Below are 57,671 nucleotides of genomic sequence, written 5' to 3'. Positions count from 1 at the left end.
AGTTGAAACCGGCCGCCTTCGTCGCGCTGTCGTGAGACGTCATCGTGCTCATCATAGTCTCCGTTATTTGTCCCAGACTGGGGCCAGACCTTCGGGGCTGACCAGTCGTCCATCGGGACGGGCGAGTTTGGAAATCGCCGTCATGTCTTCAGCACTGAGCTCAAAGTCGAATATGTCGAAATTTTCAGCGACACGCTCGGGCTTGGCCGTCTTGGAAAGGGCGATGAAGCCGCGTTCAATCAGCCAGCGCAGACCGACCTGAGCGGCAGTCTTGCCGTATCTGGCGCCAATCGCCTGCAAGGTGGGGTCGCGCGGCACTGCGCCATCAGCCATACCGTAATAGGCGGTTATAGCGACGCCTGCTGCCTTTGCGGCCTCGGCTACGGCATTCTGGTCGAGATAGGGATGGACCTCGATCTGGTTGGTGACGATGGGCGCGGCACTGCGAAGGACGGACTCTTTCATCTGCGCAACATTCTGATTGCTCACGCCGATGAAGTGCGTTTTGCCTGCCGTTTGCACTGTGTTCAGCATGTCAATCTGGTCGGCAATAGCCACCTTGTCGGCAGGCCAGTGCAGAAGCAGAAGGTCGACCTGATCGACTTTCAGCTTGTCGAGGCTTTCGTCGACGGATGTACTGAATTTTTCGGGGCTATAATTATCGACCCAGACTTTCGTGGTGAGGAACAGGTCCTCGCGTCGTGCGCCGGCCTTTTCCAGTGCGCGCCCGAGAGCAGCCTCGTTCTGGTAGATCTGCGCCGTGTCGAAATGGCGGAAGCCAGCTTCCAGCGCTGCTGGAACAACGTTTTCCACTTCCGCATCCGTCATGCGAAAAACACCGAAGCCGAGCGCGGGTATGGCCGCGCCGTGTGCGTTCACGATTTTCATATTATCTCCTGTTGACTGGCCTTCGGCGTTTCGCGTGAGGAGCGCGAGCTTGGGAGGCTCATGCTTCGGGCCGTCAATTTGTTGATCCTGTACCGAGCAATTTTCGGTCAGATTAGATTTCGTGATGCAGAAATAGGATAATCGCGCGGGCTTGAAAATCCGCTCGGAATCCACATTATCTGTGAAACGGTTTCACAGATGGAGCAGGGCGATGGATAATCGCGTCGGCGAAATGCAGGTCTTTCTGCGGGTGGTGGAAACGGGCAGTTTCTCCGAAGCCGCCCGTCTTCTGCGCATGAACCCTTCGACCATCAGCAAGCTCATATCCCGTATAGAGGCGCGACTCGGCGTGCGGCTTCTGGAGCGCTCTTCCCGCCGCCTGTCGCTGACGACCGAGGGGCAGATTTATTATGAGCGTAGTCAGGGGCTGCTGCGTGATTTCGAGGAAGTCGAACGCGAGCTTTCGCAAGGTTCTGCAAGTACAGGCGGTACGGTCCGCGTCAATGCATCGGTTGCATTGGGCACGCTGGCGCTGGAGCCTTTGTTGCCGGAATTTCTGTCGGCCTATCCGAATATCGTGATCGACCTGTCCCTGTCGGACGAACTGGTTGATCTTTATCTTGATCGCACCGATGTGGCTTTCCGCATCGGCACCTTGCCCAATTCCAGCATGATGGCGCGCAAGCTTGGCACGGCTCGGCGCAAGATCGTGGCGGCTCCGGCCTATCTGGAACGCTGCGGGATGCCGTTGACCATAGATGATCTCATCGATCACAATTGCATCGGTTTCAATTTCCGCCGTGCAGCACCTGTATGGCCGCTGAAGGAAAGCGGTCGCATCGTGGATCGCGCGGTCTACGGTTCGCTGCTGGCCAATAATGGGGAGACGGTCCGGCGCATGGCGGTCGCTGGGCTGGGGCTCGCTCGTATCGGCGATTATCACGCGCGGAACGACCTCGCGTCTGGCGCATTGGTAGAGGTTCTGGCCGAGGCGGTGGAGAATGACATAGAGGAAGTACACGCCGTATTTCTTGGCGGCGCGCGACTGCCGCAACGGGTCCGTGTCTTCCTCGATTTTGTAGTGCCGCGTCTGCAGGCTTATCTCGCGGCTCAGTAGGGTCTTTTTGCTCGAATCATTGGCAATGATCCCCGGAAACGTCGAATTTCCGGTGCAAAACACGTGCTTCATCCAAAATAATTAGCTTTCCGATAGCCCAACGATTTCAGCTTGTTGCTGATGCGAACCCCTATGATCACGGGTTAGTGCTCCGCTTTTGTGTTGACTATTAACACTCCGTTAACCACAGTTTGTTGCAATATGTTACAAAGCGTTATCACTCAGTTGTCAAAACGAGGTGTGGATTGAGCAAAACCCGGCAGACCAGACAGCAATCCTTGCAGGCAAGGGGGAGGTCTGCCGTGGCTGACATGACGTCGTTCTGGGGGCTGATGCGCGCCTATTGGGTTTCCGACCGCTGGAAGGAAGCCTGGGTTCTCACCATCGCAATCTTCCTGATGACGGCCTTTGTGAGCAAGACCACCGTATGGGTGGCCGAAGCCTCGGGCCTGCTCATGAATTCCATTGTTAACGTCAACACTGCGCCCGTTCAGCATCCTCTCATGACCATTGCCGCCAATGCGGGCATTCTTGTTCTGCTGATGCTGGCAAAGGATGTGATGCTGGTCGGTTCCCGCCATTTCCTGTCCACGACGCTGCACCGTAAATGGCGCAAATGGCTGAATGACCAGTTCTCCACTGCGCTTTTGAACGGCAAGCATACACATTTCCATCTGCAACAGGGCAGGGGCAAGGATCAGCCCGACAATATCGATCAGCGTCTGCAGGAATCGATCAAGGGCATGACGGGCGGGGCCATCGGCCTCGTCATGGGCATTGTCGGTGTGTTCCTGTCTGCTTTCTTCATCGGCCAGAAGCTGATCGAAATGTCCACCCACGTGGAGGGACTGGATTTCCTCGGCAGTTATGGCAGCGCCGTTCTGGCCTTTGCTGCAATCGTGATCTATGTCCCGCTCGGAACGCTGGTCGCCATCAAGATCGGCAAGCGTCTGGAGCGCCTCAATCTCGGCATCCAGAAGGCCGAAGGTTCCTATCGTGGCGAGTGGACGACGCTGCTGCGTCGCAGTTTCCAGATTTCGGCATCCGGCGGTGAGGCCGTCCAGCGGTCGGTCAACGACCGCCTCTACAAGGATGTCGATGGCACCTGGAACCGGCTCAATCGTTTCGATGCTGCCTATCTCGCCTTCTCGCAAGCCTATGGCTTTCTGTCGAACCGTATCGTTGCCTATATTCCGGGCCTTTTGCCCTATATGAGCGGTTCCGTCAGTTTCCGGAACTATGTAACGGGCGCGGAACTCGTCGCAGCAATGATCAACGATTGCTCGTGGTTTATTCAGGTGATGCCGGCAATTGCCAATCTGCGCGCCAATGCGGGCCGCGTGATCGGTCTCGCGCAGGCAATCGAGAATGTTCAGGACCCGACGGAATTTTACAGTCGCTCAGGCATCAACCGTTTCGCTTTTGCCGAACAGCATCCGCGCTTCGGCCTGTCGGTACGCAATCTCACTCTCATGCAGGGACCGGATAGCGAAGCACCGTTCCTGCGCTCCGGCGTTATCAATATTCGCTCTGGCGACTGGGTCTATATGCGCGGTGAATCCGGTTCGGGCAAAACTTCCTTCGTGAAGGCGCTGAACGGCCTGTGGCCATATGGCACCGGCGATATCATCTATCCGCAGAATGCCACCTCGTTTTATGCGACCCAGGAGGCCAAGTTCCCCTCCGTCTCCTTGAAGCAGCTTGTCAGCCTGCCCACCGATGAGAGCCTGTTCAGCGATCTTGCTGTTGCTGCCGTCCTGCATGAGGCGGGGCTGGGTGAATTCATCGAGCGTATGAATGACGCCGATGCCGATGGAACGCCTTGGGATATGGTTCTTTCCGGCGGCCAGAAGCAGAAGATCGTGCTGGCGCGCATTCTCCTGCACAAGCCGTCGATTATCTTCCTCGACGAGGCAACCGGTGCCCTCGATCCGGCTTCCAAGATGCGGTTCCATGAGGCGCTGAAGACGCGCTGCCCGCAAGCCATCGTCATCAGCATCATGCATGAGGACAAGCTGCCGCGGCTCGAAAACGGCCAGAACGTCTATTCGCATGTGCTGGATATCCGCAACGGCTATGTCTCGCTGCTTCCGGTCCATTTCGATACAATGCCGGATGTGGCTGCCGAAACGCCCCTTATCGCCGCCGAATAAAGCCTGTCTCATCGCTCGAAACACCGTAGAGTTGCAAAAGTCCAAATTTGGACTATATTCTGATCTGGACGATCGGAGGCAATTATGGCCAGAAGCAATACGGTGTTGAAGACAATGATAGGTAAGGGGCCTGATGTTCTCGACGCGGCTCGTTTTTCTCCTCATTCGCGCAAGCGATTGAGTGGGCCGGGCCTGCGTACATTTCTGACCATTGCCGATCTGTGGGGGCTGGACGAGCAGCAGCGGCTCATGGTGCTGGGTCTGCCTTCCAGATCAACCTATTATAACTGGGTGAAGGCGGTGCGCGAGCATCGCGATATCACGCTGGATGTGGATGTGCTGATGCGCTTGTCCGCCGTGCTTGGCATTCATCAGGCGCTGGGCGTACTTTATCCAGATGGGAAAGCTGGTATCCGCTGGCTGCACACGCCCAATCAGTCCGGTGTCTTTGGCGGGCATCCGCCGTTGCGGCTTGTGACAAGCGGCTTGCAGGATGGTTTGCTGACAGCTCGCCGGTTTCTGGATGCGGCGCGCGGCGGCCTTTATATGGAACCGAACGAACTGGATCGCGAGTTCCGACCTTATCGCGATGAAGACGTGGTGTTCTCGTGAAGCGCAATCCCGCGCCACAGCCAAGCTATCGCCTGATCCCGTCGCGTTTCCCGCCGATTGGTCTTTTTGACACGGTTGCCACTGCTGCCGATCTGGAAGCAGTGATGGAACTGGCAGGCTGGACGAATGATCGTCTTCTGACTGAGCGATTGCAGCGCCTTCCGCACGAGGAATGGGTGTTTGGCAGACCCAATTCCAGCATCGTCATGGCGACGTTTCTGCATGTCGCGCCGGGCGGCATGCGCTTCAATAGTCCTGAGCTTGGCGCCTGGTATGCGGCGGCGCGGCTGACCACGTCCGTCGTCGAGGTTGCGCACCACATGCGTCGCGAAACCGTTGCGACGCAGCAGGACAGTCTGGCTCGCACTTTTCGGGTCTATACGGCGAAGCTGGAAGAAGATTTCGTCGATATATGCGGCGAACAGGCAGCATTGCCTGCCATCTACGATCCGACAGATTACGCCGCGTCACAGACGTTCGGCGAGGAGATGCGCGTGAGTGGCGAATTCGGAATCCTGTTTAACAGTTTACGCCACGATGGCGGTATCAATGCCGTAGCATTTCGTCCGAGCCGGATCGCTGAAGTAACGCAGGGCGACCATTATGAAATCACGGTCGAAAGAGCGTCTTCGCGCATTCAGGCGAAGAAGCTCAGTGCCTGAAAAGGCAGGCGTCGCCGCCTGCCTCGGTTCGTCCGATTATGACCACCCATATTCCTCATCGAGATCCTGAAATTTCTTCAGGTCAACGATGTCGCAATATTGCTGATAGGTGATCATATCGCCGGAGCGGGCCTTCGGCGTACCGTCGCGCTTGAGGACTGACAGCGTGTCGCTCACCGCCTTCACTGCCGAAAACAGCGTTGAAAGTGCATAGAATACGACGTTGAAGCCCATCTGTTCGAGGTCGGTAGCTGTCAGAGCTACGGTTTCGTTGCCGTCGACAATGCTGACGACCTTCGGCCCTTCGACGTGTCGGGCGACAGCTTCGACTTCCGCGATGGTCTTGATGCCGTCGACGAAAACAAGATCGACACCCGTATCCTGATACATTTTCGCGCGACGGATGGCTTCTTCCGCTCCGGCTGCGGGCATGGCGTCGGTGCGGGCGATCAGGAGCAGGTCCTTGTCGGCGCGCGCCGCAATCGCGCATTTGAGGCGGCGCACATTTTCTTCTGCGGGGATCAGCCGGATACCGGCAAGCTGGCCACAGCGTTTCGGCGCCATCTGGTCTTCCAGATGAATGGCGGCAACACCGGACTGGATATATTCCTCCACTGTACGAACGATATTGGCCGGGCCGCCATAGCCAGTATCGGCATCGGCGATGACCGGAATATCCACCACGCGGGTCATATCCCGCGCGTGGGTTGTCATTTCGGTCTGTGTGAGAAGACCAAGATCGGGCGTGCCGAGGCGGCTTGCCGTCGCGCCGAACCCGGTCATGTAAATGGCCGGAAACCCTGCCTGCTGCACGAGACGAGCGGTCAACGGATCGGGTGCGCCCGGCGCCTGAATGATGCGACCGGTTTCGATGAGGCTTTTCAGGGTCTTTGCCTGCGTCATCATTGTCTCCTTATCGCCCGCCCGAAACGTCAAGCACAACACCGGTAATATAGGCCGCTCCCGGCGACAGCAGCCAGATGGCTGCGTCTGCAACTTCGTCGGCAGTTCCAAGCCGCTTCAACGGAATGAGGTCGGCCATTTTCGCGATACTGGCAGGATCGGCAAAGACGTCCTTCTGGATTTCCGTGTCGATCACGCCGGGCGCCAGCGCATTGACGCGGATTTCCGGCGCAAGCTCCTTGGCGAGTGCGTAGGTGTAGGAAGCGATTGCTCCCTTGGTCGTCGCATAGGCGATATTGCCGACCATGCCGCCGGTACGGCCGGCGATGGAAGACAGGCCGACAATCGATTTACTCGGCTTGATGCCCGGATTGTTGAGGAAAGCACTGGAAACGTAGAATACGCTTTTCAGATTGACGGCCAGCACACGGTCCAGTTCGTCCGCATCGAATTCCTTCACGGTCATGCGCTGACCGATGATGCCTGCGTTGTTGACGAGATGATCGATGCCACCCCATTTGGCGGCGATATCATGCGCTGCGCGATCAACTGCGGCCTTGTCAGAGACATCCACAATGGCCGTCAGAACCTGCTCGCCATGTTTGTCCGCCATTTCCTGCAGGCGCGCGCCGTTCACATCCCAAAGCACTACCTTGGCCTTGAGCGCGATGAGCTTTTCAGCAACGGCCTTGCCGATGCCCGATGCACCGCCGGTGACAAGCACCACCCGGTCTGCAAAAAAATCGGCCGGAAACGCTGTTGAACTTGTCGTCATGAAATACTCCTCCTCGAAGATGGACGCTGTTGCGCGCCCATAGGTCACCGAAGAGAATCTGCAGACTCAACCATTCGGCGACAGTGCTTTAAAAGCCATGTGCGGACACTTCTGTCAATCTAAGGTACAAGATTTTGTATGCTACTTGTAAAGTAGTTGTTTGCACGCTAATCATTGCAGTGGGAGTGAGACGATAACGGCCGGATCAGTGCTCGTGGCCTGTCCGTGATCGGGATTGCCTATCTGTTGAAAGTGAGCCGGATTGGCCTCGGTTCGATTTCCGCTGATGAAGCTCTGAACGGGAGCGCGCATTAACGTGTGACAGCTCCCGCAAAGATTATTGCATGCCGCTCATGCTGGAACGTGAGCGGAGACCTGGGAGGACATCGTGGTCAATTCCACTCTGAGTGCGGTCGGCGCAACGCCCGACCTGCGCGACAGCACCATTCGCAAGCTCAATCTGCGGATCGTTCTGTTCTGCTTTATCTGCTTTATCGTCAACTATCTCGACCGTGTGAATATCGGCTACGCCGCGCTTCACATGAACAATGATATCGGCCTGACACCCTATATGTTTGGCATCGGTGCGGGTATTTTCTTCATTGGCTATATGCTGTTCGAAGTGCCGAGCAACATGATGCTGCACAAGCTCGGCTCGCGCGTCTGGATTGCGCGCATCATGGTCACGTGGGGGATCGTGTCCTGCGCTATGGCTTTCGTGCAGGGCCCGGTTTCGTTCTATGTTCTGCGCTTCCTGCTTGGCGTGGCAGAAGCCGGTTTTGCGCCGGGCGTTCTGCTTTATCTGACCTACTGGTTCCCGGCCAAGGAACGTGGTCGCGCAACGGCCCTGTTCATGACGGCAACCGTGCTTTCCATCGTCGTGGGCGCACCGTTTTCCGGCTGGCTGATGGATGCGGGCGAGGGGCTTTTCGGTCTGCATGGCTGGCAGGCGATGTTCATTCTTGAAGGACTTCCCGCCGTGATCCTCGGTGTCGTGACCTTCTTCTATCTGGTCGACAGTCCGGAAAAGGACAAGCGGTGGCTCACCGCCGACGAACGCGCATGGCTGATGGCCGAACTTGCCAAGGAAAATGCAGGCAAGCAGGCCGATACCCGTCACTCGCTGAAAGAAGTGTTCAGCGATTACCGCGTCTGGCTTCTGACGCTGGTTTATATGTTCAACGGTATCGCTGTTTACGGCGTGATCATGTGGTTGCCGCAGATCGTAAAGAGCCTTGGCGACTATACCGCAGCGCAGACCGGGCTCATTTCGGCCATTCCGTTCGTGTTTGCCGCGATCGGACTTGTCGTGATTTCGCGTAGTTCGGATCGTACCGGCGAGCGCAAGATCCACACGGCAATTGCCGGCCTGTTCGGCGGTGTCTTTCTTGCCGCCAGTGCGCTGGCTCCGTCGCCGATCCTGAGCCTCGTGCTCCTGTCGGTCTGCGCGTTCTTCCTGTGGTCCTATCTCGGCGTGTTCTGGACGCTGCCGACGCAATTCCTGTCCGGCGCCGCTGCCGCTGGTGGACTTGCGGCCATCAATGGCTTTGCACAGCTTGGCGGGTTCACAGGGCCCTATCTGGTCGGCTGGGTCAAATCCACGACTGACAGCTTCTCGCTGTCGCTGCTGGCTTTGTCCATCTTCCCGATCCTTGGCTTCTTCCTCTGCATGAGCCTGAAAGCCAAACGGGACTAATCAGATTGACGGGTCCGGTTTTCGGCCGGGCCCGTTATCGTTGATGGGTGTAATTTGAATGCGGTTTCAACCGCTCTATACGTCGCAATGAGGCGTCTGTAAGATTCGGACATGAGAGAGATTCGAGGCAAGAGCAAGAAGTCGCTGGCAAGCAGCATCGCCGAACGTATTCGCGGTGCCATTGTCGATGCAGAGTTTCAATTCGGAGAGAACCTCTCCGAAGACATGCTCGCTGCGGCTTTCGATGTCAGTCGCACGCCGGTGCGCGAGGCACTCAACATTCTGCAGATGCAGGAACTGGTTCACATTGTTCCGAAGTCCGGCACCTATGTTTTCACGCCGACGCAGGAAGATATAGCCGAGCTTTGCGATTTCCGCGTCGGGCTGGAAGATCAGGCCATGCGGTTGGCGCTGATCGGCAATCGCAAGAAGCTCGTCTCTCAATTGAAAAAGCAGTACGATCTTATGCGCGCGGCAATAGATGAGGACGATCTGCGCGCTTACGGGCGTTGCGACACCGAATTCCATCTGGCCTTTTTCCGCGTCTGCGGTAATCGCTATCTCGCCCGTGCCTATGACAGCATTCTGGGGCGCGTCGCAGCCTTGCGGACACATCTTGCCATCGGTGCCGAAGGCGAGCCTGCGCGATCCTTCGCCGACCATGCCACCATCATCGAGCTGGCCGATGCCGACAAGCCCGAGGAATTGCGGGAAATACTGGAGGCGCACATCATGCGCACCAAGACCAATTATTTGAATGCTTTCAATCGGCTGCCTCGTCAGCCGGGGGACAGCCGCACGATGCGGCTGCGCCGACAGTTGTCGCTGACGAACGAGTAACAACCATTCAGGTCAGACGGCCCACTCAACATCCGTCGTAAACGCGATGGTCAACCACCGGTCCGGCCCCTCACCGCCGAGTGCATCACCGATTTCGTCGCGTAACGCATCCCACTCCTCGAGCTTTCGTGGCGGAAGATCGGGCGGAACGATGAAATAGAGTTCGATCTGCTTGCCGCGACCAACCTTGGCGACATAAGCGCGGTATGACAGAAAGCCGTTGCGTTTGACGAACTCTTCCGCAACCGCATCGACATGCTGCTTAAGGTCGACAGGCGTAACAAGAAATATGTCAGCCAATGCCTGTCTGATCGTGCCGACTGGCATGGGGATGATGACAAGACAAACAACCGCGAGAACTGCCGGATCGATATAGGGCGTCAGCCAGCCGAGTTCTGTTCCTTCAATGGCATAGCCGACCGAAAAAGCGATCAGAAGCGCTGCAGTTATGCCACCAGACATGATCCAGGCTTTGGCATCGAGTGCGACGAAATCTGATTTTAGGGTTCGGTTTGCGCGCATTTCCAGGAGTGCCATGCCCAGACAGGCAATCAGGGCAACGACGGCATAGAAAATCGCGTAGCTGAATTCGAGATCGCGTCCGCCATCCATCAGGCTGCCGACTGCGTTGATGAGCGCGTAGATCGCAACGCCGGTGAGCATCATGCCGTTAAGGCCAAGCACCATCGGTTCGAGATGCCAGAAGCCCATTGTGAAGCGATCGCGCAATTTTCCGCGTGGCTGTTCCGGCAAGGCAGAAAGGGCGATGAGGCGTGAGACGAGGAGGGCGAGCCCGCTCATCGCAGCATCAGCCAGCATGTAAACACCATCGAATACGATAGAAAATGAGCCGGATAACAGGCCGAAAACGACACCGAAACCAGCAACCAGAATAGTAACCGCTATGGAAATTTGAAGAATAGATTGTTCACTACGCAATTTTTACTCCGATATAAACCGCATGCAACGCGGTTTGGTTTCGGATGCGTATTTCTACGTGCTGAACCAATTCCGCGTTGCACGACAAATCTACACCAGCGGCCTGAATCTGACAAATCGCGTCAAATCTTGAATATTACTAGGCCCATTCCGGCACGCGGGTTGCTGATTCTCGCAGGATCAGTTCGACCGGCCATAATTCATGGATGTCAGTTGCCGCGCGTCCGTCGAGTATGTCCATCAGGAGATCGGCGCAACGTTTTCCCGCAGCGCGCATCGACGAGCGGGTTGCGGTCAGGGACGGCACCATATTGTCGGCGCTCAGGAACGAGATGACATCGTCATGGGCGATGACGGAAATATCCTTGCCGATAGTCAGGCCGAAAGAGCGCGCGGCCCGGTATATGCCAAGCGCAGTCATCATAGAGCCGGCAACAAACGCGGTCGGGCGCGGATCGCGCTCCAGAAGTTTGCGCGCGAGGCGATAGCCGATCTCGTCCGTGAAGTCGCCGTGCTCGACAAGTTCCGGATCGAAGGCGATGCCTCTGCTTTCGAGAGCTTTCCGGTAGCCTTCGTCGCGATGAAGCGAAAAGGTGAAGCCGTAGCGACCGTTTATCATCGCAATGCGACGGTGGCCGAGGTCGAGCAGATGGGCAGTCGAACGGTAAACCGCGCCTTCATTGTCGATGTCGAGCCATGCATGCGGAATATCGGTTTCAGATCGTCCGTGCACGAGGAATGGCATGCCCAGTTCGTGCAGCATGCGGATGCGCTCATCATTGGGCTTTGGAGATGTCACGATGATGGCATCGACGCGATGGCTGGTGGCCAGACGTCGGCAAAGCTGCACTTCGTCGTCGGTGCCGTTGTTTGCAATCGGGCTGACGAGAATATCGACTTCATCCTGACTGAGCCGTTCTGCCATGCCGCGCATGAACTCGGCGAAGTGAAACTCGCTGTTACGGCCCATCACGACGCCGATTGCACCGGCACGCCCGGTAACCAGTCTGACCGCGTTGACGTTAGGCCGGTAACCGAGGCGCACAGCCTCGTCCATGACCCGCTTGCGCGTGCTTTCCGCCACTTCGGGATAGCCGCTCAACGCCCGGCTGACGGTCGTGGCTGAGAGGCCGAGATGTTTGGCGAATTCACGGAGCTTCATTTGGCTTTCGAATTATTCAGGCAGGCAAGGCAGCGGATTATAGCCGCTTCCTTGCGATTAACAATTGGTCGGTTGAGTTCTTTGAACTGCTGCAACATATAGGGTGCACGAAAACCAAACCGATTTCAAGTTTGTTTCAGTTTTCGCTTTGTGATGTTTGGGAAGCTAAGGCTCCAGACCGACAATCAACAATGAAACAGAATGGTAAGATATTGAAATATCACTGTTTCATGGTTGGTGTTGGATGAAGTGAAGCATGGTGCAGAATCTGCGGCTTGACAGAAATGCGGTCCTCTGCAACCTTTTCGCCATCCAAACCGTTTTCGATTTTATCAAACCGCTTACAGAATGGATGGGAGGAGGGAACAATGAAGGCTTTTCAGGGTGTGCTCGCGGCCTGCGTGGCATTTGGTATGGCGACAGTGAGCGCTCATGCGGTGGAGATTTCCATCGCAGCCAATTCAACGGGCAATAACATCAAGTTTCTGCAGGAGCAGATCGTCAAGTTCGAGAAGGATACCGGCAACAAGGTCAACATCGTCTCGATGCCATCATCAAGCAGCGAGCAGTTCAGCCAGTATCGTCTGTGGCTTGCAGCCGGTAACGCCGATATCGACGTTTACCAGACGGATGTAGTCTGGGCGCCGCAGCTGTCCGAACAGTTTGTTGATCTGACGGAAGCCACCAAGGATGTCACGGGCGCGCATTTCCCGTCCATTATCGCGTCGCAGACCGTGAATGGAAAGCTGGTTGCGTTGCCATTCTATACTGACGCTCCGGCACTTTTCTATCGCAAGGATCTCCTCGAAAAATACAACAAGCAGGTTCCCAAGACCTGGGACGAGATGACGGCGACCGCCAAGGAAATCATGGACAAGGAGCGGGCCGAGGGAAAGTCCGATCTCTGGGGCTTCGTGTTTCAGGGCAATGCCTATGAGGGCCTGACCTGTAATGCGCTCGAATGGGTAAAGTCGTCGGGTGGCGGCCAGATCGTCGAAGCCGACGGCACGATTTCCATCAACAATGAAAAGGCTGCGGCAGCGATCGATCGCGCCAAGGGCTGGATCGGTTCGATATCGCCGCAGGGCGCACTCGCCTATCAGGAAGAGGAATCGCGCGGCGTCTGGCAGACCGGCAATGCCGTCTTCATGCGCAACTGGCCTTATGCCTATGCGCTTGGCAACAGTGCCGATAGCGGCGTGAAAGGCAAGTTCGACGTTGCGCCATTGCCTGCCGGTGCGGAGGGTGACGCGCCATCCTCGACGCTTGGCGGCTGGAATCTTGCCGTTTCCAAATATTCCACCAAGCAGGATGCTGCCATCGCGCTGGTGAAATATCTGGCTTCGCCGGAAGTGCAGAAGGTGCAGGCGGTCCAGATTTCGCGCCTGCCAACCATTGAAGCGCTTTACGACGACAAGGATATCATTGCAGCGCAGCCATTCATGGCCAACTGGAAGCCGATCTTCCAGAATGCAGTGCCGCGCCCGTCGGCTGCGACAAAGGTGAAATACAACGAAGTGTCGTCGAAATTCTGGACTGCCGTGCACAAGACGCTCTCGGGCAACGGTACGGCTGCGGAGAATCTCGAAATGCTTGAGGTCGAGCTGACTGAGCTGGAAGGCTCCGGCTGGTAGGGACCGATCAAGCCGCGTCCGGGTTGTCCTCCCAAGCCCCCGAAAAGGGCAGCCCGGACGCTCCAGTTTCTCTGAGCAGGACCAAGAGTGGGATCATGACGGAGACTTCTCTCGATATGTCAGGGAGCTCGGCCACAAAAAGCCGGGTTCACTCCGATCTGCGCGCGCAGCGTATCCGGTCGGCATGGGTGTTTCTCGCACCAACACTGATCGTGCTGGCGCTGGTGGCGGGCTGGCCGCTGCTGCGGACCATCTATTTCAGTTTCACCAATGCATCGCTGACGAGCCTCGGTACGGCGGAATTCGTTGGCTTTAACAATTATCTGTCCTGGGTGACGCTCAAGAGCGGGCGTACCGTCTATCGCGGTCTTCTGGCTGATCCCGCTTGGTGGGGTGCGGTCTGGAACACGATCCGGTTCACTATTCTGTCGGTCAGCCTTGAAACGATTTTTGGATTGATCGTCGCTCTGGTGCTGAACGCGAATTTCCGGGGGCGTGGGCTCGTGCGCGCCGCAATCCTGATCCCGTGGGCAATCCCGACGATTGTTTCAGCCAAGATGTGGGGCTGGATGCTCAACGACCAGTTCGGCATCCTCAATCATATCCTGCTCAATCTGGGCCTCATCAGCCAGAAGATCGCCTGGACGGCCAATCCCGACACCGCGATGATTGCGATCCTGATTGTCGATGTCTGGAAGACGACGCCCTTCATGGCGCTGCTTATTCTGGCCGGTCTGCAAATGGTGCCATCCGACATTTACGAAGCGGCCAAGATCGATGGCGTGCATCCGGTCAAGGTGTTCTGGCGTGTGACGCTGCCGTTGATCCGTCCAGCGCTGATGGTGGCGATCATCTTCCGTATGCTGGATGCCTTGCGCATCTTCGACCTGATCTATGTGCTGACGCCGAATAATGCGCAGACCAAGACCATGTCGGTTTTCGCCCGCGAAAATCTCTTCGATTTCGACAAATTCGCCTATGGTGCGGCGGCATCGACGATGCTGTTCCTCATCATTGCGGCGATCACCGTGCTCTACATGTTCTTCGGACGCGTCAATGTCGGCAGCAGGGGGGAATAGCATGATGCACTATGTGAAAACCCTCAGCTTCTATCTGCTGGTGGCGCTCATCATTTTGATCGCGGTGTTCCCGTTCTATTATGCGATCATCACCAGTCTCAAATCCGGGACGGCACTGTTTCAGGTCGATTACTGGCCAAGCAGTTTCTCGCTCGACAATTATGCCGGTGTTCTCACGCAGGGCAGCTTCCTACGCAGTCTTGGCAATTCATTGCTGGTGGCGACCGTTGTCGTGGCAATCTCGCTGTTGCTGGCGGTGACGGCTGCCTATGCGCTGGCGCGTGTGAGTTTTCGCGGGCGGGGCTTGTTGCTTCTCACCATTCTTTCGGTGTCCATGTTTCCGCAGATCGCCGTTCTGGCGGGTCTGTTCGAGCTGATCCGTTTTCTCGGTATCTTCAACACGCCGCTGGCGCTGATCTTCTCCTATATGATCTTCACGCTGCCGTTTACGGTCTGGGTCCTCACCACCTTCATGCGTGACCTGCCAATCGAGATTGAGGAAGCGGCCATCGTGGATGGCGCATCGCCATGGGTGATTATCACGCGTGTTTTCATGCCACTGATGTGGCCGGCGCTGGTGACAACCGGATTGCTCGCTTTCATCTCGGCATGGAACGAGTTCCTGTTCGCGCTCACCTTCACCTCTTCGGGCAGCCAGCGCACCGTGCCTGTGGCTATCGCGCTTCTGTCCGGCAGCAGTCAGTTTGAAATCCCCTGGGGCAACATCATGGCGGCTTCCGTCATCGTGACGGTTCCCCTCGTCATCCTCGTGCTCATCTTCCAGCGGCGGATCGTGTCCGGTCTGACGGCAGGCGGCGTAAAGGGTTAGGTACAACCATGGCAGAACTTCAGTTGCGCGATGTGCGCAAGTCTTTCGGTAACTTCGAGGTCATCAAGGGCGTGGATATGGATATCCGACCCGGTGAGTTCATGGTCTTCGTCGGTCCATCCGGTTGCGGAAAGTCCACGCTGTTGCGCCTCATTGCAGGCTTGGAGGAAATCTCATCAGGCGATCTGTCCATCGACGGAACGGTGGTCAACAGCTTCGCACCTTCGAAGCGCGGCATCGCTATGGTGTTCCAGTCCTATGCGCTTTATCCGCATATGACCGTCTACGAGAACATGGCCTTCGGCATGCAGCTCGCGGGCAAGAGCAAGGATGAATGCAAGAGCCGCATTCACAAGGCTGCGGAGATGTTGCAGCTGACGCCTTATCTCGAGCGCCTGCCACGCCAGCTTTCCGGTGGGCAGCGGCAGCGTGTCGCGATTGGTCGTGCCATCGTGCGCGATCCGAAAGTGTTCCTCTTTGATGAACCCTTGTCCAACCTCGATGCGGCACTACGTGTGGCTACAAGGCTTGAGATCGCCAGGCTCCACCAGAGCATGGAAGACACCACCATGATCTATGTGACGCACGATCAGGTGGAGGCGATGACGCTGGCCGACCGCATCTGTGTGCTGCGCGACGGACGCGTGGAGCAGATCGGAACGCCGCTCGAGCTTTACGAAAAGCCAAACTCGCTTTTCGTCGCCGGGTTCATCGGATCACCGAAGATGAATTTCCTGACCGGCAGATATAGTGAGCCTTTTGGCGCGCATACGGTGGGTTTGCGTCCCGAACATCTCGCTATCGTACACGAAAATGGTCACTGGACCGGTCAGGTAATCCATACCGAAATTCTCGGGTCCGACACCTATGTCTATATCGATCTCGGCCTGGAGGAACCGCTGGTGGTCCGCGAAAGCGGCGTGGCGGCGCGTAAATCAGGTGAGACGCTTTCGGTTTCCCCGATGGGTGAAAACATTCATCGTTTCGATGAAAAGGGCCGCGCCGTCTGACGCTGACCTCCCAAGCATAATGACACATGAGACAAATGGGCTGTGATGCCCGCAGCAAGGAGAATACTCGTGCCTATTCGTACCATCGTCTGGGGTGAAAACATTCACGAGCAGATCAATGAAACAGTGCGTTTGGTTTATCCGGACGGCATGCACAACACTATCGCCAGGGCGCTGAGCGAGGATAGCGCCATCGAAGCGACGACTGCCACCTTGCAGGAACCGGAGCACGGCTTGACTGAAGAGCGTCTCGCCAAGACCGACGTGCTGGTCTGGTGGGGCCACAAGGATCATGGTGGCGTCAGTGACGAGGTTGTGGAACGCGTGGCCAAACGCGTCTTCGAAGGGATGGGGCTTATCGTGCTCCATTCCGGACATTTCTCCAAAATCTTCAAGCGTCTGATGGGAACGCCCTGTGCGCTCAAATGGCGTGAAGCGGGCGAGCGCGAGCGGCTCTGGGTAGTCAATCGCGGCCATCCGATCACACAGGGGTTGGACGAGAATTTCGTGCTTGAGAACGAGGAAATGTACGGTGAACAGTTTTCCGTGCCGGAACCGCTCGAAACCGTGTTCATCTCGTGGTTCGCGGGCGGTGAAGTCTTCCGCTCGGGCATGACATGGCGGCGCGGTGCGGGCAATGTGTTCTACTTCCGCCCCGGTCATGAAACCTACCCAACCTATCATGATGCGAATGTGCAGACAGTTCTGCGCAACTCGGTCAAATGGGCCTACAATCCGCAACCGGCATGGACGGGCATTCACACCGCGCCGAATGTTCCCGTCGACAAGGCGCCAGAGCCGATTGTCGAGCGTGGGCCTAAACTGCACAAGCCGGGCGAAGCCGGTTATCGTTGAGGTGCATGATGCGTCTTCTTATTCTGGGAACAGGCGGCATGGCGAAGAACCATGCCGAAGCCTTCAAGGCCATCGAGGGCGTCGAGGTGGTTGCTGCATGTGACGTTTCGGCGGAGCGTGTCGATGCCTTCTCCGAAAATCACGACATCCACAACCGCTTCACGCGGCTTGAGGATGCGCTGGAATGGGGCCGCTTCGATGCGGTTGCCAATGTGACGCCGGATGCCATCCACCATCCGACCACGCTTGCGCTGGTGGGCGCGGGAAAGCATGTCTTCTGCGAAAAGCCGCTTGCAGAAAGCTACGAAAAAGCCGCTGAAATGGCGGATGCGGCAGAGCAGACCAATGTCATCAACATGGTCAACCTGACCTATCGCAATGTCGCGCCCCTGCAAAAGGCGCGCGAAATGGTGATGGCGGGTGAGATCGGCCAGGTGCGCCATTTCGAGGCGTCCTATCTGCAAAGCTGGTTAGTCTCGAAGACATGGGGCGACTGGAAAACTGAAAGCAAATGGCTCTGGCGCCTTTCGACCAAGCATGGTTCGAACGGTGTTCTGGGCGATGTCGGCATCCATATTCTCGACTTTGCCAGCTATGCTATCGGCAGCGATGTGGAGCGGGCCTCGGCACGTCTCAAGACATTTGAAAAGGCGGATAACAACCATATCGGTGAGTATGTGCTCGATGCGAATGACAGCTTCGTCATGATGGCGGAATACGCCAATGGCGCGCTGGGTGTCATTCACGCCAGCCGTTGGGCAACGGGGCACCTGAACGAGCTGCGGCTGCGGATCCATGGCGACAAGGGTGCGCTGGAAATCCTCCACGCACCGACAGGCTCAAGCCTGCGTGGTTCCATCGGCGAGGACATTGAAACGCCAGTCTGGCGGGACATCGATGCGGGAACGGTAGAGACGAACTACCAGCGTTTTGCGCGTGCTGTGGCCGATGGTACGGAACTGGAACCGAGTTTCCGTCACGCCGCCAATCTGCAACGGGTTCTCGATCATGCGATGACAGTGGATCGACCGTTGCCTGAAGTCGTGAGTGGATAAAAACCAGAAGCCCTCCCGGTGGGACCGGGAGGGCTATCGGTCAGTTGTCTTTGGTAAAAGTGTTGTCTACTTCACCACGGAAGAAGTCACGGCCATATATCAAAAGGCAGAGGACGACACCGGTCGCAAAAGCCCAGGCTGCACCGCGAGTGGCAAGAACCGCGCCGACCACGCCGGCAATGCCAAGATCGCGTTGGGAACGTGCTTCGAGAATGCCGACGCGAACCGAAACATATCCCTGAATAAGCAAGGTGAGGGCGAGTGCGACGCCAAGGATCGGCTGCACCAGAGTGACGATCGGCATCAGAAACAAGCCGGTATTGGTGCCCCAGCGAAATGAGCCTGCGCCACCAAAGATCGAATGCATGGCCTTCTTTCCTTGCGAAAAACGCTCGGTGATGACGACGTGCATAGCCGACCAGAGCGGGCCGCACATGCATACATCCGGTCCGAGAACACTCATTGCAGCATTGCGTCCGCCAAAGATGAGATGCGCCCGGTCGGGGTTGTAGTCCACTTTTTCATCAGGACGCGCTTCATCGGCTTCCTTCAGAATGGCGCGGCTTTGCAGGACATCGCCGAACACGACGATATAGGCCGCAAGCATTGTCGGGATTGCGCTGAGGAACATCGAAAGCGGCGGCAAGCCGAGGCCGAAAACCGTATATTCGCGCCATAGCGTGGTGAAATCCGGACTTGTGATCGACCATTCAAGCTTTGGCCACTGTGCTTCACCGAAGAGGGGAGCGATAACGACAGCGAGCAGAATAATCGGGAACACACCAAGCTTTCCGACAATGGCAAGCACCGGATTACTGTTCTTGATACGCGCAAAATGGCGGGAGAAGATGACGTAGAAGCCGAGGCCAACAGCAATGGTGATCGTGAACGGGAACGTATCGAAACGTCCGCCCAGCTGGAAAACCGATATCACGGCGGCAAATCCCGCGCCGACAATGATACCTGCCTTGATGGCGGCGGGAATAAGCTGCACCACCCGATGCGCCATGCCCGTCGCGCCGATAAAGATCGAGAATATGCCGAGCATCATCTGGAATGCGACCAGAGCGTGAACGCGTTCGGGACCTTCGGGGAACGTAGAGCAATAGGCCATCAGAAGCGGGATGGCAGGCGTGATCCAGCCCGGAACGACGGGATCGCCCAGAAGATGATGCGCAAGATAGAACAAGCCGTTCAGCACGACCACAGCAAGGGCGACCTCGAAAGGCATCCCAAGAAGTTCAGTCATGAGCGGGATGGCCGACAGATCCACTGCGCACATCAGCAGCCCTTGAAAATAATCGGGCCATTCGAATTTGTAGTGAACGAAAGGCAGACGAATTTTGAATGGTCCGGCAGGCCAATAGGGCTGCTCCTGACCGTCGATACGTTCAGTGCTCAATTTATTCTCCAAAGACACAGAGACAAGCTGCGGAGAAGCAGCTGTCAGCTCGCTTCTCCGGTGTCCGGTCCGTCAGGTCGTTATGTTTGATCAGAAAGCTTCGCGATAAAGCGCCAGAGCGTCGGCCTCGGTCACATCGACCGGGTTGTTACCCAGAAGCCGTGTTTGCAGCATCGCGTCGCGCGCGAGCATTTCGAGGCTTTCTTCCGTCACGCCAACATCACGCAGGCGGCGCGGTGCGCCGGACTTGTTCATCAACTCTTCCATATAGGTGACGAATGCTGCAGAACGCTCTTCCGTCGTGCCTTCGGATTTCTCCAGCAGCAGATCGCCAAGCTCTGCATAGAGCTTGGCCGCGCCCGCCATGTTGTAACGCAGCACAGGCCCCAGCATCAGCGCATTGGAAAGACCATGCGGTACATGGTAGTGGCCGCCAAGCGGATAAGCCAACGCGTGAACAGCGCCGACGGGCGAGTTGGAGAAAGCCTGACCGGCATAATTCGCGCCGAGTAGCATGGCCTCACGGGCATGACGATCATTGCCGTTTTCGCAAGCGGCGATCAGATTGGCCGAAAGAAGCTTCAGCGCTTCGCGTGCAAATGCGTCGGACAGCGGGTTCTTCTTGATCCGGCTTGTGTAGGCCTCGATTGCGTGGACCATGGCGTCGATGCCGGTTGCGGCTGTATGCAGGGCAGGCAGGCCACAGGTCAGTTCTGCATCGAGAATAACGAAATCGGCGTAGAGCTGACGGGCAACGACGCCCATCTTCGTGGTTTCACCGGTCGTCAGAATGGTGATGTTCGTGACTTCAGATCCGGTTCCAGCTGTGGTCGGGATCTGGATCAGCGGAAGACGGCTGCCCTGCACCTTGCCGATACCATACAGTTCGGAAAGTTCCTGTTCGGAGACAAGCAGCACTGCTGCGAGCTTGGCGATATCCATGGACGAACCGCCGCCCAAACCGAGCACGATGTCGCAACCAGCGGTCTTTGCTTGCTCGACGCAGGCAAACAGCACGGATTCCGGCGGATCGGCCACCACGTCATCGAAAACGCTGATACCGAAACCAGCTTTCTCCAAAGAAGCCAGTGCATGGTCGAGAACGCCTGCCTTGTGCAGGCCTTTGTCCGTCACGATCAGAATATTGCGTTCGGAAAACCGTTCGCCGAGGATTTCGCCGAGGCGCTTCGCAGCGCTCCATTCGACGAGCATCGAACCGACGGTGTCGAACGAAAATGGCTTGATCTCTGTTGTCATCATTCCACCCTTATCACATTCACCAGCGCCGAGGTCTCTCATTTCCTCACCGGCACACAACGCTGGGCTTATCCCGGACCTGCTTCTGTCTTGGGAAGGAAGCGTATCCGTAATTCTCCGATGCAGCCGATGCACCGGTGGCTTTGAAAGAAGGCCTTGGGAGAAACCTTCGATTGTTCAATATATTGAACGATGTTCAAAACCTAAAGATCGATACAGGATGGAAAGGCAGACTGTCAATTTCTCCCTTCGGCTAAGACGCTGAAATTAAGCCCTAAAAGCTGACAAGCGAAACATGCCTGAACATAAGTGGTTGAAAATGTTTACCAGTTCTTCGACGCCAGCCACACAACTTTGTGAATGTTTTATTTAATGCAGCTTGCCGGGCACTGCCTGACGCTACAGCGCGCCATGGAAAAGTACGTTCGCGTCTCCGCCGGATGCAGGATGGACGGAGAACCTCCTGCGCGGAGATCCATGACGATGCCGCAACCGCTTCGGTGGGGCCGTGCTGAACACTTCCGCACATTTTATCAAATGAGGATTCTAAAAAGTGACGAAACAAGCAGGATTTGCACTTGACCTCAACCAAGGTTGAGGAACTAGAGAAGCATGGCCGATCATCTGGAGTATCGCCCATGCGCTTGTCGCTTCTTCTTGTTCCCCTGGCATTTCCCGCTGCGCTCTTCGTCTCAACAGCTGCCTTTGGCGCGGAGGATGACGCTAGTGCGGGAGAAAAACTCTTCAAGCGGTGCTCCGTCTGCCACACAGCCGAGGCTGACAAGAGCAAGCGTGGGCCGTCATTGAACGGTGTCGTGGGCCGAACAGCCGCATCCTATCCCGGCTACCCCTATTCGGACGCGATGCGCAAGGCCGCCGCCGAGGGGCTTGTCTGGAATGAGGATGAACTGAAGAGCTTTCTCAGGAAACCGCAGGCCAGGGTCAAAGGCACCTGGATGGTTTTTGCCGGACTGACCAAGGAAAAAGACCTCGAAAACATGATTGCCTATCTGAAACAGCATTCCGAGTAGTGCTCGTTTCAGTTCGATGTGGCCGAGCGGGTATCCCGCCGCAAGGCCATAGCCGGTCGGAAACGCTGCGGGGTGTTTCCGACCGGCGCTACACAGGTATTCAATCCGAAGGGTTTGCAAGATGATGAACAGAAACGTGCTGCACTTAGATCGCGACGCAATAGGTGCTGTTTCGAAACGAGAGTTCGCGGATGCGATGTCGCGGATGGCATCCACCGTGTCCGTGGTGACAGCGTGCGATGCAGGAGAGGCCCATGGTCGCACGGTAACCGCAGTCTTATCACTTTCAGCAGAACCGCCGATGGTTCTGGTCTCGGTGAAAAGTGACAGTGCACTGGCTACAGCAATCATGGCGGATGGCGGTTTCTCGCTTGCCATGCTCGCGGAAGGGCAGGAAATGATCGGTGATGCCTTCGCAGGCAAGGTACAGCATGCGCAACGCTTCCTCATCGGCGTATGGGGGGAATGGCCGTCTGGCAGGCCGCATCTCTTTGGCGCTTCGGCTGCCATCGATTGCGAATTGGCGGGCAGCGTTCCAATGGCGGATCACACGCTTTTTGCCGGGCTGGTAACGGACACTGATTTGCCGTTGCATTCACGCCCATTGCTATGGGCGCGCCGCAATTATCGCGCACTGAGACATGACACGGATTTATGAGATATCTTGCATTGCCATGAGGCCGCAGCCTACACAGTTTGCATGATTGAGTTTGACGATATGGAACAGTCTGGTCTCAAGAAAAGCCTGGCGGTCGGTGATGTTTCCCGGCGCGCCGGTGTGGCGGTCTCCACGGTTCATTTCTATGAAACCAAGGGCCTGATCGAAGGCTGGCGTACGGAAGGAAACCAGCGTCGCTATCACCGCGCTGTGCTGCGCCGCATCGCCATTATCAAGATCGCGCAGCGCGCGGGCATCCCTCTGGTGATCATTCGTGAGGCCTTGGCGGATCTTCCGCACGATCACGTGCCAACGGTAGAAGACTGGCGGCGGTTTTCTGAAGCCTGGAAAGATATGCTTCAGGAACGTATCGACAGTCTGATGCAGCTTCGCGACCAGATAACGAGCTGCATCGGCTGCGGTTGTCTCTCGCTTTCCGAATGTCCGTTGCGAAATCCCGATGATGTCCTTGGACAACAGGGCGCTGGTCCCAGAAGGTTGATGGTCAAGTCCGGCAACCACACCTAATCGCACAGGGCCTGCATTGAGCCTTCTTTGACCGCAAATAGAGCACGTGGTGTGCTGCATCAGGTCTTTTCGCTGCGGTCTCGGTGCCGCGAAATTCATAATCGTCGTTATAGCAGCCATTCCATCGCGCAAAGTCTAAAGTGCTAGACGCATGGATCGGCCTGCCTGTACCTTACCTGTCGTCTGATCGATAGGCAGGGAGGGCCTCGCATGGACGTGACGATCATAACGGGAGCATCGGATGGGATCGGTGCCGAAACTGCACGGCAGATTGCCCGGCGTGACCGTGCCAATGCTGCTCTGGTGCTTGCTGCGCGCAATGTTGAAAAGCTGGAAAATCTGGCCATCGAATTGCGGCAACTGGGCAGTTCTGTTCTCGTGGTACCAACCGATGTGAAAGATCGTACAGCCTGTATCGATCTTATCAATAAAACCGTTTCCGCTTTCGGTTGTATCGACACTTTGATTGTGAATGCAGGCATGTCGGCCCACGCCAATTTTGCTGAGATCAAACCAGATGATCTCAACTGGATGCATGATCTGATGGAGTTGAATTACTGGGGTAGCGTCTGGCCCATTCATGCAGCACTTCCGTATCTTGCCGCCAGCAAGGGACGGATCGTGGCTGTGTCTTCTGTTGCCGGATTGATCGGTGTGCCGGGGCGCACTGCCTATAGCGGAACGAAGTTCGCTCTTTCGGGTTTTTGCGAGGCGCTTCGCGCGGAACTGGAACCAAGCGGTATATCCATTACCATCGTCTATCCGGGCGTCGTCAAAACCGACATTCGCAAGGTGGGTTACAGCGCAAGCGGCGGTGCGCTGGGAACAAGTGGTGTGCGCGAAGATGACATGATGCCCGTCGAGGAAGCTGTGCGGCTGATGCTGGAAGGCGTGCAGGCTCGCAAGCGTGAAGTGTTGATGACACGCCAGATGCGATTCGGGCGCTGGTTGAAACTGATTGCCCCCTCAATGGTGGATCGCATGGCCCTCAAGGCCATCAAACCGGAGTTCAGACCGAAACCGATTAAGCCAGCTGGGTGAAGAACGCTTCGTTCATTCCACGCTTTGCGGCCAACTATCTATTGACGAGTTTTTAACTTCGACTACTATATATAGTGTTCTAGGTTCTTTCGATTCGTTGGGTCGAAAGCTAAGACGGGAATCCGGTGCGTTTCATCCATGACGGATGCGGCAATGCCGGAGCTGCCCCCGCAACTGTAAGCGGAGAGTTCTGTCCATCACGTCACTGGCTTTGGCTGGGAAGGCGGACAGAATGTTGATCCGTGAGCCAGGAGACCTGCCTTGAACGAGTACGTCCACGGGCGGGGTGTCCGGTTGGCGCGCAATCTTGTGTGGCAAATCGTTGCCTTACGGGTTGCTGCCCCGAACTTCCCGCTCATAGCTTCGGGGTGAAGTCCATGTCCAGTTTATTCAGTTTCGGTTCCGATCCTCCCTTCGAGGCATAGTTTGTGTGGTCAGGCTGCTTGTTCGTGCGGCTGGCCGATCCCGTATCTCATGTCTTTCGACGCGCATTTTGCGATGCGCGAACGGCTCTTTGCGTCTCCTATCGAGAGTATTCCAGTTTAAACCGGACCGTTGGAAATACTCTATCTCTTTGTTTTTATGCATGTCTTAACCCCAAAACCGGTTCCCACTTTTGGGAGACATGCTCCAGTGAGGAAAAAATGAACGTCACCGTTTACAGCAAACCCGCCTGCGTCCAGTGCACGGCCACCACGCGCGCCCTCGACCGCCAGGGTATCGAATATGAAGTCATCGATATCTCCGCCGATGCCGATGCTTTCCATCTCGTTCAAGACATGGGTTATCGCCAGGTGCCGGTGGTTGTGGCAGGTGAATCCCATTGGGCGGGCTTCCGGCCCGATATGATCAGCGCTCTCGCCTGAGGGCTATGGTCACATGAGCCTGATCGTCTATTTCTCCAGCCGGTCGGAAAATACACACCGGTTTGTCGAGCGGCTTGGAATGCGGTCGAACCGTATCCCGATGGACGGTTCAGGCGGATTGCAGGTGCGCGAGCCATTCGTGATCGTGACGCCCACATATGGTGGCGGCGGCTCCAAGGGCGCTGTCCCCAAGCCTGTGATCCGCTTTCTCAACGATGAGAGCAACCGCTCTTTCATCCGCGGCGTGATTGCCGCGGGAAACAGCAATTTCGGCGAGGCTTTCTGTATCGCCGGCAACATTATCTCCGCCAAATGTCAGGTTCCCTATCTCTACCGCTTCGAGCTTCTGGGAACCGATGAGGACATTGGCAATGTCAAGAACGGGATGGAACGATTTTGGACACGGCAGACACGACCTTGATCCGAGAGCGCGAGGCACAGCCAGTGGCGCAGGATGCGCCTCAAGCTGTAACTTCCAACAGCAGTAAACCGTCAAAATCCTTGGACGGGCTGGATTATCACGCGCTCAACGCGATGCTGAACCTTTACGATGACGAGGGAAAAATCCAGCTTGACCGCGACCGGCAGGCTGCGCGCCAATATTTCCTCCAGCACGTGAACCAGAACACGGTCTTTTTCCATAACTTGCGGGAAAAGATCGATTATCTGGTGACCGAAGGCTATTACGAGCAAGAGGTACTGGATCAGTATTCCTTCAATTTCGTGCGCGATCTTTTCGACGAAGCCTATGCGAAGAAATTCCGGTTTCCGACCTTTCTCGGCGCGTTCAAATATTACACCAGCTATACGCTGAAAACCTTCGATGGAAAGCGCTATCTGGAGCGCTATGAAGACCGTGTCTGCATGGTAGCGCTGACGCTGGCGCGCGGCAATGAACAGCTGGCACGCAATCTGATGGAGGAGATCATTGCAGGCCGCTACCAACCTGCGACGCCGACTTTCCTCAATGCAGGCAAGAAGCAGCGCGGCGAGCTCGTTTCCTGTTTTCTGCTGCGGGTTGAAGACAATATGGAGTCCATCGGGCGCTCAATCAATTCGGCGTTGCAATTGTCGAAGCGGGGCGGCGGGGTGGCCTTGAGCCTTACCAATATTCGTGAGGCGGGCGCGCCTATCAAGCAGATTCAGAACCAGTCATCCGGCATCATTCCGGTGATGAAGCTTCTTGAGGATTCCTTTTCCTACGCCAATCAGCTTGGCGCGCGACAAGGTGCGGGCGCTGTCTATCTGCATGCGCATCACCCGGATATCATGCGCTTTCTGGATACGAAGCGCGAAAACGCCGACGAGAAAATCCGCATTAAAACCTTGTCGCTTGGTGTGGTCATTCCAGACATTACCTTCGAACTCGCAAAGAACAACGAGGATATGTACCTCTTCTCGCCTTATGACGTGGAGCGGGTCTACGGTGTGCCACTGACCGAGATTTCGATCACCGAAAAATATCGGGAATTGGTCGATGATGCGCGCATTACCAAGAAGAAGATCAATGCACGCGAGTTCTTTCAGGTGCTGGCGGAAATCCAGTTCGAGTCCGGTTATCCCTATATCATGTTCGAGGACACGGTGAACCGCGCCAATCCGATTGACGGGCGCATCACCATGAGCAATCTCTGTTCGGAAATCCTCCAGGTGAGTGAGGCGAGCATCTTCGGCGAAGACCTTTCCTATGATCATCTTGGCAAAGATATTTCGTGTAATCTGGGTTCGCTCAACATTGCATCGGCAATGGACTCGTCCGATTTCGGCAAGACCATCGAAACCTCCATCCGCGCTCTGACAGCAGTTTCCGATATGAGCCAAATCGGTTCCGTGCCGTCGGTCGCCCGAGGTAATGATGAAAGCCATGCCATCGGTCTCGGTCAGATGAATCTGCATGGTTATCTCGCCCGCGAGCGGATTTATTACGGCTCGGAGGAGGGCGTCGATTTCACGAATATCTATTTCTATACGGTTACCTATCACGCGATCCGCGCATCGAACCTGATTGCAGTGGAAACGGGCAAGTCCTTTAAAGGTTTTGAGAAATCCAAATATGCAACGGGTGAATATTTCGCCAAATATACCGAGCAGCTTTGGGAACCAGCGACGCAAAAGGTTCGAGAAATTTTCGAAAAGGCTGGCATTGCGATTCCGACGCAGGATGACTGGCGCGATCTGAAAAATGCGGTGATGGAGGGCGGGCTTTATAACCAGAACCTTCAGGCCGTGCCGCCGACAGGCTCGATTTCCTACATCAATCATTCGACGTCATCGATTCATCCGATCGTGTCGAAGATTGAAATCCGCAAGGAGGGCAAGATCGGTCGCGTCTACTATCCGGCAGCGTTCATGACCAATGACAATCTCGATTACTATCAGGACGCCTATGAGATCGGGCCGGAGAAGATCATCGACACCTATGCGGCAGCAACACAGCACGTCGATCAGGGCCTGTCTCTGACATTGTTCTTCCGCGATACCGCAACGACACGCGATATCAACCGCGCACAGATCTACGCGTGGAAGAAGGGCATCAAGACCATCTACTACATTCGCCTGCGCCAGATGGCGCTCTCCGGCACGGAAGTGCAGGGTTGCGTTTCCTGCGCCCTCTGACCACTGGTGATGACCAATGAATATTCAAGTGAAAACCAAGAACCCGAAACCCGCCGCAGTGCGTGCGATCAACTGGAACCGGATAGAAGATGAGAAAGACCTTGAGGTCTGGAATCGTCTGACCGGCAATTTCTGGCTGCCGGAAAAAGTGCCGCTTTCCAATGACATTCAGTCGTGGGAAACGCTGAAACCGCAGGAAAAGCAGCTAACGATCCGCGTTTTCACCGGGCTCACACTTCTTGATACGATCCAGAACGCAGTCGGTGCCGTGAAGCTGATGGATGATGCCGCGACGCCGCATGAAGAAGCGGTGCTGTCCAATATTTCCTTCATGGAAGCGGTTCATGCACGATCCTATTCGTCGATTTTCTCGACGCTGTGCCTGACGCCGGATGTTGACGATGCCTATCGTTGGTCCGAGGAAAACGAATTCCTGCAGCGCAAGTCCGTTCTGATCCTGGACCAGTATCGCGCGGATGATCCGCTGAAAAGGAAAATCGCCAGCGTCTTTCTGGAGAGCTTTCTGTTCTATTCCGGCTTCTATCTGCCCATGTACTGGTCGAGCCGGGCAAAGCTGACGAATACAGCCGATCTTATCCGGCTCATCATTCGGGATGAGGCCGTGCATGGCTATTACATCGGTTACAAATTCCAGCGCGGACTGGAACGCTTGAACGAAGAGCAGAAGCAGGCAATCAAGGATTTTGCCTTCGAGCTTCTTCTGGAACTTTACGACAATGAGGTTCGCTACACGGAAGCGCTCTATGATGGTGTTGGCCTGACCGAAGACGTCAAGAAGTTCCTGCATTACAACGCCAACAAGGCCCTCATGAACCTCGGCTATGAGGCACTCTTCCCGGCTGAAGCGTGCAAGGTCAACCCGGCGATCCTGTCCGCTCTTTCGCCGAATGCAGACGAAAACCACGACTTTTTCTCCGGTTCCGGCTCTTCTTACGTCATCGGCAAGGCGGTCGCGACTGAGGATGAAGACTGGAGTTTCTGATGGCATCTCGGCGCCGCGTAATACCGGTGCCGAAGTTTTCTGTTCTGGAGATGACGTTGACGTTGCGGTCTTGTTTTGCGACACATGAATGATGCAGACCGCCATCACAATCGATCAGGACTATCTCGTAACACGGCTCAAGGCGCTGCTCGCCATACCGAGCCCGACCGGGTTTACCGACGAAGCCGTGCGTTATGTTGCGCGCGAGCTGGAGCATCTGGGGCTTGAGGTTATGCTGACGCGCCGGGGGGCTATTCGCGCGCGCAGGGTGGGCCTGACGGAGAGACCGGCGCGCGGGATCGTATCGCATGTCGATACACTCGGCGCACAGGTAAAATATCTGAAGGAAAACGGACGACTGGAACTGGTTTCCATCGGTAACTGGTCAGCGCGTTTCGCCGAAGGTGCCCGCGTTTCCATCTTTTCGTCCAAAGGAATTTATCGCGGTTCGATCCTGCCGCTGAAAGCTTCCGGCCATACATTCAATGACGAAGTCGATACGCAACCGGTCGGCTGGCCTTATGTCGAACTCCGCGTCGATGCGCTCGCCCGAAATCGTGATGATCTGCTGCAGCTCGGTATCGATGTCGGTGACATAGTTGCCGTCGATCCCGCGCCCGAATTCATCGATAATGGCTTTATCGTCTCGCGTCACCTTGATGACAAGGCAGGCGTTGCAATCATGCTTGCGGCCCTCGAAGCGATGCAGAGAGCCAATGTGGAAACGCCGGTCGACAGCTATTGGCTGTTCACCATCGGCGAGGAAGTTGGAGTGGGTGCCTCTGCGGTCGTTGTGCCGGATATTGCCTCGCTGGTCGCCATCGATAATGGCACGACTGCGCCGGGCCAGAATTCATCGGAGTTTGGCGTCACGCTTGCCATGGCGGACCAGACCGGACCGTTCGATTACCATTTGACGAAGAAACTCTACGAGCTTTGCGGAGAGCATGACATTCAGGTCCAGAAGGACGTGTTCCGTTATTACCGTTCCGATGCTGCGTCTGCGGTTGAGGCGGGGCATGATGTGCGCACGGCTTTGCTGACCTTCGGTGTTGATGCCTCGCATGGTTATGAGCGCATTCATCTAAGCGCTCTGACTTCCATTGCAAAACTTGCAGTTCATTATGCAATGAGCGAAGTCGAGATCAAACGCGATGCCGAGGAAACCGCCAAGGGCCTCAAGGGTTTCACGCATCAGAAATCGACCAAGGCAGAGCAGGATTTGAGACCCGAGGATACGCCTGTGGAATAGGCTTTGAACTTTTTGAGATCACGAGCGGGCTCAGGCCCGCTTTTTTTGTCTCGCAAAAATTAATTATGATAATTCATTGATGGTCGTTGATTTATGCCTATAAATTAGAGTCTGACGGATTTGACAAATGAAGGGGAACCCCATGAGAAGGTTATTCCGTGCCGTCCTGACTGCTATGGCGCTTTCGGTCGCCGGGGCGGGCACAGTCGCGCTGGCCCAAACGCCGCCCAATGTGCTGATTGTCGGGCAGATTGCAGAGCCGCAATCGCTCGATCCGCATACAGTCACGGCTACCAATGATTTCCGCATCCTCGTCAATATTTATGACGGCCTTGTGCGCTACAAGGACAGAACGCTGGAAGTAGAACCGGCACTGGCGGAAAGCTGGACGATTTCGGACGACGGCAAGACCTATACGTTCAAGCTGCGTCAAGGCGTGAAGTTCCATGACGGTTCGGATTTCAATGCCGAAGCGGTCAAATTCAACTTCGACAGAATGCTAAAGGAAGACCATCCGTTCTATAACACTGGCCCATTTCCGCTTTCGTTCAATTTCTCGTCCATCGATGCAGTCAATGTGCTCGATGAACACACTGTCGAGTTCAAGCTGAAGGAGCCTTTCGCTCCATTTCTTTCCAATCTGGCCTATCCGACCGGCCTGATCGTGTCGCCGGAAGCGGTCAAGAAATACGGTAAGGAATTTGGCCGTCATCCATCAGGAACCGGTCCGTTCAAGTTCGCGGAATGGCAATCCGGCCAGCGTGTGGTGGTGGAGCGTAATCCCGACTATTGGGACACAGCGCCAGCATTGGAAGCGGTTGTGTTTCGCCCGATCACGGATGCCAATACACGCGTCGCGGAGATGATGGCAGGCGGGCTGGATGTCATGGTGGAAGTGCCGCCGGATAATCTTGCCACCTTCAAACAGGACGCGAATTTCGCGGTTGCCGAACAGGCGGGCCCCCATGTCTGGTTTACCATCCTGAACGCGAAGAGCGGTCCATTCGCGGATAAGAAAGTGCGTCAGGCGGCGAATTATGCGGTCAACAAGCAGGGGCTTGTCGATAATGTTTTGCAGGGTTCCGCAACTGTTGCTGCGGGGCCGATCCCACCCGCCTTCAACTGGGTCGAGAACAAAGCCGAACCCTATCCTTATGATCCGGAAAAGGCCAAGGCGCTCCTTGCCGAAGCTGGTGCAAGCAATCCTGAAATCACGTTCTATGTGACCGAAGGCGGTTCTGGCATGCTTGATCCAATCACGATGGGTGCCGCAATCCAGGCCGATCTTCAGGCTGTGGGCTTCAAGGTCAAGATTGAAACCTATGAATGGAACACGTTCCTTGGCCGGGTCAATCCGGGGCTGGAGGGCAAGGCCGATATGGCCGAGATGGCATGGATGACCAATGATCCGGACACGGTGCCTTATCTGACGCTTCGCAGCGACGCACTGCCGGACAAGGGCGGTTTCAATTCCGGTTACTATTCCAACCCCAAAGTGGATGAGCTTCTGGAGAAGGCGCGGTCATCGACCGATCAAACCGAGCGCGGCAAGCTTTATGGCGAAGTGCAGAGCATCGTCCATGACGATGCACCATGGCTGTTCGTGGCGAACTGGAAGCAAAATGCAGTCACGACCGCTGCCGTCAAGGGGTTCAAGTTGCAGCCGTCCTTCCTGCTGCATTTGAAAGACGTAACCAAGCAATAAGCGGGGAGGGCATTCATGCCAGCCTATATCCTCAAGCGACTTGTCGCCGTTGTTCCTGTGTTGCTCGGGCTCTCGATCATCGTTTTTCTCGTCATGGCGATGATCCCCGGTGATACGGCGACTGCCTTGCTCGGATCATATGCGACGCCGGAAAATGTCGAGCGGATCAATCGCGATCTCGGTCTCGACAAGCCGTTGCTGCAACAATATTTCATCTGGATGGGCAATCTCCTGCATGGAGATTTCGGGCGTTCCTTCGTGCTCAATCGTCCGGTGCTGGATGAGGTTATGGAGCGCTTTCAGGCGACACTCGTGCTTGCGGGCGTAGCACTGGTACTGTGTTCAGTCTTCGGCCTGCTCGCGGGCATCGTTTCGGCGGTACGCCAGTTCGGCTGGGCAGACAGGACGATCACTTTCATCGTGCTTGCCGGAATTTCCATTCCCTCATTCTGGTTGGGGTTGCTTCTGATCTATCTCTTCGCGGTCCATTGGCGCATTCTGCCAGCGTCCGGCATGTATGCTGTTTATGGTGGCGGTGACCTGAAGGATCTGCTCTGGCATCTGATCCTGCCTGCCACGACGCTGGCCGTGGTAGCGGCAGGCGTGATCGCACGTCTGACCCGCGGCGCGATGCTGGAAGTGCTTCGTCAGGACTATATCCGGACAGCCCGGGCCAAAGGTCTCAACGAACGTCGTGTGATATACGGTCATGCGTTTCGCGCCGCACTTGTCAGCGTCATTCCTGTAATCGGTATTCAGGCGGGATTTGTGCTGGGCGGCGCCGTCTACATCGAAACCGTGTTCCAGTGGCCCGGTATTGGCGCCATGCTGGTGAAAGCCATTTCCACCCGCGATATCTTGCTGGTGCAGGGTGGCGTACTTGTGGTTGCCGCGAGTTATGTTCTTTTCAATCTGCTCGCTGATGTCATCCAGACCATGCTCGATCCAAGGATACGCTCATGAGCGCGCTTCCAGAAATTTCTGCCGCGCCAACGGCGGTCCGCATGTCATCATGGCGGCTCCTGATGAGCAATCGACTGGCGGCTTTCGGCTTTTTTATGTTGGTCCTGATCTGCCTCGTCATTCTGTTGGCCCCGATTCTCCCGCTTCCCAATCCTGACGCGACTTCTCCCGCAATGCGATTGAAACCCGTGTTCAGCGAAGGACATCTTCTTGGAACGGATCAGCTCGGGCGCGATATATTGAGTCGTGTCATATGGGGCACGCGGGTGTCTGTCGCAGTTGGCTTTGCGGCGACGCTGATCGCAGCAATCGTCGGTTCTGCCATCGGTCTCGTGGCCGGCTATGCGGGCGGGCGAACTGACAATTTGATGATGCGCGGCATCGATATGCTGATGGCATTTCCTTATATCCTACTGGCGCTGGCTATCGTGGCAGTGCTTGGGCCGGGCCTGATGAATGCGCTTTACGCGATTGCGGTGGTCAATATTCCGTTCTTCGCGCGTAATGTTCGCGGGGTTACGCTTGGTCTCGCGCATCGTGAGTTTATTGATGCTGCCCGGCTCTCCGGGAAAAGTCCGGTTTCGATCCTGTTAAGCGAAGTGCTGCCCAATGTGCTGCCGGTTATCGTCATTACCATGTCGACCACGGCGGGCTGGATGATCCTCGAAACGGCGGGCCTGAGCTTCCTCGGTCTTGGCGCACAGCCGCCGCAGGCCGATCTCGGCTCCATGCTTGGTGAGGGGCGGGCACAACTGTTCAATGCCCCGCACGTCTCCATCGTGCCCGGCTTGATGATCTTCCTTCTGGTCATCAGTCTCAACGTATTGGGAGATGGGGTGCGCGATGTTCTCGATCCACGATTACGCTCAGGTGCGCTGGGTCGGCCAGGCGCGATAACCGATATTGCCAAGGACCGGTCATCGCCCGTGATCAAGGATAGCGAAAAAGCTCTTTCTATTGCCGGTCTCGAAACGGGCTTCGTCAATGGTGGGCATTTCACCCCCGCTGTCCGCAATGTTTCACTGGAACTTGAACGCGGCGAATGTCTCGGCCTGATCGGGGAGAGCGGATCGGGCAAAAGCGTGACCGCCCTGTCAGTAATGGGCCTCGTGGCGTCCCCGCCCGGACTTATCCGCAACGGCGCGATCTATCTGGGCGACCGGGACGTTCTTTCAATGTCTGAAACCGAGTTGACGGCGGCACGGGGCGCAAGAGTTGCTTATGTGTTTCAGGACCCACTGACAACGTTGCATCCTATGTATCCGGTCGGTCGGCAGGTCGAGGAAGCAATTGCAGCGCATCGGCGGATTGGAGCCAGTGAGCGGCGGGAACAGGCGATTGTGCTTCTTGACAAGGTTGGCATTCCAGATGCAGCAGAACGGGCCAATCACTATCCGCACCAGCTTTCAGGTGGCCAGCGTCAGCGTGTCGGCATTGCCATGGCTCTGGCCAATGATCCAGACATCATCATTGCGGACGAGCCGACCACGGCGCTCGATGTTACGGTGCAGGCGCACATTCTCGAGCTGCTACGCGATCTCCAGCGCGAGCGCGGCATGGCTCTCCTGTTTATCACCCATGATTTTGGAGTGGTTTCGGAGATTTGCGACCGCGTGGCAGTGATGAAAGACGGCGAGATTGTCGAGACGGGCACGACATCGGAAGTTCTTTCCAATCCGCAGCACAGCTATACGAAACGCTTGATAGCCTGCGTTCCCGAACTTGGGCAGGGTGCCGACTTTCTGGAACGTGTGGCTGGTCTCTTCAAGCGCGAAAACGGGAAGGCGGCAGGATGAGCGGAAATGCGATCAGCGTTCGTGATCTCACCAAAACCTTCGGTGGCGGACGAACACTTCTGGGGAAAGAGCGTCACAAGGTCGAGGCGGTTAAAAATGTTTCGTTCGATCTTGGAAGCGGTGAGACACTGGCGATTGTCGGTGAAAGCGGATCGGGCAAAAGCACGCTCGCCAGAATGCTCGTCGGGCTGACAGAGCCGACGGGCGGTACGATGACGATTGCTGGACGCGATGCGCATGAACTGCGAAATTCCGGTGCTCGGGCATTCGGCAAGGTCATACAATATGTGTTTCAGGACCCTGTCGCTTCACTCAATCCCAGAAAGACGATCCGGCAGATACTGGAAACACCACTAAAGCTTCTGGGCGGGCTGGATTCAGCTCAGTGCCAGCAACGCATGATCCAGTTGCTGGACGCCGTTCAGATGCCCAAGGATACGCTGGAACGATATCCGCACGAATTCTCCGGCGGGCAGGCGCAACGTATCGCCATTGCGCGCACGCTGGCCGCTGAAGCGGAAATCGTCGTGCTCGACGAACCGGTTAGCGCGCTGGATGTCTCTGTTCAGGCGCAGGTTCTGTTGCTTCTGGATCAACTGAAGAAAGAGTTTGGTCTCTCCTATCTCTTCATCAGTCATGATCTTGCCGTGGTGGAAGCCATATCCGACAGGGTTGCGGTTATGTATTTCGGGGAAATCGTTGAGGAAGCAACCGCAAGCGCTCTTTTTGCCAGACCTGAACATGCCTATACACGACAACTCGTGGAAAGCGTGCCGCGCATCAGGAGAGAGTAGCAAGATATGGTCAGAATGGCCCGGAATTCCGATCACGAACCGCAATCGCGCGCGAGGGCGGCAAAGATCCGTCGGCGCCCGGAAGAGATTGCTGACCGTATCAAGGACGTTATCCGTTCCGATGCATTGAGGCCGGGAGATCGACTGCCACAGGAAAAGGAACTGATTGACCAGTTCAAGGCCGCCAAGGGCACTGTGCGCGAAGCGATGAAGGCGCTGGAGACGCAGGGTCTGATTTTTACGCGCAGCGGTCCCGGCGGTGGGGCTTTTGTGGCCGAACCTTCCGCCCAGCACGCAATGGAAATGCTCGGAAGCTATTTCTTTTTCGATCAGCCGAGCCTTGCCGAAGTTTACGCTATCCGTAAGCTTCTCGAACCGGAGGTTGCCGCTCTCTTGTCCGGCAGATTGACTGGTGACGACATTGCTCGGCTGGAAAATGCGATGCGGGTCTACGATCGCCCGCCGGTCGATCTTGATGATCAATATCGCCAGCGCATTGCGGAACTGGATTTCCATTCCTTGCTGGCACAGCTTTGTCCGGACCGTCTGTTGGGCTTCATCTGCGGATTGACCCACAATCTGTTGCGAAGCCTGCCAATAGCGCGCGCAATCTATGCTGATCCGACACCGGCTTCGCGCGAAGAAGGACTTATCTTCCAGCACCGATTGCTCGCAGCGCTTGTCGAAAATCGCAGCGAGGATGCGCGCCGTATAACGTTTGAGCATATGGTTTCCGCTGAAAACTATATGCTTTCCAAGGCGAATTTAGTCGGAAAAGCCACATAGCGGAAACGAAAAAGTTGGGAACAATCCCGACGCTCCCGCATTTGCAATTATGCAGGCCGCCGCCTTAACAGATGCGACGGCCTCATTTGTTTATGAATGACAATGGAGGTTTCGACCCTTTTTATGTGTGGTATTTGCGGAGAAGTCAGGTTTGACGGTGGTTCGCCGTCAGTTTCGGCAGTCTCGAAAATGGCGGATGTACTCAGTCCTCGCGGGCCCGATGCATCCGGGATTGTGATCCGGGGCAATATCGGCTTCGGGCATCGAAGATTGAGAATCCTTGATCTTTCTGAAAAATCGCAGCAACCGATGATCGACGCCGACCTCGGTTTGACGCTTGTGTTCAATGGCTGCATCTATAATTTCCGCGAATTGCGCACAGAGCTGGAACAGAAGGGCTACAAGTTCTTCTCCGACGGTGACACAGAAGTCATTCTCAAGGCATGGCATGCATGGGGCGAAAGCTGTGTAACGCGTTTTCTTGGCATGTTCGCTTTCGCCATTCACGAACGTGATACCGGCAGGGTTATCCTCGCGCGTGATCGGTTCGGCATCAAGCCGCTCTATATTGCCGAGGCGGAGGGTGCCTTGCGGTTCGCCTCTTCCTTGCCTGCTCTGGTTAAGGCAGGCGGCATCGACACCTCGATAGACCGCGCGGCCTTGCACAATTACATGAGTTTTCATGCCGTCGTGCCGCCACCGCGCACGATCTATAATGGTGTTCGAAAGCTCCCCCCGGCGACGATCCGTGTCTATGAACCGAATGGGCGTTTCGCTGACCGCATCTATTGGCAGGCGCCTTATCGCCGACTGCCCGGCGACGGCGCGTTGAGCCGCGAGGAATGGCAGGAGCAATTGCTCGCTATGCTGCGTGTCGCAGTCAAGCGCCGGATGATTTCCGACGTGCCGGTCGGCGTGCTTTTATCCGGCGGGGTGGATTCCAGCCTGATCGTCGGTCTGCTTGCTGAGGCCGGTCAATCGGGACTGATGAGTTTTTCAGTTGGCTTTGAGGAAGCAAACGGGGAAAAAGGCGACGAATTTGTCTATTCCGATCTGATCGCCGAGCATTTCGGCACCGAACATCATAAGATCTTTGTGCCCTCGGCAGACCTCATGGACGCCTTGCCGGGAACGATCGCGGCAATGTCCGAACCAATGGTGTCCTATGATAATGTCGGCTTCTACCTCCTTTCCAAGGAGGTTTCGAAGCATATCAAGGTTGTCCAGTCGGGACAGGGGGCAGATGAAGTTTTCGGCGGCTATCACTGGTATCCACCGCTAGTCGATTCCAACGATGTCGTCAGCGACTATGCCAAAGGGTTCCGTGACCGCTCGCATGACGTTCTCGCCACGCAGCTATCGCCGGAATGGATGCCGGAACGTGATTACAGTCAGGACCTTCTGGAAGAACATCTGCTGCAGGATGGAGCGGATACGCCTGTCGACCGTGCGCTGCGGCTCGATACGAATGTGATGCTCGTGGACGATCCGGTCAAGCGCGTGGACAACATGACGATGGCTTGGGGGCTTGAAGCGCGGGTGCCATTTCTGGATCATGAATTGGTCGAGCTTGCCGCCCGCATTCCGCCGGAGGAAAAACTGCGTGACGGCGGCAAGGGTATCCTAAAGGATGTGGCGAGAAAGGTCGTTCCAAGCGAAGTGATTGATCGCAAGAAGGGATATTTCCCGGTTCCGCAGCTCAAATATATCGATGGCCCTTATCTCGATATGTTGCGAGACGCCCTCTCTTCACAAAAGGCGAGGGAGCGCGGGCTTTTCCAGCGCGATTATCTTGAACGCCTGTTTGCAAAACCGTCCGAACACATAACGCCGTTGCGCGGTTCTGAGCTTTGGCAGGCCGGCCTCCTTGAAATGTGGCTGCAAACGCAGGAGGCATGAAATGCGGAAAACCGGTGAGGTGGATATGACCCGGCAGAAAGCGAAAGGTCGCAAAGCCTTTTCGCACCGTCTTACGCGCTTGCGTACACCTGAAAGCGCAGGCTTTTATCAGGAACATGCGCACGGCCATGACAAGGCGGGAAGCGAAGATCGCAAGCAGGATGTGGTTGTCGATTGCGGCTGGGGCCGACTACTCTTCGCGCAGACCTTCGAGACCAATGAAGCCATAGTGGAAGCATTGCGGGGGGAAGCGCCAGCGAGCCGCGATATCGTCTTTTACGTCAGCGATCCTCACGTACTGCTGTCACTCGCACCACATGAGATATTTCTCGATCCGTCGCATACATACCGGATTGAACTTGCGACCTATCGACCGGGCGGGCGACGGATGCGTGGCATCACCATACGTCGCGCAGTCTCCGAAGTGGACGCGGAAGGCATCAACGCTGTTTACGCGGCCTGTGGGATGGTTCAACTGCGTCCCGACTTTTTCTCATCGGAACGAGACAATCGTGCTGTTACCTATTTCGTGGCTCAGGACGATGCTACCGGCGAAATTGTTGGCACCGTAACTGGCATCGACCATCAGCGCCTTTTCGATGATCCTGATCGCAGTGCTTCGCTTTGGTGTCTTGCAGTTCATCCTCAAGCGCGGCAGCCGGGTATTGGTGAAAAACTGGTGCGTAAACTTGCCGAGCATTTTCAGGCTCGCGGCTTGAGCCATATCGATCTCTCGGTTCTGCACGATAATGAGAATGCCATAAGGCTCTATGAAAAGCTGAAGTTTCGTCGCGTTCCGCTCTTCGCGATAAAGCGTAAGAACGCAATCAACGAGAAATTTTTCGCCTCGCATCTGGAAACCTTCGATGCGCTCAATCCCTATGCTCGCATAATCGTGGATGAAGCGGTGCGTCGTGGTATTCAGGTTGAAATAACCGATGCTGAAGGCGGCTTTTTCCGCCTCTCCTATGGCGGGCGTTCCGTCCATTGCCGTGAGAGCTTGTCTGAAATGACATCGGGTGTAGCGATGTCAATCTGCGACGACAAGGCCGTGACGCGGCGCGTCGTCGAGAAGGCTGGTCTGATAGTGCCGGAGCAGATTGCCGCCGAAGCGGACGATGATGCGCTGGAAGCTTTTCTAAAACGTCACAGCAAGCTGGTGGTGAAACCAGCCCGGGGCGAACAGGGAAGAGGAATTTCCGTCGGCATATCGACCATGAAAGACCTGCGAACGGCGATCAAACAGGCGCGAACCGTGTGCGACCGCGTGCTGCTGGAGGCGTGTTTTGAAGGTGAGGACCTTCGGCTGGTGGTTATCGACTACCAGCTCGTTGCCGCTGCGGTTCGTCGCCCGCCACGTGTTGTCGGTGACGGCAAGGCAACCATCCGCAAGCTTATCGAGATACAATCGCGCAGACGCGCTGCGGCGACTGGCGGAGAAAGCCGCATACCGGTCGATACGGAAACGAAAAGGTGTCTTGAGGAACAAGGCCTGTCGCTCGATTCCGTTCTGGAAGATCATCGTGAAATCACAGTGCGCAAGGCGGCCAATCTACATACAGGCGGTACGATCCACGACGTGACAGCGACTGTTCATAGAAACCTTGTCGATGCTGCCTGTAAGGCTGCGCGTGCAATCGGCATTCCCGTTGTCGGGATCGATTTCATGGTCAAGCAGCCCGAAAAGCCGGACTATATTTTCATCGAAGCCAATGAGCGTCCCGGCCTTGCCAACCACGAACCGCAACCGACAGCAGGCAAGTTTGTCGACTTGCTTTTTCCGGGCTCAAGATAATGATAGTTTAGAGATATCTAAACTATGGAATGTTCGCCGGAAAGTCTCTCCGGCGAACTTGAAACTATGCAACCCGCAAACAATATGCTGTATTTTAGCTATTGAGGAAATTTTAAGCAGAAACTGTACTCAGCAAATCAATTCTCGATTGTAACGGAAAAATTCATTTTTCATTTGGTTTCTGCCTCTATCCCTTTACGACAGGGGGCTCGGGCGGAAAAGGTTGATCGAACCGCATTCACGCCTGAGCGGAAAAGGGCTGAAAATGGATACGCGGGGGCAAAGCAGCAAGAATGTGCCGCTGGCAGTCGATCTGGACGGAACTCTGGTTTCGACCGATCTGCTGTGGGAGGGTATTTTTCTTCTTTTGAAGAGGAACATCCTGTTCGTCATCATGCTGCCGGTGTGGCTGTTCTCAGGCAAGGCATATCTCAAGCGACAGGTGGCTGAGCGCGTAACGCTCGATGCATCGCGACTTCCCTACCGAACCGAGTTTCTGGAGTTTCTGCGTAGCGAACATGGGTCGGGGCGGACTTTGGTGCTGGCAACAGCTGCTGCTGAACCGATGGCCAAGGCTGTTGCGTCTGAGCTTGGGATTTTCAGCGCTGTCTATTCAACATCCGGTACGACCAATCTTTCGGCACAGCGCAAGGCTGATCTGCTTGTCGAGCACTATGGGCGACAGGGATTCGACTATGCCGGAAATGATCGTGATGACCTGCCTGTTTTCGACGCAGCCCGACAGGCGATCGTTGTCGCACCTGATCGTGCAGCGGCACATTTCCAGAAGCAAACTGGTTGTGAACTTTTCAGTGCCGAAAAACCAACTATTCGAACCTATGCTCGTATGCTCCGCGTTCATCAGTGGCTAAAGAATCTGCTCGTCTTTGTCCCGGCCATTCTGGCGCATGACATAATGAAGCCAGACGTGTTGATTGCGACTTGCTTGGCATTCGTGGCCTTTTCTGCGGCATCGTCTGCGATCTATATCGTCAATGATATTGTCGATCTTCCGGTGGATCGAAGACATGTGCGAAAAAATCAGCGACCTTTTGCACACGGAAAGATATCCATTCCCTTTGGCCTAAGCGTTGCGGCCCTGTTGTTGCTTCTGACGGCTTTTATCTGCTTTTTCCTTCCGCCCGCCTTTACGCTTGCAATCGTCACCTATCTGTTTTTCACGACCGCCTATACCTTCGCCTTGAAACGCATGTTGTTGGGAGACGTGATTTGCCTCGCGGGACTTTACAGCCTGCGGCTATTGGGAGGGTCGGCGGCTTCCTATATCCCGCCATCGTTCTGGCTGATGGCCTTTGCCATGTTTTTCTTTCTGTCGCTGGCGCTGGTGAAGCGTTATGTCGAACTGCAGGGCGCTACCGTGACAGAAAAGGACCGGATTTTGGGGCGAGGTTACCGTCCGGAAGATCGCGATATTGTCGGACAGTGTGGGGTCGCAGCCGCGTTTACCGCAGCGCTGGTTTTGGCACTCTATATTAATAGCGATGCCGTCAAGACGCTCTACACCTATCCCTGGCTGATATGGCCGCTCGGTCCGATCGTGCTCTATATCAACGTGCGTGTGTGGATACTGGCGCATCGCGGCGACATGGATGACGACCCGGTCCTCTTCATTGCCAGGGATTGGCGCAGTCAGGTCGTCATCGCGCTTGGCGCGGTGCTGCTTCTTGTGGCTGGTATGCGCTGATGGAACAATCCTTCGACAGTTTCGGACGTATTAACCGGCGAAGGCGGCAATACCTTCCGCTGGAGAGACTGGAGACTGATTTCACGCGAGCCTTGCCCGGCGATGCGAGCCTTTTGCCATTCGGAAATGGTCGCTCCTACGGCGATAGCTGCCATAATGATATGGGCTTTCTCGTGCCCATGCAGGCGCGGAAAAAGATACTACACTTCGATCCAGATACGGGATTGCTGACGGCTGAAAGCGGCGTGTTTTTGAGTGAAATCGTCGCCCATGTTGCTCCGCATGGCTATTTTCTGCCTGTCACGCCGGGCACGCAGTTTGTGACGCTCGGCGGCGCCATTGCCAATGACGTGCATGGTAAAAACCATCACCGGCAGGGTACTTTCGGGTGTCATGTTGAAAGGCTGGAACTGCTTCGCTCGGACGGCGTCTACTACAGATGTTCCGATACGGAGAACATCGATCTGTTTCGGGCAACCATCGGTGGAATGGGACTAACCGGATTAATTCTTCGCGCAACGATCCGGCTCAAGCGGGTCGGCGGTCTCGATGTCGAGGAAAAGGTTCTGCCCTTCGCCAACCTCGATGCTTATTTTGATATGGCCGAGGTGGCCGATCATGAAAATGAATATGCTGTTGCCTGGGTCGATCAACTCTCCGATGGCCGGGGCTTGCTGATGGTCGGTAATCATGTTGCCGCGCCGAATGGCTCTATTTCGATCGCTGGGCGGTTTGGCGTGCCGGTTGAATTGCCATTCTCGCTGTTGAACGAGACAAGCTTGTCGCTTTTCAATGCGGCCTATTTCCAGCGCAAGAGGCGGCTGAAAACAGCGCGTAGAGTGCCGTATCAAAGCTTCTTTTATCCACTTGACGGAGTGAGAAACTGGAACAGGCTTTACGGCTCGGCAGGGCTCTACCAGCATCAAAGTGTAATTCCGTTCGAAGCAGCCCGAAAGATCATTCCAGCGATGCTTGAGGCAAGTCGCAATGCAGGACAGGTCTCCTTTCTGACGGTACTCAAGCGTTTCGGTTCGATGAAGCCTCCCGGTCTCATGTCATTTCCGATGCCGGGATATACGCTGACGATGGATTTCCCCAATCGTGGCCACACAACGCTGGAATTGCTGAACCGTCTGGACCAGATGACTGTTGAGGCCGGTGGCCGGATCAATCCGTATAAGGACCAAAGGATGAGCGCAGAGGTTTTTGCTGCAAGCTATCCGCGCTGGCGCGATTTCGAGGCCTTTCGCGACAAGGCTTTCAATTCCAATTTCTGGCGCCGGACCGCATTGATGCTCGGCGCTGCAGGTTAGGAAACGTGATGAAATATATTCCCTTCATCCTGTTCACAGTCATGACCAATGCGGCCGCGCAGTTGATGTTGAAATATGGCATGCTGACGCTCGGGCCGATCAGCTTTTCAGCCGAAACATTGATCCAGCGCATATTCCAGATTGTCTTCAACCCCTGGATTTTTGCCGGTTTGCTCACCTTCGTGATCTCGATGGCGTCGCATCTTTACGTGCTGTCGAAAGTGGACCTTTCCTTTGCCTATCCGTTCCTCAGTCTTGCCTATGTCGCGGTCGCTCTGTTCGCCTGGCTTTTGTTCAAGGAGGAACTTGGCGCCTACAAGATTGCGGGAATTGCGTTCATCTGCATCGGGACGGTGCTGATCGCACAAAGCGGCAAGCCGTCCGAACCGCAGGCGGAGACGCAGGTGAGTCAGCAGACGCATAGTTGAACGGGGGCAGTACGATGAGACATGTAATCTTCGGTGGCGACGGTTTTGTGGGGCGCTATCTTGCTCCAAAGCTACTTGCTGATGGTCAGGAGGTCATTGTCGCGGATATCGTGAAAAGCGATCTGCCACACTATGCTGATACCGCTTTCGTCGCGACTGATGTGACCGATCCGGAAGCAATCCGCAGACTTGGTATCCGCGCAGACGACATGGTCTATAACCTGTCCGCCAAAATGCTTTCACCAATTCAGGTCCGGGCAAAGCGGCACGACTTCTTCTTTCCTGTCAATTATTACGGGACGGCGAACATCATCAAGGCAATGGATGTGGCTGGTGCCAACAAGCTCGTCCATTTCACCACCGATATGGTGTACGGGCACACCCATGTCTGGCCGCAGAAAGAAGACCATCCGTGCAAGCCGCTTGGTGAGTATGGCTTGTCCAAACTGAAAACCGAAGAACTCGCTGTTGAATGGCGCAAGCAGGGCATGAATATCTCCCTGTTTCGTCCTCGTCTTATCATTGGACCTGGCCGTCTCGGTATTCTGGAAAAACTGTTCAAGCTGATTGATTACAATTTGCCGGTGCCGATGATTGGCTCGGGCAGGAATCCCTATCAGTTCATTTCTGTGTTTGATTGTGCGGAGGCAGCACGTGCCGCTTTCAAGGCTGGCGTTCCAAACGAGGTCTATAATCTCGGCTCGCTCAATCCGCCTCCCGTCCGCAAACTGCTCGGTGACCTGATCCGCCATGCAGGATCAAAATCCATTTTGTTGCCAACACCCGCCTGGGCGGTGAAACGCACGCTGGGCCTGCTCGACTGGATGAACATGCCGATCATGGACCCGGAGCAATATCTGATTGCCGATGAAATGTGCGTTCTGGATGTTTCGAAGGGCGAGCGCGAGCTTGGCTGGATACCGCAATATCGTGATGAGGACATGCTGATCGCGGCCTATAGCGAATATCGCAAGAAAATCGGCGCTGCATCGTCGGATGTGCGGGCTTCCGAAACGGCATAGGGGCAGAAATGAACAAGACGAACACAACGTCAAAGCCGAAGCTGTTGACGGTTGCCGAGGCGAAAGCGCTCGATCTGCCGAGGATGACGGAACTGTTTACCACTCACCTCAATCCGGGCCAGCTTCACTTCATGAAGCTGCTCGGCTTTCATAAGGTGAAGATCGAGCGTGCTGAAGGCATGTATTATTATGACCAGAATGGGCGCCCCATTCTCGATTTTTTCGGTGGTTTCGGATCGCTGGCTTTCGGCCATAATCATCCACGTATTCTCGAAGCACGGCGTCAGTTTCAGGAAGAATTGCGCCACGAGATTGCAATCGCCTTCATGTCGCAATATGCGGCCGCTCTTGCTTATGACATTGCGGCTTGCTCGCCGGGCGATCTCGACATGGTGTTTCTGGGGTCTTCCGGTTCTGAGGCGATGGAAGCCGCGATCAAGGTCGCAGAGCGCGCCGCGGGGCCGAAAAAGTCCAAGATCGTCTATGCGGAAAATTCGTTCCACGGCAAAACGAAGGGTGTTCTGTCCATCACTGATGGTGGGCTATATCGTGGCGAATTCAAGCTGGTCGATAACACCGTTCGGGTTCCCTTCGGTGACATTGCAGCCATTGAAAATGCGTTTCGCTCTGACCCCGAGATCGGGGTGATTGTGCTTGAAACGGTGCAAGGTGGCGGCGGTATCATTCAGGCTGACGCACAGTTCTGGCAAAAGTTGCGAAACCTTTGCGACCAGTATGGTGTGATCTGGGTTGCCGATGAAGTGCAATGTGGACTGGGGCGAACCGGGAAATTCTATGCTTTCGAGCATTATGGCGTCATACCGGACGTCACCGCGCTGGCGAAGTCGCTTGGCGGTGGAAAGACCGCAATGGCCGCCATGATCGCGCGCCGCGACGTCTACATGAAGGCTTACGGCACGCCCAAGACGGCGATGATCCATGCGATGGCGACTTTTGGCGGGATTGGCGAAGCCTGCGTCACGTCGATTGAAGCTCTGAACGTTCTTTACGACGAGCATCTGATCGACAATGCAGCCGATGTCGGAGAATATCTTCTGGATCGTCTGCATGAGCTGCAGAGCCGCTATCCTGCGCTTTTGAAAGACGTGCGCGGGAAGGGGATGATGGTGGGGCTGGAGTTCCATGATTTCTCACAAACGATGCCGGTCGTGTTGCGACCTGTCCTGGCGATGCTTGATGAGAAGCTGAAAGGTTCGCTTCCCGGCTTTATTGGCAGCCATCTGCTGCGCGATCATGGGGTTCTGGTCGCCTTTACTGAATATAATCGAAACGTCATCCGCCTTGAGCCGCCGCTGATCTGCGGGCGCGAGCATGTGGACGCGTTCATCAAGGCGCTGGATGAGGTTCTTTCACGCGGCATCGTCCGAATTGTGCGGGATTTCGTCAAGGCTCAGATCAAATGAGCCATTTCTGATTACGGGATCAGACCGGGGCGAAGCAGCAAATCCCAACAGGGGTTCAAAGCGACGACATCACGATCCTGCAGTGCTTCGGCATATATTTTCTGTAAGGCAAGACGATTGGTCGTCGTCGGACATTTCGGACGCAATATGCCGTCGGTTGCTTCTACGGTAGCCTTCGTTTCCTTGGATAACGCCGGGACGGTGCGGAAGGGATCGGCGCCGATCTGGATATGCCGTGTCGCATCGCGATCCAATATCCATGCAAACGGATTGACGAAGTCGAGCGACATGACGCTTTGCAGGCGAACGTTGTTCCGGGTCTCGAAGGATTTCAGATCCTTCACCATCCGGTTTGCAGAAACGAGCCAATAGACCTGGAAATCGATTTCCGAATAAAGCTGCCAGCTAGGTAGTTGGCCTTGAGCTGCCAGCGCGTCATAGGCTGCATTGTTTTCCGGGTAGTGGGTTTCGAAAAGCTCTGCCCGTTGCAGGAAATCGGGCCGGGTCAACACCTGCCCGAGGTTCTTCAATTCCGGGAAGGACGGTTGCACATAAGTCGGGGCTACGGCAACGGCGCGCAGGGTACGGTGCGCAACCTTGGTGAATGTCGGGAGGACACAGAAGGCAGCGAGCACGACGAAGGCGATTTTGAGCTTCTCGGTGCCGGCTTTTATCCGCTGAAAAATCATAAGCAGGATGGGCCAAAGGAATATGAATTCCTGGCTTCCGGTGTTCTGTGTCTCAAGGATGATGCCACCCAGAAGCCCAACGGCGAGCCAGACCGAACTCCGGTCGAAAAAGCGATTGTGTTTGCCGGAATGGAACTGTTCATTCCAGAAAAGAATGAGAACAAGGATCGCCGCTGGCAGAATGACGTCCAGCTTCAACGATATGACGGTCAGGAAACGCGGGAGCAGGGCTTCTTCGTTCAGGGCGATCAATGAGGCGATATCGTGAACATATCCGCCGATAATCCCGTTGTACAATTCAAGGACGAGCAGAAATGCAACGGTAACGGCGGCGGCCAGCAGAATGTTGCGTATAGAGATTCTTCCAGCGAGAAGTGCCACAAGCCCGAACAGTCCACCTGCAAGAAAGCCCGTGACCTTCATCAAGAACAAGGCGAGCATCACTGCCGCACAAAACAGCGCGAGCTTTGCGCCGTTTCGCATAAACAGCAATCCGCACATCAGCACGTAGAGCAAAAGCGATGTATGGCGGTTATAAATGCCAAACCCATCCAGTCCGGGATAGGGATAAAAGCTTTGTGTATTGGCCGGAAAGATTGCGAAAACTAGAAATGGAACAAGGATCAGAAATCCGGTTATTCGATTATGGGGGGGAAGCTCTGTCAGTACCCATGCCATCAGAGGGGCTGCAACGACCAATATTGACCATTGAACGAGCAAAAGCGGTTGTGCCTGTGGGAGCAGGGAGTGTCCCCATGCAAAAAGATAGTAGCCAAGCGGTCCGACAGGCGTGGAAAAGTCTACACCGGGAATCTGGTCCATTCTTATGCGCTGGGCTGCGTCGAAGTAGATGTAGCTGTCCCAGTACATTGGCCCAATGGGGGCATTGAGCCTGAATGACAGAAGCGCGATCAGCAGAACGAGAACAAAACCTAGCCAGAGCATAGGCGCGCATAGCAGCGTCGGTCTGGCCGATTTGAAGGTCGTGCTGAAGAACATGGAACCCCGCTCCCTCGTGCATCACGCGCAGAAATTACCTGCAAACCCTTAAAACTACTGAAATAGCCACAGGGTCACCTGATTGGGCACAAATTTCCGATATGTGTGAAGAGTTTTCCAGAAAAGAGAGCGCCCACTGCACTGGGAGGAGGAATGTGCAGTGGGCGGATCTATAAAGCGCGATTGGGAGGAGGAGTATCGCGCTTTGGGTTCGGTTTTTGGGAGGAGGAGTAAAACCGAACAAGCCCAAGATAGGAATAAGGGCCGCTGCTTACAAGGGGCAACGCTGCAATGCAGATATGCATTTTTGGGTAGCTAAAAAAGAAACCGCCCCGCAGCGGTCTAGCGCGCTGGGGCGGTACTCCCTCCTCCAAGTGAGAGGAACAATAACCGTGCTCATGGAGAAAGCAACCCCTTAATAGAACTCTATAATTTTCAGAAAATACTGAAATTTGTGTAGGGTTATTGGTGATAGTCATTCAGGTTCCACCCGGTACAAGAGCATTTTAATTGCACTGCAGGACTGAACTATACCCGATCTTTAATAGCGTTTAGTCGAACGGTTGCAGACGCGGAAAAGTTCGTTGAGATAGGTTTCTCAACCATTGGCTGATATTGTTCACCAGATTTTCAAGTGTGCGTGCAGATTGTCTATTTATTTTCGTCAAAGCTGTGGGTAAGTTCCTCTATCTTCTTCGATTGGGGGCTTTCGGGGGAGATATGCCGCCTCAGCGCGTTCATTCGCTGCGAGGCGGTTTTCATTTGGATCTGTTGAAAGTGCATATCAGCAATGCAAGCTTGTTGATTGAGTAGGCCGGCCGGACGGGTTATTAAAAAAACGTCCGGTTCACTCCTCCTCCCAAGAACCGGACCCAAAGCGCGATACTCCTCCTCCCAATCGCGCTTACAGATTAAGCCCACAACGTTCTCCTCCTCCCGAGCGTTGTGGGCTTTTCTATATTCTACTCACGTAATTTTTCAGGCTGGAACGTATTGTTAGTTCCAGAATCGGAGCTAACGTTCCATTTTCCCTGTGCGTGCACTCCTGAGAGCTCGCCCGCCTCGCGCCCCTAAGCCCCCCGCCCAAACGCGAGGCGGTTCCTTTGAGCGGAACCTTCCAGAAGATTTATATTTCAGTGTTTCCGTCAGGGATTACTCCCACTGAATAAAGCTGTGTTCGAAGAGGAATGAAAGCGATCAGAAAGATCGCTGTTGCTTCGTTGGGTTATACTCATTTGCTGCGTCGGCTAGATTGGCTGATAGGGCGTGTGAAGATTCTTCATGGCGCAGATTGTTCATGGAATTCTTGACGCAGTGTCGACAATACCAGAAACTGATTTAGTTGATCTGCAATCTCGGAAAAATTAGAAGAAATATACCTTAAAAAGAATCGGATAAGGTTCGGCAGCTTTCTAGTTGCTACAAGTTATTCTGATTTTTGGCCAAATAAAAATATATTATAAAATTATAATACATTACGTAGCGTCATATTTGATTGGAAATTAAGTTTATATTTTCTGCGCTGTCTTCTGTGGATGGGTGAAGAAACGATGATTATCGATCCTGATATCCGTTTACAATCAAGAATAGGCTGAGTCGTTTCCAGGCTGGAGGCGCTTTCGGCTGTTCAGGTGGGCACAATGTTGCGTTCTGTGTCTGGAGGCTAATGCCTCGTCGATAGTTATGCTTTGATCGTCAAAAGAGACCGGCCGCTCCAGCAATGGGGGCGTTCTGGCTTCAGAAATTAACCATCTGTTAACCATTGCGCATATAGACCGGATAAACCGTTTTTTAACCAAGATGAATCAAGTGCTAACACAGTCTCGTCCAATCCGTTTGAAAGGGAGATCCTTTCTTGCGCTGGTACTCTCGCCTGAACTGCCGCTCGATGGCTGGCTCGACAAGCTGGACGATCTTGCAGCCCGTTCCGTGGGTTTCTTTCTAAATCGCCCGATCGTTCTCGATCTGGAGAACGTTTCGATCGAGCGTCCGCAATTGGTTCAATTGCTTGAGGATTTGGTTAAACGTGGTGTCTGGATCACGGGCTTTGAAAATGCGCGGCCCTCTCTGCTGGGGCCAGGCATGCCGCCAGCGATGCGTGGCGGACAACCTGCCGCAGATTTCGACCCGGAGATCACAGAACCGAAGTCGCAGGAGCGCACTCCGGTGGCACCCGCATCGGTACAACTCGTCAAGGCCGTTCCGTCCATGGTGGTTACCGAGCCGGTACGGTCTGGTCAGTCGGTCTACTTTCCGGACGGCGATGTAACGATTGTTGGTTCTGTAGCGTCCGGTGCGGAAGTGGTGGCTGGTGGCTCGATCCACGTTTATGGCGCGCTGCGCGGTCGTGCGATGGCTGGGACAGCCGGAAATGCCGATGCGCGCATTTTCTGTCGCAAGATGGAGGCAGAACTCGTTGCCATCGACGGTCTTTACAAGACGGCCGAAGACATGGAGAGCCGATTGCGCGGACAGGCAGTCCAGCTCTGGCTCGACGGCGATTACATGATGGCCGAAACGCTAAACTAGCATGTTTCCCAAACGGCCGAGCAGCCTTGGGAAAATGCTGGTCCAGACAAATTGTCAGGGCACTTTTGAGTGCTGAAAAAGAAAAGCAGAGCATTTCATATCCCGGGTAACGAATGCTCTGGAGGCGCGCGGGAGATACAGGAGACAAATATGGCAAAAGTGATTGTTGTAACTTCCGGTAAGGGTGGCGTTGGCAAAACGACATCAACCGCTGCAATCGGCGCTGCGCTGGCGCAACGCGGCGAGAAGACAGTCGTTATCGACTTCGATGTTGGTCTGCGTAACCTTGACCTGGTCATGGGAGCAGAACGTCGCGTCGTATTCGATCTGGTCAATGTCATTCAGGGTGATGCAAAGCTTCCGCAGGCTTTGATCCGCGACAAGCGCCTTGAGACACTGTATCTGCTGCCTGCCTCCCAGACGCGCGATAAGGATAACCTGACCACTGATGGCGTCGACCGCGTCATGGAAGATCTCAAGAAAGAGTTCGACTGGATCATTTGCGATAGCCCCGCCGGGATCGAACGCGGTGCCACACTCGCCATGCGTCATGCGGATATGGCTGTGGTTGTCACGAATCCTGAAGTGTCGTCTGTGCGCGATTCCGACCGTATCATCGGTCTGCTGGATGCCAAGACACTCAAGGCCGAACGTGGCGAGCGTGTGGAAAAGCATCTCTTGCTGACCCGTTATGACCCGGTACGCGCCGAGCGCGGCGACATGCTGAAGGTTGATGACGTTCTCGAAATTCTGTCCATTCCGCTTCTGGGTATTATTCCGGAAAGCCAGGACGTTCTGCGGGCATCCAATATTGGTTCCCCCGTAACGCTCGCCGATCAGCGCAGTGCGCCTGCATTGGCTTATCTCGACGCAGCCCGCCGCCTCGCCGGCGAAGAAGTGCCGATGACTGTTCCATCCGAAAAGCGCGGCCTTCTGGGTAAACTTTTCGGAAGGAGAGCGGCATGAGCCTGTTTCGTTTCTTCAGCAAACCTGCTTCCGCGCCGCAAGCGCGAGAACGGTTGCAGGTTCTGCTCGCCCATGAAAGGGCGTCACACGAACATTCCGATCTTGTTGCGGTATTGCGGGAGGAAATTCTCGCCGTTATCGCCAAGCATATCCAGATTGATCGCGACAAGGTCAGCGTGAAAATGGATCGAGGTGACCAGATGTCGACGCTCGAAGTCGATATCGAGCTTCCGTTGAAAACAAAAGCGAAGGTGCGGGCAGCCTGATTAAAGCACAATCCGACCGGAGTGAAACGAAGGTCGATAAGATTATGCTTACAATAGAAAAGGTTAGAGCGCCGATCTGATTTAATCGGATCGAAATGCATTCTAACACCAGTCTTGCGGATAGCCAGAAAGATGGAGGGAAAACCATGAACCGCGGTGCACTTCTCACCAGATTGAAGGAGCTTCAGGAGCTTCCAAAGTTTCAGAAGCGGGATATCTGTACCATAAGCGCTTTCCTGCAGCTTGAGGCACTGGCTGAACATGTCAGAGTCTGCGAAGAGGCAGCGGGCGTTGCACAAACGGGGCAGGATCATTGATCCTGCCTTTTCCTTGTAGGATTGAGCTTTCCTGAACACTCATAGCGTGTGTTCTCGGCAGATCAAGATTGTTGCGTGTTTACGGCACGGCAAAAAACATCTGCAAATAGCAGCCGAGAAAGGCAAGGGCGATCAGCGCCACGATGAGGAACAGGAGCTTCATGCATCATGCATCGCTCAATCGCTGTTCACGTTCAAGAAAACAGATGGTGATTGACGGCAATGGTACAGAAAATATTGCTTCATCCCATTGTTTCCATGTGTTTTTCGAATTGGCGGCTTTCCTCATTTGTTTGAGATAGGCGCAAGCTCCTGTCGTGCCGTCGTCAAAACCGTCTGTGTGAGGCTTGCGAGCCTGTCGGCCGCAAGGCGGTTGACCTGCCAGAACAGGGGAATATCCAGCGGCGTATCCGGGATGAGTTCCATCAGTTTGCCCGACTGCAAATGGTCACCGACCAACTGCACCGGATTCATCCCCCATCCCATGCCTGACAGGCTTGCCTCGACAAAAGCCTGTGTCGAGGGAAGCCAATGTGTCGGGCATGCTATATCGGTTCGGAGGGCAGTGCGCACCCACTGATCCTGCAATCTGTCCTTTTGGTTGAACGTCAGTGCCGGCGCTTTGGCAATAGCATCGTGGGTTATTCCGTCTGGAAAGTGGCGAGCGATGAATTCCGGTGATGCCGTGGCGCGATATTGAAGGATACCAAGCGGGGTTAGACGACAGCCTTGAACTGGTTTTGATAAAGAAGTCACGGCGGCTACGACACGCCCGCGCTGCAGCCATTCGGCAGTGTGATCCTGATCGTCGACCGCAATGTTGAAAAGATATTCCGCTGTCGTGCTGAAATGCGAGATTGCTTTCAGAAACCACGTGCCCAGACTATCAGCGTTGGTCGCTATATGAAGCGTTACGCGCTGTGCAGTATTTTCGCTTCCGGACAGTCCAGGCAACTCTGCCAGAAGTTCGCGTTCGAGCATGCCTACCTGCTCGATATGCCGGCACAACCAGTCTCCTTTTTCGGTCGCCGTGCAAGGAGAGCCTCGCTCAATGAGTACTGCGCCAAGCCGCTCTTCGAGATGTTTGACACGTTGCGAGATTGCTGACGGAGTGACGTTCAACGCTCGTGCGGCTTTCTCAAAACTGCCCGTCTGCACCACCATCGCCACTGCTCTCAAGGCGGAATAGTCGATCATTAGAATTCCTAAACTGGAGTTATTAAGTTTAATTATTCTAATCCTTTAGCATTTGGTATCCAAGTGCCAACTTACTCCCAGATGGCGACCATTTATGAACACTTCAATCTACGTAACCGGCTTTACCATGGGCCTCACCCTCATTGTCGCGATTGGTGCACAAAACGCTTTCGTTCTGCGGCAGGGTTTACGCGATGAGCATGTGTTCGCCGTCAGCCTGGCTTGTGCCGTATCGGATGCCATCCTGATCCTGATAGGTGTGACAAGCTTCCAGAAGATCGCTGCCATCATGCCTGCGCTTGATCCCATCATGCGATATGGCGGTGCAGCTTTTCTGATCTGGTATGGTGCGCGAAGCCTTTACTCCGCTTTCACCTCGTCAGCGGTTCTGGCCACTGCGAACGGGGCGTCCGTGAGCCTTACCAAGACGCTTGCAACCTGTCTGGCACTGACATGGCTCAATCCGCATGTCTATCTGGATACTGTCGTGCTGCTCGGAACGATTTCTACGCAGTTTCCCGGTTTGGAAACGTCGTTCGCGGCGGGGGCTATCACCGCATCCTTCGTGTTTTTCTTTTCGCTTGGCTTCGGTGCCCGCTGGCTGCGCCCGATCTTTGCCCGCCCGTCGTCATGGCGCATTCTTGAAGGCGTCATTGCCGTTACGATGTGGTCTATCGCGCTGAAGCTCGTGACCGGCGTGTAACGATCTCAGGCTATCCAAACTAAAAAGCCGGATGCGTTTACTGCATCCGGCTTTTTAGTTTTTGGAAGAACACACCTAGAGGCCCATAGCCTTCAATTCCTGAAGCGGAGGGATCGTTTCGTACATAACAGGATCGAGGCGGTCCCATATGATTCCGCAGGTTGGCTTGTGCGGGTCCTTCACCTCTATTGTGCGGGTGGGTGTGAAAATCACGTCCGCGACGGTGTCATAGACATCCGGCGTGAGCTTTTCGCTCAGAACCTGACAGTCGTGTACGACAGCGGCAGCAGGCGTCGCTGCAGTGATGCGGCCCAGACGGTAAAGCATACCCCATTCGGCATCGAAGAAGCCATGCCCTTTGCCGAAGCGTACGCCCTCGAGATTGATCGCGCCGGTGCCGGTGACCATGTAATCGACGACTGGCATAGCCGAGATATCTTTCAGCGTGACCGGCTGTCCCACACGCTCCATGCCGTCGAGCGTCGAGGCGTAAAGATAATAATCCGGCGAAATCAGCTTCGGATCGAGAACCCAGAAGCCGCGCTTGATGGAATATGTGGTTATCAGAACGGTCTTGCCGTCTTTCAAAGCCTGAAGACGCAGGCGGTCGAGACAATTATCGGGCGTAATGAAGATGAAATCTGCATTCTGATAATAATGATGGCTTGTCAGCCGGGCTACCGCATCCTCTCCACCTTCAAAATCTGCGATGAACTCGCCGAAGTCGAAATGGAAACGGCTATCCGGGACAGCAACCTTGCGCAACTCGCTCCACACACGTTCGCGAACGGAAGCTTTGTGATCGGTGATTTCCATGGGGACTCCTTGCATTTTAGTCTGCCGGGCTCATGCCGCGGCGTGCGAGCACCTGGCGCTCGCAGAGGGCTACGATTTGATAGAAAATGACGGACAGCATCACGGACACCACGGCAACGGCCCAGATCATGCCGTAGTCGAGATAGCCGCGTGACTGGTTGAGAAGGTTTCCGAGCCCCGTACCCGTTGCCAGCCATTCTGCAATCATGACGCCAAGCAAAGCGCGCGGTACGGCAAGGCGAATGGCAGCGAAGAGATAGGGCAGGGAGGCGGGCACGGATACCAGATGGATTTGTGTCCAGATGCTGGCGCCATAGGCGCGGGGCACATCCAGTGCGGCACGAGGAACCAGTGCCATACCCTGAGCCATAGTCACGAAGGCAGGGAAGAATGTGACTGAGACCGTAATCCAGAGGATGACGGACGGGCCGCGTCCCAATAACAGAACGAGTAGGGGTGTCAGGGCAACGAGTGGCATTGTCTGCGTGACAAGGGCGACAGGCATGAAGCCGCGCACGATGGCAGGCTTGGCGACTGAGGCGATGGCGAGCGCAAAGGCGAAAAGGATGCCTGCTGCCATGCCAAGAAAAGTAAGCGGTAAAGTTTGCGAAAGCGCTGTCAGCAATTTTGCCTGTGCGGGAGCTGCAGACGGAGCGAGGAAAAGATAGTCGAACAGTCCGGCTGGTGTCTTGGCAATCATGGCCGGTGTTCCCATGAAAACGAGCAGCAGCCACCATAAGACGAACGGAAGCGCGATCGAACAAATGACGAGAATAAAGTTTAGGCCGCGAGAGTCGCGCGGGGCAGTGTTTGGAGCGTTGGCTGGGACGGTGATGGCCTTGGTGCTGCCAGTCAGCATTTTTGCAAGAATGGAAAAGAGCGCATAGGCCAATCCTGCGAGCAAGGTAGCGCACAGACCGATACCCCAGAGCCGGGTCGGTTCTGCTCGCCCGAGAGAACCGATCAGATAGGCGCCGAGACCGAAACGCCCACCGCCACCAAACTCAGCCAGAATGGAGCCTAGAACCGCATTGGGAGCGGCAATACGCAGACCGGCAAGGATTGACGGCAGAGCGGATCGCAATTGGGCCAGACGCAGCACTTTCCATCGGTTGCCACCATAGGCACGAACAATATCCACCATACGGCGGTCCGTCTGGCTGATGCCAGTCATGGTGGCGGCCATGGTGATGAAATAACAACCAAGTGCCGCCAGCGTGATACGCGGCGTCATTCCTGAAAAAGTCAGAACCAGAATAGGCGAGATGGCAATTGGAGGCAGTGCAAAAATCGCGATGTTGACGCCCCGACCCAGTTTCGCGGCAGCTGGAAAGAGGGCGAACAGAATGCCTGCAGCTACGGCAACAAGGTTTCCGATGACAAAGCCAGCACCAGCGCCCTGAAGTGTCGCTAGTATATGAGCTGGATAATCGGCACGGTCGATCCACAGACGGGCCAGGACCGCCGAAGGTGCTGGCAAGGCGCCGCCTGCAATCAGGGAAAAGCGGCCACAAATCTCCCAGACTGCAAGAAGAATAACCCAGTTGCGCAAGGTGGAGAGATGGGTTGATGGCTTCATGTCAGCCATGCAAAGCCTCCGCGACAGCGTCCTCCAGCGCATGGAATTGCGACGTGCTGAATATTTCGGGGCTGCGTGGGCGTTCCAGCGGAATATTGATGATCTTCGCGATGCGTCCGGGGCGACTGTGCATCACCACGATCCGGTCGGCGAGGAAAACCGCTTCGTCTATGCCATGGGTGACAAGTAGGGTGGTGGCCTTGCTTTCAAGCCATATGCGTTGAAGCTCAATGTTCATCTGGCGGCGCAATATCTGGTCGAGTGCGCCGAAAGGCTCGTCGAGAAACAGAACGCGCGGATCGGTGACCAGAGAGCGGGCAATTGCCACACGCTGGCGCATGCCGCCGGAAAGCTCACCCGGAAGTGCTTTTTCGAAGCCTTTGAGGCCAACAAGGGCGATCAATTCGGCAATCCGGTCGGTCTTTGCTGAACGAGACAGGCCAAGCACATCCAACGGTAAGGCAATATTGTCTTCGACATTGCGCCAAGGCATGAGCGCCGCATCCTGAAAAGCCACACCGGTCAGTCCGGCCTTTGCGGCCTCTACAGGGCTTTTGCCCATGACTGAAATCGAGCCGTTATCAGGCTGATCGAGACCGAGTGCCAACCGCAACATGGTCGACTTGCCACAACCGGACGGTCCGATGAGTGCAGTGAACGAGCCGGTGGGGCATTCGAGCGAGACATCGGATAGCGCAACTACATTCGTGCCGCGCCCCGAAAAGGAGCGCGTCACATTTTCAAGTTTGATACCGGACATATCAGGCATCAAATCTCTTCAAGAAGCGTTGTGTCGAAATGATCGCGCTTGGCGGCGATGCCAATCGTACCGAGCGCCTTGATCGTGTTCTCGATGGCTTCTTCGCTCATGGAGAATACACCATTCGGTGTCTCGATCAGCGGCTTCTGCGCCGTGTTGAAATAGACTTCGTTTTCGATCGAGCGGCCGGTGCCCTTGAACCAGCTGTCGGCAAATTTTGGTGGGTAGGCTGCTGGGTCCTTGAGGTTTTCATCCCAGCCCTTGCGGCTTGCGCGAAGGAAAGCAACGAGATCCTTGCGCTTTGTCTTGAGTGTTTCTTCCGTAACGACAACCGTATCGTTGAAGATCGTAAAGCCAAAATCATAGAGCAGGAAGGAAACTGCCTCTTCGCCAGCCTGCTTGATGGTGAAAGGAACATTGGTCGTAAAATCGAGTGAAGCGTCGATTTCACCCTTGATGAGCGGCGTCGGATCATAGGCGTAAGGAACGATGTTGACTTGAGAAGGCTCTATGCCCGAAATCTTCAGCATGGCTTCAACCGAGATGACGTTGACCGGCGGCACAGCCAGCGTTTTGCCGATCAGGTCCTTTGGCTCCCTGATCGGGTTCTTGGCCAGCGAAATAATACCGATTGGGTTCTTCTGATACTGGGCGCCGATGATTTTGAAAGGCGCACCCTGTTCGACGATGGCCTTGATCGTCGTGTCGGGGGTGGTGAGGGTCAGATCGGCCTTGCCCGCAATGATCGTGCTTTCCGGAATGACGTCGGGACCACCGGAGATATAGTTCAGGTCGAGGCCTTCTTCGCGATAGAAGCCCTTGTCGACTGCAATGAAATAGCCGCTGAATTCCGCATCATTGATCCAGGAAGCCTGAAAGTTGAATGGTGTATCCGCAGAGGCAAAACGGCTCATGGCTGGCAGAGCGGCTGCGGCGCCCATCAGTCCGAGAAAACGACGGCGATCCAGGGCAATATTCATTGAATTTTCCTTTTGGTGCTGAACTGTCAGGCAATGCCGCGCATGCGCGCAAGCTCACGCAGCGGGGGGATGGACTGGATTTCTTCGGCTGAAACGTCGTTCCAGCGAATACCACGCGGCCTGCGACGGTTGCGCGTTATCTCGATCAGGCGGCTGGGCGTGGCAATGAAGTCGAGAGCAATATCGTTCTCCGATACGTTGAGGCGCTCTTCCACGATCTGTACGTCATGCACGGCTGCCACAATCAGAGACTGCTCGTCGGCAAGTCCCAGATCGGTGAACATGCCCCATTCCAGATCGAAGAACGCATGGCCTTTGCCAAAACGGACTCCATCGATGGAAACAGCGGATGCGCCAGTCGCAATGACATCAAAACG

Annotated in this window: 53 protein-coding genes and 1 riboswitch (2 of these 54 cut by a window edge); of the genes, 38 read left to right on the top strand and 15 right to left on the bottom strand. The window is 55.3% G+C overall.

Annotation, left to right across the window (positions count from 1 at the left end):
* Positions 1 to 52 carry the 5' portion of an MFS transporter gene (locus KWJ32_RS10125; RefSeq protein WP_151610199.1) on the bottom strand. 1,151 nt of this gene lie to the left of the window's left edge, so 52 of the gene's 1,203 nt are visible here — the first part of the coding sequence; the start codon lies at positions 50 to 52; its stop codon lies beyond the left edge, outside the window.
* Positions 53 to 63: 11 nt separating this feature from the next.
* A complete protein-coding gene (locus KWJ32_RS10120; protein ID WP_151610200.1) occupies positions 64 to 888 on the bottom strand; it encodes an aldo/keto reductase in 825 nt (274 codons plus the stop codon).
* Between the two features lie 211 nt (positions 889 to 1,099).
* Between KWJ32_RS10120 and KWJ32_RS10115 the strand changes: the two genes are divergently transcribed.
* The 4 genes from KWJ32_RS10115 to KWJ32_RS10100 all read left to right on the top strand — a co-directional run bounded on the left by KWJ32_RS10115 (position 1,100) and on the right by KWJ32_RS10100 (position 5,432).
* Positions 1,100 to 2,005, top strand: coding sequence for a LysR family transcriptional regulator (locus KWJ32_RS10115; protein ID WP_010660890.1), 906 nt, complete (start codon positions 1,100 to 1,102; stop codon positions 2,003 to 2,005).
* A 302-nt stretch (positions 2,006 to 2,307) separates the two neighbouring features.
* The gene (locus KWJ32_RS10110; protein WP_192799848.1) at positions 2,308 to 4,158 is read left to right on the top strand and encodes an ABC transporter ATP-binding protein/permease; all 1,851 of its coding nucleotides are present in this window, start codon (positions 2,308 to 2,310) and stop codon (positions 4,156 to 4,158) included.
* Between the two features lie 84 nt (positions 4,159 to 4,242).
* Positions 4,243 to 4,770, top strand: a complete 528-nt coding sequence (locus KWJ32_RS10105; protein ID WP_125334814.1) for an MbcA/ParS/Xre antitoxin family protein — start codon at positions 4,243 to 4,245, stop codon at positions 4,768 to 4,770.
* The gene (locus KWJ32_RS10100; RefSeq protein WP_151610202.1) at positions 4,767 to 5,432 is read left to right on the top strand and encodes an RES family NAD+ phosphorylase; all 666 of its coding nucleotides are present in this window, start codon (positions 4,767 to 4,769) and stop codon (positions 5,430 to 5,432) included. The genes KWJ32_RS10105 and KWJ32_RS10100 overlap by 4 nt, the downstream gene beginning before the upstream one ends.
* 36 nt (positions 5,433 to 5,468) lie before the next feature.
* On the opposite strand, the gene KWJ32_RS10095 is transcribed toward KWJ32_RS10100, so the two are convergent.
* Both KWJ32_RS10095 and KWJ32_RS10090 read right to left on the bottom strand, forming a co-directional pair.
* Positions 5,469 to 6,335, bottom strand: a complete 867-nt coding sequence (locus KWJ32_RS10095) for an isocitrate lyase/PEP mutase family protein (RefSeq protein ID WP_151610218.1) — start codon at positions 6,333 to 6,335, stop codon at positions 5,469 to 5,471.
* Positions 6,336 to 6,345: 10 nt separating this feature from the next.
* Entirely contained in the window at positions 6,346 to 7,110 is a 765-nt protein-coding gene (locus KWJ32_RS10090) for an SDR family NAD(P)-dependent oxidoreductase (protein ID WP_151610203.1), read from the bottom strand.
* A gap of 388 nt (positions 7,111 to 7,498) precedes the next feature.
* Between KWJ32_RS10090 and KWJ32_RS10085 the strand changes: the two genes are divergently transcribed.
* Both KWJ32_RS10085 and KWJ32_RS10080 read left to right on the top strand, forming a co-directional pair.
* Positions 7,499 to 8,806, top strand: a complete 1,308-nt coding sequence (locus KWJ32_RS10085) for an MFS transporter (RefSeq protein ID WP_010660896.1) — start codon at positions 7,499 to 7,501, stop codon at positions 8,804 to 8,806.
* 111 nt (positions 8,807 to 8,917) lie between these two features.
* Positions 8,918 to 9,646 (top strand): GntR family transcriptional regulator, encoded by a 729-nt coding sequence (locus KWJ32_RS10080; protein WP_011982676.1) that lies wholly within the window; start codon positions 8,918 to 8,920, stop codon positions 9,644 to 9,646.
* Positions 9,647 to 9,658: 12 nt separating this feature from the next.
* Here the strand turns inward: KWJ32_RS10080 and KWJ32_RS10075 are convergent, their stop codons facing one another.
* Positions 9,659 to 10,585: a cation transporter gene (locus tag KWJ32_RS10075; RefSeq protein ID WP_011982677.1), complete on the bottom strand. Its 927-nt coding sequence runs from the start codon at positions 10,583 to 10,585 to the stop codon at positions 9,659 to 9,661.
* Between the two features lie 139 nt (positions 10,586 to 10,724).
* Positions 10,725 to 11,747: a substrate-binding domain-containing protein gene (locus tag KWJ32_RS10070; RefSeq protein ID WP_010660899.1), complete on the bottom strand. Its 1,023-nt coding sequence runs from the start codon at positions 11,745 to 11,747 to the stop codon at positions 10,725 to 10,727.
* A gap of 368 nt (positions 11,748 to 12,115) precedes the next feature.
* On the opposite strand from KWJ32_RS10070, the gene KWJ32_RS10065 reads away from it, so the two are divergent.
* From KWJ32_RS10065 to KWJ32_RS10040, 6 genes are all read left to right on the top strand, one after another.
* A complete protein-coding gene (locus KWJ32_RS10065; RefSeq protein WP_011982678.1) occupies positions 12,116 to 13,381 on the top strand; it encodes an ABC transporter substrate-binding protein in 1,266 nt (421 codons plus the stop codon).
* Between the two features lie 95 nt (positions 13,382 to 13,476).
* On the top strand, positions 13,477 to 14,460 hold the full coding sequence (locus KWJ32_RS10060) for a sugar ABC transporter permease (protein WP_040128466.1): 984 nt from the start codon (positions 13,477 to 13,479) through the stop codon (positions 14,458 to 14,460).
* Between the two features lies 1 nt (position 14,461).
* Positions 14,462 to 15,289, top strand: coding sequence for a carbohydrate ABC transporter permease (locus tag KWJ32_RS10055; protein ID WP_011982680.1), 828 nt, complete (start codon positions 14,462 to 14,464; stop codon positions 15,287 to 15,289).
* Positions 15,290 to 15,297: 8 nt separating this feature from the next.
* Positions 15,298 to 16,299 carry an ABC transporter ATP-binding protein gene (locus KWJ32_RS10050; protein ID WP_011982681.1) on the top strand — a complete coding sequence of 334 codons (1,002 nt, stop codon included), beginning with the start codon at positions 15,298 to 15,300 and terminating at the stop codon, positions 16,297 to 16,299.
* A gap of 69 nt (positions 16,300 to 16,368) precedes the next feature.
* A complete protein-coding gene (locus tag KWJ32_RS10045) occupies positions 16,369 to 17,154 on the top strand; it encodes a trehalose utilization protein ThuA (RefSeq protein WP_011982682.1) in 786 nt (261 codons plus the stop codon).
* An 8-nt stretch (positions 17,155 to 17,162) separates the two neighbouring features.
* Positions 17,163 to 18,209 carry a Gfo/Idh/MocA family oxidoreductase gene (locus KWJ32_RS10040; RefSeq protein ID WP_011982683.1) on the top strand — a complete coding sequence of 349 codons (1,047 nt, stop codon included), beginning with the start codon at positions 17,163 to 17,165 and terminating at the stop codon, positions 18,207 to 18,209.
* A 40-nt stretch (positions 18,210 to 18,249) separates the two neighbouring features.
* Here the strand turns inward: KWJ32_RS10040 and KWJ32_RS10035 are convergent, their stop codons facing one another.
* Both KWJ32_RS10035 and KWJ32_RS10030 read right to left on the bottom strand, forming a co-directional pair.
* Positions 18,250 to 19,611, bottom strand: a complete 1,362-nt coding sequence (locus tag KWJ32_RS10035) for a hypothetical protein (RefSeq protein ID WP_010660906.1) — start codon at positions 19,609 to 19,611, stop codon at positions 18,250 to 18,252.
* Between the two features lie 90 nt (positions 19,612 to 19,701).
* A complete protein-coding gene (locus tag KWJ32_RS10030; RefSeq protein ID WP_036579386.1) occupies positions 19,702 to 20,871 on the bottom strand; it encodes an iron-containing alcohol dehydrogenase in 1,170 nt (389 codons plus the stop codon).
* 635 nt (positions 20,872 to 21,506) lie between these two features.
* On the opposite strand from KWJ32_RS10030, the gene KWJ32_RS10025 reads away from it, so the two are divergent.
* The 21 genes from KWJ32_RS10025 to KWJ32_RS09925 all read left to right on the top strand — a co-directional run bounded on the left by KWJ32_RS10025 (position 21,507) and on the right by KWJ32_RS09925 (position 45,493).
* Positions 21,507 to 21,899 (top strand): cytochrome c family protein, encoded by a 393-nt coding sequence (locus tag KWJ32_RS10025; protein ID WP_011982685.1) that lies wholly within the window; start codon positions 21,507 to 21,509, stop codon positions 21,897 to 21,899.
* A 121-nt stretch (positions 21,900 to 22,020) separates the two neighbouring features.
* Positions 22,021 to 22,557: a flavin reductase family protein gene (locus tag KWJ32_RS10020; protein WP_011982686.1), complete on the top strand. Its 537-nt coding sequence runs from the start codon at positions 22,021 to 22,023 to the stop codon at positions 22,555 to 22,557.
* Between the two features lie 60 nt (positions 22,558 to 22,617).
* Positions 22,618 to 23,085, top strand: coding sequence for a redox-sensitive transcriptional activator SoxR (soxR, locus tag KWJ32_RS10015; RefSeq protein WP_040128766.1), 468 nt, complete (start codon positions 22,618 to 22,620; stop codon positions 23,083 to 23,085).
* A gap of 210 nt (positions 23,086 to 23,295) precedes the next feature.
* Positions 23,296 to 24,126 (top strand): SDR family oxidoreductase, encoded by an 831-nt coding sequence (locus tag KWJ32_RS10010; protein ID WP_011982688.1) that lies wholly within the window; start codon positions 23,296 to 23,298, stop codon positions 24,124 to 24,126.
* Positions 24,127 to 24,190: 64 nt separating this feature from the next.
* Positions 24,191 to 24,405, top strand: a riboswitch (cobalamin riboswitch).
* 365 nt (positions 24,406 to 24,770) lie between these two features.
* Positions 24,771 to 24,992: a glutaredoxin-like protein NrdH gene (nrdH, locus tag KWJ32_RS10005; RefSeq protein ID WP_010660916.1), complete on the top strand. Its 222-nt coding sequence runs from the start codon at positions 24,771 to 24,773 to the stop codon at positions 24,990 to 24,992.
* Positions 24,993 to 25,005: 13 nt separating this feature from the next.
* A complete protein-coding gene (gene nrdI / locus KWJ32_RS10000; RefSeq protein WP_011982689.1) occupies positions 25,006 to 25,413 on the top strand; it encodes a class Ib ribonucleoside-diphosphate reductase assembly flavoprotein NrdI in 408 nt (135 codons plus the stop codon).
* Complete coding sequence (gene nrdE, locus KWJ32_RS09995; RefSeq protein WP_011982690.1) at positions 25,389 to 27,608, top strand: class 1b ribonucleoside-diphosphate reductase subunit alpha; 2,220 nt, start codon at positions 25,389 to 25,391, stop codon at positions 27,606 to 27,608. Before nrdI ends, nrdE begins: the two co-directional genes overlap by 25 nt.
* Before the next feature lie 16 nt (positions 27,609 to 27,624).
* Complete coding sequence (nrdF, locus tag KWJ32_RS09990; protein ID WP_011982691.1) at positions 27,625 to 28,611, top strand: class 1b ribonucleoside-diphosphate reductase subunit beta; 987 nt, start codon at positions 27,625 to 27,627, stop codon at positions 28,609 to 28,611.
* A 91-nt stretch (positions 28,612 to 28,702) separates the two neighbouring features.
* A complete protein-coding gene (locus tag KWJ32_RS09985) occupies positions 28,703 to 29,863 on the top strand; it encodes an osmoprotectant NAGGN system M42 family peptidase (protein WP_040128763.1) in 1,161 nt (386 codons plus the stop codon).
* Between the two features lie 142 nt (positions 29,864 to 30,005).
* Entirely contained in the window at positions 30,006 to 31,568 is a 1,563-nt protein-coding gene (locus KWJ32_RS09980) for an ABC transporter substrate-binding protein (RefSeq protein ID WP_151610204.1), read from the top strand.
* A 15-nt stretch (positions 31,569 to 31,583) separates the two neighbouring features.
* A complete protein-coding gene (locus KWJ32_RS09975) occupies positions 31,584 to 32,531 on the top strand; it encodes an ABC transporter permease (RefSeq protein ID WP_011982694.1) in 948 nt (315 codons plus the stop codon).
* Positions 32,528 to 34,327 (top strand): dipeptide/oligopeptide/nickel ABC transporter permease/ATP-binding protein, encoded by a 1,800-nt coding sequence (locus KWJ32_RS09970; RefSeq protein WP_011982695.1) that lies wholly within the window; start codon positions 32,528 to 32,530, stop codon positions 34,325 to 34,327. Before KWJ32_RS09975 ends, KWJ32_RS09970 begins: the two co-directional genes overlap by 4 nt.
* The gene (locus KWJ32_RS09965) at positions 34,324 to 35,121 is read left to right on the top strand and encodes an ATP-binding cassette domain-containing protein (protein ID WP_275982485.1); all 798 of its coding nucleotides are present in this window, start codon (positions 34,324 to 34,326) and stop codon (positions 35,119 to 35,121) included. The genes KWJ32_RS09970 and KWJ32_RS09965 overlap by 4 nt, the downstream gene beginning before the upstream one ends.
* A 15-nt stretch (positions 35,122 to 35,136) precedes the next feature.
* On the top strand, positions 35,137 to 35,907 hold the full coding sequence (locus KWJ32_RS09960) for an FCD domain-containing protein (RefSeq protein ID WP_231771520.1): 771 nt from the start codon (positions 35,137 to 35,139) through the stop codon (positions 35,905 to 35,907).
* A gap of 123 nt (positions 35,908 to 36,030) precedes the next feature.
* Complete coding sequence (locus KWJ32_RS09955) at positions 36,031 to 37,806, top strand: N-acetylglutaminylglutamine amidotransferase (protein WP_029928038.1); 1,776 nt, start codon at positions 36,031 to 36,033, stop codon at positions 37,804 to 37,806.
* A 1-nt stretch (position 37,807) separates the two neighbouring features.
* A complete protein-coding gene (ngg, locus tag KWJ32_RS09950; protein WP_011982699.1) occupies positions 37,808 to 39,601 on the top strand; it encodes an N-acetylglutaminylglutamine synthetase in 1,794 nt (597 codons plus the stop codon).
* A gap of 265 nt (positions 39,602 to 39,866) precedes the next feature.
* Positions 39,867 to 41,306 carry a UbiA family prenyltransferase gene (locus tag KWJ32_RS09945; protein ID WP_011982700.1) on the top strand — a complete coding sequence of 480 codons (1,440 nt, stop codon included), beginning with the start codon at positions 39,867 to 39,869 and terminating at the stop codon, positions 41,304 to 41,306.
* Positions 41,306 to 42,619, top strand: a complete 1,314-nt coding sequence (locus tag KWJ32_RS09940; RefSeq protein WP_125334842.1) for an FAD-binding oxidoreductase — start codon at positions 41,306 to 41,308, stop codon at positions 42,617 to 42,619. The genes KWJ32_RS09945 and KWJ32_RS09940 overlap by 1 nt, the downstream gene beginning before the upstream one ends.
* An 8-nt stretch (positions 42,620 to 42,627) precedes the next feature.
* The gene (locus KWJ32_RS09935; RefSeq protein ID WP_011982702.1) at positions 42,628 to 43,047 is read left to right on the top strand and encodes an EamA family transporter; all 420 of its coding nucleotides are present in this window, start codon (positions 42,628 to 42,630) and stop codon (positions 43,045 to 43,047) included.
* A 14-nt stretch (positions 43,048 to 43,061) separates the two neighbouring features.
* The gene (locus KWJ32_RS09930; RefSeq protein WP_151610205.1) at positions 43,062 to 44,069 is read left to right on the top strand and encodes an NAD(P)-dependent oxidoreductase; all 1,008 of its coding nucleotides are present in this window, start codon (positions 43,062 to 43,064) and stop codon (positions 44,067 to 44,069) included.
* An 8-nt stretch (positions 44,070 to 44,077) separates the two neighbouring features.
* Positions 44,078 to 45,493, top strand: a complete 1,416-nt coding sequence (locus KWJ32_RS09925) for an aspartate aminotransferase family protein (RefSeq protein ID WP_151610206.1) — start codon at positions 44,078 to 44,080, stop codon at positions 45,491 to 45,493.
* An 11-nt stretch (positions 45,494 to 45,504) separates the two neighbouring features.
* On the opposite strand, the gene KWJ32_RS09920 is transcribed toward KWJ32_RS09925, so the two are convergent.
* Positions 45,505 to 47,181: a hypothetical protein gene (locus KWJ32_RS09920; RefSeq protein WP_151610207.1), complete on the bottom strand. Its 1,677-nt coding sequence runs from the start codon at positions 47,179 to 47,181 to the stop codon at positions 45,505 to 45,507.
* Between the two features lie 1,800 nt (positions 47,182 to 48,981).
* Between KWJ32_RS09920 and minC the strand changes: the two genes are divergently transcribed.
* The 4 genes from minC (at position 48,982) to KWJ32_RS09900 (ending at position 51,259) form a co-directional block, all read left to right on the top strand.
* Positions 48,982 to 49,710, top strand: a complete 729-nt coding sequence (gene minC / locus KWJ32_RS09915; RefSeq protein ID WP_010660935.1) for a septum site-determining protein MinC — start codon at positions 48,982 to 48,984, stop codon at positions 49,708 to 49,710.
* Between the two features lie 150 nt (positions 49,711 to 49,860).
* Positions 49,861 to 50,676 carry a septum site-determining protein MinD gene (gene minD, locus KWJ32_RS09910; protein ID WP_010660936.1) on the top strand — a complete coding sequence of 272 codons (816 nt, stop codon included), beginning with the start codon at positions 49,861 to 49,863 and terminating at the stop codon, positions 50,674 to 50,676.
* Positions 50,673 to 50,942 (top strand): cell division topological specificity factor MinE, encoded by a 270-nt coding sequence (gene minE / locus KWJ32_RS09905; protein WP_006468449.1) that lies wholly within the window; start codon positions 50,673 to 50,675, stop codon positions 50,940 to 50,942. The genes minD and minE overlap by 4 nt, the downstream gene beginning before the upstream one ends.
* Before the next feature lie 146 nt (positions 50,943 to 51,088).
* Positions 51,089 to 51,259: a hypothetical protein gene (locus tag KWJ32_RS09900; protein WP_010660937.1), complete on the top strand. Its 171-nt coding sequence runs from the start codon at positions 51,089 to 51,091 to the stop codon at positions 51,257 to 51,259.
* Positions 51,260 to 51,544: 285 nt separating this feature from the next.
* On the opposite strand, the gene KWJ32_RS09895 is transcribed toward KWJ32_RS09900, so the two are convergent.
* Complete coding sequence (locus KWJ32_RS09895) at positions 51,545 to 52,456, bottom strand: LysR family transcriptional regulator ArgP (RefSeq protein ID WP_151610208.1); 912 nt, start codon at positions 52,454 to 52,456, stop codon at positions 51,545 to 51,547.
* A 94-nt stretch (positions 52,457 to 52,550) separates the two neighbouring features.
* On the opposite strand from KWJ32_RS09895, the gene KWJ32_RS09890 reads away from it, so the two are divergent.
* Positions 52,551 to 53,159 carry a LysE/ArgO family amino acid transporter gene (locus KWJ32_RS09890; RefSeq protein WP_011982707.1) on the top strand — a complete coding sequence of 203 codons (609 nt, stop codon included), beginning with the start codon at positions 52,551 to 52,553 and terminating at the stop codon, positions 53,157 to 53,159.
* Between the two features lie 75 nt (positions 53,160 to 53,234).
* On the opposite strand, the gene KWJ32_RS09885 is transcribed toward KWJ32_RS09890, so the two are convergent.
* The 5 genes in view from KWJ32_RS09885 to KWJ32_RS09865 are tightly spaced (at most 26 nt apart) and all read right to left on the bottom strand, a layout consistent with a single transcriptional unit that may run on beyond the window.
* A complete protein-coding gene (locus tag KWJ32_RS09885; RefSeq protein WP_010660940.1) occupies positions 53,235 to 53,975 on the bottom strand; it encodes a 5-formyltetrahydrofolate cyclo-ligase in 741 nt (246 codons plus the stop codon).
* 16 nt (positions 53,976 to 53,991) lie between these two features.
* Positions 53,992 to 55,563 (bottom strand): ABC transporter permease subunit, encoded by a 1,572-nt coding sequence (locus tag KWJ32_RS09880; protein ID WP_011982708.1) that lies wholly within the window; start codon positions 55,561 to 55,563, stop codon positions 53,992 to 53,994.
* A complete protein-coding gene (locus KWJ32_RS09875; protein WP_011982709.1) occupies positions 55,556 to 56,323 on the bottom strand; it encodes an ABC transporter ATP-binding protein in 768 nt (255 codons plus the stop codon). The genes KWJ32_RS09880 and KWJ32_RS09875 overlap by 8 nt, the downstream gene beginning before the upstream one ends.
* Positions 56,323 to 57,294 (bottom strand): ABC transporter substrate-binding protein, encoded by a 972-nt coding sequence (locus tag KWJ32_RS09870; RefSeq protein WP_010660943.1) that lies wholly within the window; start codon positions 57,292 to 57,294, stop codon positions 56,323 to 56,325. Before KWJ32_RS09870 ends, KWJ32_RS09875 begins: the two co-directional genes overlap by 1 nt.
* Before the next feature lie 26 nt (positions 57,295 to 57,320).
* Positions 57,321 to 57,671, bottom strand: partial view of a 5-formyltetrahydrofolate cyclo-ligase gene (locus KWJ32_RS09865; protein WP_011982710.1) — the end only. Its footprint extends 387 nt past the window's final position; the window shows 351 of its 738 coding nt (coding positions 388-738); its start codon lies off the right edge, out of view; its stop codon occupies positions 57,321 to 57,323.

It is taken from the genome of Ochrobactrum sp. BTU2 (assembly GCF_024539785.1).
Taxonomy (GTDB): domain Bacteria; phylum Pseudomonadota; class Alphaproteobacteria; order Rhizobiales; family Rhizobiaceae; genus Brucella; species Brucella anthropi.
This window is presented reverse-complemented; position numbering and strand designations above follow the sequence as displayed.

Bases quoted from the DNA above. Each gene is read 5' to 3' on its own strand.
- KWJ32_RS10120 (WP_151610200.1), bottom strand. From the start codon at position 888: ATGAAAATCGTGAACGCACACGGCGCGGCCATACCCGCGCTCGGCTTC.
- KWJ32_RS10115 (WP_010660890.1), top strand. From the start codon at position 1,100: ATGGATAATCGCGTCGGCGAAATGCAGGTCTTTCTGCGGGTGGTGGAA.
- KWJ32_RS10105 (WP_125334814.1), top strand. From the start codon at position 4,243: ATGGCCAGAAGCAATACGGTGTTGAAGACAATGATAGGTAAGGGGCCT.
- KWJ32_RS10095 (WP_151610218.1), bottom strand. From the start codon at position 6,335: ATGACGCAGGCAAAGACCCTGAAAAGCCTCATCGAAACCGGTCGCATC.
- KWJ32_RS10090 (WP_151610203.1), bottom strand. From the start codon at position 7,110: ATGACGACAAGTTCAACAGCGTTTCCGGCCGATTTTTTTGCAGACCGG.
- KWJ32_RS10080 (WP_011982676.1), top strand. From the start codon at position 8,918: ATGAGAGAGATTCGAGGCAAGAGCAAGAAGTCGCTGGCAAGCAGCATC.
- KWJ32_RS10070 (WP_010660899.1), bottom strand. From the start codon at position 11,747: ATGAAGCTCCGTGAATTCGCCAAACATCTCGGCCTCTCAGCCACGACC.
- KWJ32_RS10065 (WP_011982678.1), top strand. From the start codon at position 12,116: ATGAAGGCTTTTCAGGGTGTGCTCGCGGCCTGCGTGGCATTTGGTATG.
- KWJ32_RS10060 (WP_040128466.1), top strand. From the start codon at position 13,477: ATGACGGAGACTTCTCTCGATATGTCAGGGAGCTCGGCCACAAAAAGC.
- KWJ32_RS10055 (WP_011982680.1), top strand. From the start codon at position 14,462: ATGATGCACTATGTGAAAACCCTCAGCTTCTATCTGCTGGTGGCGCTC.
- KWJ32_RS10050 (WP_011982681.1), top strand. From the start codon at position 15,298: ATGGCAGAACTTCAGTTGCGCGATGTGCGCAAGTCTTTCGGTAACTTC.
- KWJ32_RS10040 (WP_011982683.1), top strand. From the start codon at position 17,163: ATGCGTCTTCTTATTCTGGGAACAGGCGGCATGGCGAAGAACCATGCC.
- KWJ32_RS10030 (WP_036579386.1), bottom strand. From the start codon at position 20,871: ATGATGACAACAGAGATCAAGCCATTTTCGTTCGACACCGTCGGTTCG.
- KWJ32_RS10025 (WP_011982685.1), top strand. From the start codon at position 21,507: ATGCGCTTGTCGCTTCTTCTTGTTCCCCTGGCATTTCCCGCTGCGCTC.
- KWJ32_RS10020 (WP_011982686.1), top strand. From the start codon at position 22,021: ATGATGAACAGAAACGTGCTGCACTTAGATCGCGACGCAATAGGTGCT.
- soxR (WP_040128766.1), top strand. From the start codon at position 22,618: ATGGAACAGTCTGGTCTCAAGAAAAGCCTGGCGGTCGGTGATGTTTCC.
- KWJ32_RS10010 (WP_011982688.1), top strand. From the start codon at position 23,296: ATGGACGTGACGATCATAACGGGAGCATCGGATGGGATCGGTGCCGAA.
- nrdH (WP_010660916.1), top strand. From the start codon at position 24,771: ATGAACGTCACCGTTTACAGCAAACCCGCCTGCGTCCAGTGCACGGCC.
- nrdI (WP_011982689.1), top strand. From the start codon at position 25,006: ATGAGCCTGATCGTCTATTTCTCCAGCCGGTCGGAAAATACACACCGG.
- nrdF (WP_011982691.1), top strand. From the start codon at position 27,625: ATGAATATTCAAGTGAAAACCAAGAACCCGAAACCCGCCGCAGTGCGT.
- KWJ32_RS09985 (WP_040128763.1), top strand. From the start codon at position 28,703: ATGCAGACCGCCATCACAATCGATCAGGACTATCTCGTAACACGGCTC.
- KWJ32_RS09980 (WP_151610204.1), top strand. From the start codon at position 30,006: ATGAGAAGGTTATTCCGTGCCGTCCTGACTGCTATGGCGCTTTCGGTC.
- KWJ32_RS09975 (WP_011982694.1), top strand. From the start codon at position 31,584: ATGCCAGCCTATATCCTCAAGCGACTTGTCGCCGTTGTTCCTGTGTTG.
- KWJ32_RS09970 (WP_011982695.1), top strand. From the start codon at position 32,528: ATGAGCGCGCTTCCAGAAATTTCTGCCGCGCCAACGGCGGTCCGCATG.
- KWJ32_RS09965 (WP_275982485.1), top strand. From the start codon at position 34,324: ATGAGCGGAAATGCGATCAGCGTTCGTGATCTCACCAAAACCTTCGGT.
- KWJ32_RS09960 (WP_231771520.1), top strand. From the start codon at position 35,137: ATGGCCCGGAATTCCGATCACGAACCGCAATCGCGCGCGAGGGCGGCA.
- KWJ32_RS09955 (WP_029928038.1), top strand. From the start codon at position 36,031: ATGTGTGGTATTTGCGGAGAAGTCAGGTTTGACGGTGGTTCGCCGTCA.
- ngg (WP_011982699.1), top strand. From the start codon at position 37,808: ATGCGGAAAACCGGTGAGGTGGATATGACCCGGCAGAAAGCGAAAGGT.
- KWJ32_RS09945 (WP_011982700.1), top strand. From the start codon at position 39,867: ATGGATACGCGGGGGCAAAGCAGCAAGAATGTGCCGCTGGCAGTCGAT.
- KWJ32_RS09940 (WP_125334842.1), top strand. From the start codon at position 41,306: ATGGAACAATCCTTCGACAGTTTCGGACGTATTAACCGGCGAAGGCGG.
- KWJ32_RS09935 (WP_011982702.1), top strand. From the start codon at position 42,628: ATGAAATATATTCCCTTCATCCTGTTCACAGTCATGACCAATGCGGCC.
- KWJ32_RS09930 (WP_151610205.1), top strand. From the start codon at position 43,062: ATGAGACATGTAATCTTCGGTGGCGACGGTTTTGTGGGGCGCTATCTT.
- KWJ32_RS09925 (WP_151610206.1), top strand. From the start codon at position 44,078: ATGAACAAGACGAACACAACGTCAAAGCCGAAGCTGTTGACGGTTGCC.
- KWJ32_RS09920 (WP_151610207.1), bottom strand. From the start codon at position 47,181: ATGTTCTTCAGCACGACCTTCAAATCGGCCAGACCGACGCTGCTATGC.
- minC (WP_010660935.1), top strand. From the start codon at position 48,982: ATGAATCAAGTGCTAACACAGTCTCGTCCAATCCGTTTGAAAGGGAGA.
- minD (WP_010660936.1), top strand. From the start codon at position 49,861: ATGGCAAAAGTGATTGTTGTAACTTCCGGTAAGGGTGGCGTTGGCAAA.
- minE (WP_006468449.1), top strand. From the start codon at position 50,673: ATGAGCCTGTTTCGTTTCTTCAGCAAACCTGCTTCCGCGCCGCAAGCG.
- KWJ32_RS09900 (WP_010660937.1), top strand. From the start codon at position 51,089: ATGAACCGCGGTGCACTTCTCACCAGATTGAAGGAGCTTCAGGAGCTT.
- KWJ32_RS09895 (WP_151610208.1), bottom strand. From the start codon at position 52,456: ATGATCGACTATTCCGCCTTGAGAGCAGTGGCGATGGTGGTGCAGACG.
- KWJ32_RS09890 (WP_011982707.1), top strand. From the start codon at position 52,551: ATGAACACTTCAATCTACGTAACCGGCTTTACCATGGGCCTCACCCTC.
- KWJ32_RS09885 (WP_010660940.1), bottom strand. From the start codon at position 53,975: ATGGAAATCACCGATCACAAAGCTTCCGTTCGCGAACGTGTGTGGAGC.
- KWJ32_RS09880 (WP_011982708.1), bottom strand. From the start codon at position 55,563: ATGGCTGACATGAAGCCATCAACCCATCTCTCCACCTTGCGCAACTGG.
- KWJ32_RS09875 (WP_011982709.1), bottom strand. From the start codon at position 56,323: ATGCCTGATATGTCCGGTATCAAACTTGAAAATGTGACGCGCTCCTTT.
- KWJ32_RS09870 (WP_010660943.1), bottom strand. From the start codon at position 57,294: ATGAATATTGCCCTGGATCGCCGTCGTTTTCTCGGACTGATGGGCGCC.